Source organism: uncultured Sulfitobacter sp. (genome assembly GCF_947502895.1).
Taxonomy (GTDB): domain Bacteria; phylum Pseudomonadota; class Alphaproteobacteria; order Rhodobacterales; family Rhodobacteraceae; genus Sulfitobacter.
Window position 1 is genome coordinate 1 of sequence record NZ_CANNBM010000007.1, and the last position, 57,671, is coordinate 57,671.

40 protein-coding genes (1 of these 40 running past the window's edge) are annotated in these 57,671 nt (G+C 59.8%); 12 read left to right on the forward strand and 28 right to left on the reverse strand.

Features of this window, described 5'->3' with window-relative positions; translation table 11 throughout:
* Positions 1 to 273 precede the first annotated feature (273 nt).
* From Q0903_RS18100 to Q0903_RS18110, 3 genes are all read left to right on the forward strand, one after another.
* Positions 274 to 1,440 carry a nucleotide sugar dehydrogenase gene (locus Q0903_RS18100; RefSeq protein ID WP_299031849.1) on the forward strand — a complete coding sequence of 389 codons (1,167 nt, stop codon included), beginning with the start codon at positions 274 to 276 and terminating at the stop codon, positions 1,438 to 1,440.
* A gap of 32 nt (positions 1,441 to 1,472) precedes the next feature.
* Positions 1,473 to 2,465, forward strand: a complete 993-nt coding sequence (gene galE / locus Q0903_RS18105; protein WP_299417617.1) for a UDP-glucose 4-epimerase GalE — start codon at positions 1,473 to 1,475, stop codon at positions 2,463 to 2,465.
* A gap of 372 nt (positions 2,466 to 2,837) precedes the next feature.
* Positions 2,838 to 4,784, forward strand: a complete 1,947-nt coding sequence (locus tag Q0903_RS18110; RefSeq protein WP_299417619.1) for a hypothetical protein — start codon at positions 2,838 to 2,840, stop codon at positions 4,782 to 4,784.
* Here Q0903_RS18110 and rfbA read toward each other — a convergent pair whose 3' ends face one another.
* The 5 genes from rfbA to Q0903_RS18135 all read right to left on the reverse strand — a co-directional run bounded on the left by rfbA (position 4,785) and on the right by Q0903_RS18135 (position 9,851).
* A complete protein-coding gene (gene rfbA, locus Q0903_RS18115; protein WP_299417621.1) occupies positions 4,785 to 5,651 on the reverse strand; it encodes a glucose-1-phosphate thymidylyltransferase RfbA in 867 nt (288 codons plus the stop codon).
* Positions 5,648 to 6,505: a dTDP-4-dehydrorhamnose reductase gene (gene rfbD / locus Q0903_RS18120; protein WP_299417623.1), complete on the reverse strand. Its 858-nt coding sequence runs from the start codon at positions 6,503 to 6,505 to the stop codon at positions 5,648 to 5,650. Before rfbD ends, rfbA begins: the two co-directional genes overlap by 4 nt.
* A complete protein-coding gene (gene rfbB, locus Q0903_RS18125; protein WP_299417625.1) occupies positions 6,502 to 7,539 on the reverse strand; it encodes a dTDP-glucose 4,6-dehydratase in 1,038 nt (345 codons plus the stop codon). The genes rfbD and rfbB overlap by 4 nt, the downstream gene beginning before the upstream one ends.
* Positions 7,536 to 8,096 (reverse strand): dTDP-4-dehydrorhamnose 3,5-epimerase, encoded by a 561-nt coding sequence (gene rfbC, locus Q0903_RS18130; RefSeq protein ID WP_299417692.1) that lies wholly within the window; start codon positions 8,094 to 8,096, stop codon positions 7,536 to 7,538. The genes rfbB and rfbC overlap by 4 nt, the downstream gene beginning before the upstream one ends.
* Positions 8,097 to 8,228: 132 nt before the next feature.
* Positions 8,229 to 9,851, reverse strand: coding sequence for an alpha-D-glucose phosphate-specific phosphoglucomutase (locus Q0903_RS18135; protein WP_299417627.1), 1,623 nt, complete (start codon positions 9,849 to 9,851; stop codon positions 8,229 to 8,231).
* Between the two features lie 289 nt (positions 9,852 to 10,140).
* Between Q0903_RS18135 and Q0903_RS18140 the strand changes: the two genes are divergently transcribed.
* The gene (locus Q0903_RS18140) at positions 10,141 to 14,286 is read left to right on the forward strand and encodes a DUF4214 domain-containing protein (protein WP_299417629.1); all 4,146 of its coding nucleotides are present in this window, start codon (positions 10,141 to 10,143) and stop codon (positions 14,284 to 14,286) included.
* Between the two features lie 82 nt (positions 14,287 to 14,368).
* Here the strand turns inward: Q0903_RS18140 and Q0903_RS18145 are convergent, their stop codons facing one another.
* Positions 14,369 to 17,644 (reverse strand): DUF4214 domain-containing protein, encoded by a 3,276-nt coding sequence (locus Q0903_RS18145; protein WP_299417631.1) that lies wholly within the window; start codon positions 17,642 to 17,644, stop codon positions 14,369 to 14,371.
* A gap of 96 nt (positions 17,645 to 17,740) precedes the next feature.
* Positions 17,741 to 20,410, reverse strand: a complete 2,670-nt coding sequence (locus Q0903_RS18150) for a DUF4214 domain-containing protein (RefSeq protein ID WP_299417633.1) — start codon at positions 20,408 to 20,410, stop codon at positions 17,741 to 17,743.
* Between the two features lie 168 nt (positions 20,411 to 20,578).
* On the opposite strand from Q0903_RS18150, the gene Q0903_RS18155 reads away from it, so the two are divergent.
* Positions 20,579 to 21,235 (forward strand): hypothetical protein, encoded by a 657-nt coding sequence (locus Q0903_RS18155; protein WP_299417635.1) that lies wholly within the window; start codon positions 20,579 to 20,581, stop codon positions 21,233 to 21,235.
* A gap of 12 nt (positions 21,236 to 21,247) precedes the next feature.
* On the opposite strand, the gene Q0903_RS18160 is transcribed toward Q0903_RS18155, so the two are convergent.
* The gene (locus Q0903_RS18160; RefSeq protein WP_299417637.1) at positions 21,248 to 23,449 is read right to left on the reverse strand and encodes a DUF4214 domain-containing protein; all 2,202 of its coding nucleotides are present in this window, start codon (positions 23,447 to 23,449) and stop codon (positions 21,248 to 21,250) included.
* A 10-nt stretch (positions 23,450 to 23,459) separates the two neighbouring features.
* On the opposite strand from Q0903_RS18160, the gene Q0903_RS18165 reads away from it, so the two are divergent.
* Positions 23,460 to 23,624, forward strand: a complete 165-nt coding sequence (locus Q0903_RS18165) for a hypothetical protein (RefSeq protein WP_299031812.1) — start codon at positions 23,460 to 23,462, stop codon at positions 23,622 to 23,624.
* On the opposite strand, the gene Q0903_RS18170 is transcribed toward Q0903_RS18165, so the two are convergent.
* Positions 23,621 to 26,329 carry a DUF4214 domain-containing protein gene (locus Q0903_RS18170; protein ID WP_299417639.1) on the reverse strand — a complete coding sequence of 903 codons (2,709 nt, stop codon included), beginning with the start codon at positions 26,327 to 26,329 and terminating at the stop codon, positions 23,621 to 23,623. The genes Q0903_RS18165 and Q0903_RS18170 overlap by 4 nt on opposite strands.
* A gap of 202 nt (positions 26,330 to 26,531) precedes the next feature.
* On the opposite strand from Q0903_RS18170, the gene Q0903_RS18175 reads away from it, so the two are divergent.
* A complete protein-coding gene (locus Q0903_RS18175; RefSeq protein WP_299417641.1) occupies positions 26,532 to 27,464 on the forward strand; it encodes a glycosyltransferase in 933 nt (310 codons plus the stop codon).
* A 12-nt stretch (positions 27,465 to 27,476) separates the two neighbouring features.
* Here the strand turns inward: Q0903_RS18175 and Q0903_RS18180 are convergent, their stop codons facing one another.
* Together Q0903_RS18180 and Q0903_RS18185 are read right to left on the reverse strand one after the other, a co-directional pair.
* Positions 27,477 to 28,148 (reverse strand): ABC transporter ATP-binding protein, encoded by a 672-nt coding sequence (locus Q0903_RS18180; RefSeq protein WP_299031804.1) that lies wholly within the window; start codon positions 28,146 to 28,148, stop codon positions 27,477 to 27,479.
* Between the two features lie 10 nt (positions 28,149 to 28,158).
* Positions 28,159 to 29,628 carry a hypothetical protein gene (locus Q0903_RS18185; protein ID WP_299417643.1) on the reverse strand — a complete coding sequence of 490 codons (1,470 nt, stop codon included), beginning with the start codon at positions 29,626 to 29,628 and terminating at the stop codon, positions 28,159 to 28,161.
* Between the two features lie 82 nt (positions 29,629 to 29,710).
* Here Q0903_RS18185 and Q0903_RS18190 point away from each other — a divergent pair, with 82 nt between their 5' ends.
* Positions 29,711 to 30,547, forward strand: coding sequence for an ABC transporter permease (locus tag Q0903_RS18190; protein WP_299031797.1), 837 nt, complete (start codon positions 29,711 to 29,713; stop codon positions 30,545 to 30,547).
* 7 nt (positions 30,548 to 30,554) lie between these two features.
* Here the strand turns inward: Q0903_RS18190 and Q0903_RS18195 are convergent, their stop codons facing one another.
* From Q0903_RS18195 to Q0903_RS18210, 4 genes are all read right to left on the reverse strand, one after another.
* Positions 30,555 to 31,745 (reverse strand): hypothetical protein, encoded by a 1,191-nt coding sequence (locus Q0903_RS18195; RefSeq protein ID WP_299417645.1) that lies wholly within the window; start codon positions 31,743 to 31,745, stop codon positions 30,555 to 30,557.
* On the reverse strand, positions 31,742 to 34,282 hold the full coding sequence (locus tag Q0903_RS18200) for a glycosyltransferase (protein WP_299417647.1): 2,541 nt from the start codon (positions 34,280 to 34,282) through the stop codon (positions 31,742 to 31,744). Before Q0903_RS18200 ends, Q0903_RS18195 begins: the two co-directional genes overlap by 4 nt.
* Before the next feature lie 130 nt (positions 34,283 to 34,412).
* Entirely contained in the window at positions 34,413 to 35,402 is a 990-nt protein-coding gene (locus tag Q0903_RS18205; RefSeq protein WP_299417650.1) for a ParB N-terminal domain-containing protein, read from the reverse strand.
* Positions 35,403 to 35,472: 70 nt separating this feature from the next.
* Positions 35,473 to 36,867 (reverse strand): AAA family ATPase, encoded by a 1,395-nt coding sequence (locus Q0903_RS18210; protein WP_299417652.1) that lies wholly within the window; start codon positions 36,865 to 36,867, stop codon positions 35,473 to 35,475.
* Positions 36,868 to 37,415: 548 nt separating this feature from the next.
* Between Q0903_RS18210 and Q0903_RS18215 the strand changes: the two genes are divergently transcribed.
* Both Q0903_RS18215 and Q0903_RS18220 read left to right on the forward strand, forming a co-directional pair.
* The gene (locus Q0903_RS18215; protein WP_299417654.1) at positions 37,416 to 38,414 is read left to right on the forward strand and encodes a replication initiator protein A; all 999 of its coding nucleotides are present in this window, start codon (positions 37,416 to 37,418) and stop codon (positions 38,412 to 38,414) included.
* A gap of 105 nt (positions 38,415 to 38,519) precedes the next feature.
* The gene (locus Q0903_RS18220; RefSeq protein ID WP_299417656.1) at positions 38,520 to 40,301 is read left to right on the forward strand and encodes a methyltransferase domain-containing protein; all 1,782 of its coding nucleotides are present in this window, start codon (positions 38,520 to 38,522) and stop codon (positions 40,299 to 40,301) included.
* Here the strand turns inward: Q0903_RS18220 and Q0903_RS18225 are convergent.
* On the reverse strand, positions 40,298 to 41,695 hold the full coding sequence (locus Q0903_RS18225) for a phosphomannomutase (RefSeq protein ID WP_299417658.1): 1,398 nt from the start codon (positions 41,693 to 41,695) through the stop codon (positions 40,298 to 40,300). The genes Q0903_RS18220 and Q0903_RS18225 overlap by 4 nt on opposite strands.
* 149 nt (positions 41,696 to 41,844) lie before the next feature.
* On the opposite strand from Q0903_RS18225, the gene Q0903_RS18230 reads away from it, so the two are divergent.
* Positions 41,845 to 42,945 carry a DUF2793 domain-containing protein gene (locus tag Q0903_RS18230; RefSeq protein ID WP_299417660.1) on the forward strand — a complete coding sequence of 367 codons (1,101 nt, stop codon included), beginning with the start codon at positions 41,845 to 41,847 and terminating at the stop codon, positions 42,943 to 42,945.
* Positions 42,946 to 43,010: 65 nt separating this feature from the next.
* Here Q0903_RS18230 and Q0903_RS18235 read toward each other — a convergent pair whose 3' ends face one another.
* The 12 genes from Q0903_RS18235 to Q0903_RS18290 all read right to left on the reverse strand — a co-directional run bounded on the left by Q0903_RS18235 (position 43,011) and on the right by Q0903_RS18290 (position 57,030).
* Positions 43,011 to 43,883 (reverse strand): sulfotransferase domain-containing protein, encoded by an 873-nt coding sequence (locus tag Q0903_RS18235; RefSeq protein WP_299417662.1) that lies wholly within the window; start codon positions 43,881 to 43,883, stop codon positions 43,011 to 43,013.
* Positions 43,884 to 43,930: 47 nt separating this feature from the next.
* Complete coding sequence (locus Q0903_RS18240) at positions 43,931 to 45,343, reverse strand: mannose-1-phosphate guanylyltransferase/mannose-6-phosphate isomerase (RefSeq protein ID WP_299031769.1); 1,413 nt, start codon at positions 45,341 to 45,343, stop codon at positions 43,931 to 43,933.
* Positions 45,340 to 46,305 carry a sulfotransferase family 2 domain-containing protein gene (locus Q0903_RS18245; protein WP_299031766.1) on the reverse strand — a complete coding sequence of 322 codons (966 nt, stop codon included), beginning with the start codon at positions 46,303 to 46,305 and terminating at the stop codon, positions 45,340 to 45,342. The genes Q0903_RS18240 and Q0903_RS18245 overlap by 4 nt, the downstream gene beginning before the upstream one ends.
* A 22-nt stretch (positions 46,306 to 46,327) precedes the next feature.
* Positions 46,328 to 47,239, reverse strand: coding sequence for an FkbM family methyltransferase (locus Q0903_RS18250; protein WP_299031763.1), 912 nt, complete (start codon positions 47,237 to 47,239; stop codon positions 46,328 to 46,330).
* Between the two features lies 1 nt (position 47,240).
* A complete protein-coding gene (locus Q0903_RS18255; RefSeq protein WP_299417671.1) occupies positions 47,241 to 49,853 on the reverse strand; it encodes a glycosyltransferase in 2,613 nt (870 codons plus the stop codon).
* Between the two features lie 114 nt (positions 49,854 to 49,967).
* Complete coding sequence (gene gmd, locus Q0903_RS18260) at positions 49,968 to 50,981, reverse strand: GDP-mannose 4,6-dehydratase (protein ID WP_299031757.1); 1,014 nt, start codon at positions 50,979 to 50,981, stop codon at positions 49,968 to 49,970.
* Between the two features lie 108 nt (positions 50,982 to 51,089).
* Entirely contained in the window at positions 51,090 to 52,235 is a 1,146-nt protein-coding gene (locus Q0903_RS18265) for a hypothetical protein (protein ID WP_299031754.1), read from the reverse strand.
* Positions 52,232 to 53,362, reverse strand: a complete 1,131-nt coding sequence (locus tag Q0903_RS18270) for a glycosyltransferase (RefSeq protein WP_299031752.1) — start codon at positions 53,360 to 53,362, stop codon at positions 52,232 to 52,234. Before Q0903_RS18270 ends, Q0903_RS18265 begins: the two co-directional genes overlap by 4 nt.
* Positions 53,359 to 54,144, reverse strand: a complete 786-nt coding sequence (locus Q0903_RS18275) for a hypothetical protein (protein WP_299417674.1) — start codon at positions 54,142 to 54,144, stop codon at positions 53,359 to 53,361. Before Q0903_RS18275 ends, Q0903_RS18270 begins: the two co-directional genes overlap by 4 nt.
* Positions 54,145 to 54,203: 59 nt before the next feature.
* Positions 54,204 to 55,055 carry a 3-deoxy-8-phosphooctulonate synthase gene (gene kdsA / locus Q0903_RS18280; protein WP_299031747.1) on the reverse strand — a complete coding sequence of 284 codons (852 nt, stop codon included), beginning with the start codon at positions 55,053 to 55,055 and terminating at the stop codon, positions 54,204 to 54,206.
* Positions 55,056 to 55,112: 57 nt separating this feature from the next.
* Entirely contained in the window at positions 55,113 to 55,901 is a 789-nt protein-coding gene (locus tag Q0903_RS18285; protein ID WP_299031744.1) for a manno-octulosonate cytidylyltransferase, read from the reverse strand.
* Positions 55,902 to 56,058: 157 nt separating this feature from the next.
* Positions 56,059 to 57,030 carry a KpsF/GutQ family sugar-phosphate isomerase gene (locus tag Q0903_RS18290; RefSeq protein WP_299031741.1) on the reverse strand — a complete coding sequence of 324 codons (972 nt, stop codon included), beginning with the start codon at positions 57,028 to 57,030 and terminating at the stop codon, positions 56,059 to 56,061.
* A gap of 564 nt (positions 57,031 to 57,594) precedes the next feature.
* On the opposite strand from Q0903_RS18290, the gene Q0903_RS18295 reads away from it, so the two are divergent.
* Positions 57,595 to 57,671 carry the start of a hypothetical protein gene (locus Q0903_RS18295; protein ID WP_299417676.1) on the forward strand. It continues 1,783 nt past the right edge of the window, so 77 of the gene's 1,860 nt are visible here — the first part of the coding sequence; it begins with the start codon at positions 57,595 to 57,597; the stop codon falls past the right edge of the window.

Here is a 57,671-nt window from a genome sequence, read left to right on the forward strand (position 1 = left end):
AATAAAAAACCGGTGCCTGCGATCCGCCGGGCGCCAGTGGTCCGAAAGGTCATTGGTTCAAGACAGGTCTGCGCGCCTGTGTCTAATTATTTATATAATCATTGTTATGTAATTTAATGATCTTTCAACCTTGCCGTAGCACCCCTGTCTGTTTGCTACAAACTTGGCTATTCGGTCACGGTGTCGAGGTAATTGCAGCACTACGATTGCCAGCCTTTCCCAAATGCGCAACATCTCGTGGCGAGCAGAAAAGGAAGACAGGCAATGTCCGATCTGAAAATAGCTGTAGCCGGTATCGGCTATGTAGGGCTGTCGAGTGCTGTGCTGCTGGCCCAGCACAACCACGTCATCGCCCTTGATACCGATGCCGCACGCGTCGAAATGCTGGGCGCGCGCAAAAGCCCCATCAACGATCCCGAGATCGAACACTATCTGGCGCATGTACCATTGAACCTGCACACCACCACCGATCCCGCCACAGCCTATGCGCAGGCCGACTATGTGCTGGTGGCAACCCCTACCAACTACGACCCAAAGACAGATTTCTTTGATACCTCCTCGGTCGAGCAGGTGGTCGGCGATGTCTTGCGGCTGAACCCCACTGCCACCATCGTCATCAAATCCACCGTACCCGTCGGCTTTACCGCCGAACTGTCCCAGCGGCTGGGCACCGACCGCGTGATTTTCAGCCCCGAGTTCCTGCGCGAGGGCCGCGCGCTTTATGACAATCTGCACCCCAGCCGCATCATCGTCGGCGCACAGACCCCACAGGCCGAGCAGTTCACCGACCTGCTGCGCGAAGGGGCAATTGCCACGGATATCCCCGTACTGATGACCCACAGCTCGGAGGCCGAAGCGATCAAGCTGTTCTCCAACACCTATCTTGCGATGCGTGTGGCCTATTTCAACGAGCTGGACAGCTATGCCATGCAATTCGGTCTCGACAGCCGCGAGATCATCGAAGGTGTCAGCCTCGATCCGCGCATCGGCGGGCATTACAACAACCCGTCCTTCGGCTATGGCGGCTATTGTCTGCCCAAGGACACCAAGCAGTTGTTGGCCAACTATGGCTCGGTGCCGCAAAACCTGATGCAGGCGATTGTCGATGCCAACCGCACGCGCAAGGATTTCATCGCCGACCAGATCCTTGCCCTGAACCCCAAATGCGTCGGCATCCACCGTTTGGTGATGAAGCTGGGCTCGGACAACTTCCGCCAAAGCTCCATTCAGGGGATTATGAAACGGCTGAAGGCCAAGGGCATCGAAGTGGTTGTCTATGAGCCGCAGATGGCAGAGGCTACCTATTACGGATCAGACGTGCTGCATGATCTGGACGCCATGAAGGCGCGCGCAGACGTGATTGTGGCCAACCGCATGTCTGCCGATCTGGAGGATGTGGCCGAGCGTGTCTTTACCCGCGATCTGTTCGAAGCCGACTAGCCCTGCCCCCTGCACGTAAATAGGACCCCCATATGACCCTCTCCAAAAACATACTCGTCATCGGTGGCGCAGGTTATATCGGGTCGCATACGGTGCTGGCCCTGCGCAATGCCGGCTATACTACTGTGGTCTACGACAACTTCTCCAGCGGGCACCGCGATGCCTGCTTTGGCGATCATCTGGTCGAGGGCGATCTGGCGGATACAGCGCGCCTCACCGATACGCTACGCGCCCATGATATCGGATGTGTCGTACATTTCGCGGCTTTGATCGAAGCGGGCCAGTCGGTCGTCACGCCCCTGCCCTTTTTCGAGAATAACGTTGCAGGCACGCTATCGCTGCTGACGGCCATGAATGCCGCTGGTGTGCCCCGCCTCGTCTTTTCCTCTACCGCCGCCGTCTATGGCAACAACACCGATGCCCCCCTGCTGCACGAGGCGCTGCCCTCCGCCCCCGTCAACCCTTATGGTCACAGCAAAGCCATGGTCGAGACGGTGCTGGAAACCTGCGTGGCCGCCCATGGGCTACAAGCCATCGCCTTGCGCTATTTCAACGCCTCGGGCGCCGACCCCGAGGGCCGCACGGGCGAGCGTCACTCCCCCGAAACGCATCTCATTCCGCTGGTGATCGAAGCCGCGCGCGGGGTGCGCGACAGCATCAAAATATACGGCACCGATTATCCCACCCCCGATGGCACCTGCATCCGCGACTATATCCATGTCTGCGATCTGGCCTCGGGCCATGTGGCCGCTGTCGCGCATCTGCTGGCACGTGATACCGCTGGCCTGACCCCGATCAATCTGGGCACAGGCGCCGGCCAAAGCGTGCGGCAGGTCATCGAGGCTGTGGCCCGCATCTCGGGCCGCCAGTTCAGCGTCATCGAGGATACACGCCGCGCAGGCGACCCCGCCACACTGGTCGCCGATGCCAGCCGCGCACGCACGCTGCTGGGCTGGCAAGCCACCCACAGCGATCTGGACAGCATCGTGGCGGACGCATGGGCCTATGCGGAAAAGACATTCTAGCCTGCACGCAGCCTTTCATTCACAACACTTCGGACACCTGCGAGCCCCGCGCAGGGTATCGATATATAACATATCTACCCATGTTATGAATCCACAGCCTGTGTAAGACCGCGACACGGCGCAATAAATTCTTGTGAAAAAACCAAATATGCAAGGAACAAAGCGGTCCCGTCCATAAAATAAAACACCCTTCATTTACAAAAGTCTCCAAACATTATCTGCCTCCTGCTTGCGCGTGTTTCCTCCGATCTGTGCACACGGGTCGGAAACGTGGAAAAATGGTCGATAACAGTCTGAAATGGTTATATACCTTTCTTGTTCATGCGTTGATACAACGCTAAAATAGCACAACACGAAAGGGGCGCAGCTATCATGGACATCTACGCAGGCAACACCAGCACCACGGGCCGCATCACCCTCGGTGACACCCTCACCAGCGAGATAGAGAGCCTGAACGACACCGACTGGTTCGCCGTCGATCTGGTGGCGGGCAACCGCTACAACTTTACCATGACCACCCAGAGCCTGTCTGATCTGGGCACGATGCAACATTTCGCCATCGAGGGGCTCATCACCCCCAATGGCGGCTTTATCCAAGGGGGCCAAGCGCCCGATCCCGCCTCGCAAGAGATCTCGGTTGATTACACCATCAACGAAAGCGGGCAATATTTCGTTGCCCTGCGCGGCGCGCCCGATTTTATCCGCATCCCACAGGCCAACAAAGTCGGCGGCTACGCGCTGAGCGTGGCAGAGATCGTCGATACCGATGATCACGGCAGTTCGACCAGCACAGCTACACAGCTGACCTTGGGTCAGACGCAAGCAGGCAACATCACGGACATCAACGACCGCGACTGGTTCGAGGTCACGCTGGCGGCCGGCGATATCTTTGATCTCGACATCACCCAAACACAGATAGACCCCCAGATCGGCAGCTCTCTATACGGGTTGGAAGTTTATTACCTCGACGAAGTCACAGGCAATATGACCCTTCAGTCAAACGAGGGTTTCCCCGATTACGTGGCCCAGCAATCAGGGCGCTATTTCATCAACATAGGCGCCTATGACGACATCAACTACAGTGTTGAAATGACAACTCTCTGGCGTCTGGACGCGGATCAAATCGCAACCTATCAGGCCACGGCATTCCCTCAAACGCTCCTGTCGTCCAACGCCCCCGCCGCCTATGCCAATTTTAACACGCACTTCTTTGTCACCCTGCCCGCCACCGATCAGATCATCGTCCACGACAGCGACCGTGCCACGCTCATCGGTGGCGGTGGGCGCGATGTGATCTTTGGCAGTAAGAGCGCGGATGTGCTGATCGGCGAGACCGAGATGAGCGCAAGCCAGATCACGGCCAGCTTTCGGGTCAACATCCTCTATAAGCTGCTCTTGGGCCGCGAGATAGACGCCACAGCCAGCGTGCAACTGGAGGCCGAGCTGGCGGAGGGCGTTTTCTCTCCCACCGACTTCACCATGGACTGGGCCAACCGCATCATGGGCAGCGTCGAGTATCAGGCCCTGCACGGCACTCTGGACATACGCGACACCGACGACGGAACCACCTTTATCGAAGGTCTTTATGCGCAGCTGCGCGGCACCGCCCCCAGCCCCCAAGACGTAGACACTTGGCTATATTTCACACAGTACAACCCCAACGCCGCCCTGATCGCAAATCGTTTTGCAGGCTCGTACGAAGCGCATAACCGCTTTGGTCTCGAATATCTGCCAGACATCCTGACCCCCGATGCCGATATCATGGTAGACACCGGCCTGCTCTTTGATGCCTACCGGTTGTTGCTGAACCGCACCCCCGACGCCACCGGCCTGTCAGGGTGGAGCATGGATTTGCGCAACGGCGACAGCATCGAAACCGTGGTCGAGAAAATCCTGTCGTCCTACGAGTATTTCATCACCCACAAACAGGCCATCGTGGATAACCCCACCCCGATAGAGGATCAGGTCGCCTGGGCCATGTCGAGCCTGCAAGCCCCTGATGACGAAACCCTGACCGACTGGATGCGCGAAAACGCTGCCGATGATGTGCTGATCGCGAAAGGCGGCAATGACCTGCTGGTCGGTGGCATTCTGTCCGATACCTTTGTCTTCGAGACGAACGGCGGCTTTAACCGCGTGCTCGACTTCGAGAGCTGGGACACGATTGATCTGCGCGCCTTTGACTTCGACAGCACAGACGACGCGCTTGCCGCCTTCCGGCCACAGGACGGCAAGGCTGTGTTCAACGAGGCGGGCACTGTGATCGTCCTCTACGGCACCGAGCCTGACATGCTGACGCAAGACAACTTTCTGATCTGACTACTTCAGCAGCCCCAGCAGATATTGCCCATAGCTGTTCTTGGCAAAGCTCTGCGCGCGCGCGCGCAGGGTTTCCGGGGTGATCCAGCCACGCGAAAAGGCGATCTCTTCGGGGCTGCCCACCTGCAATCCCTGACGCTCGGACAGGGTGCGCACGAAATTTCCCGCATCCAGCAGGCTTCCGTGGGTGCCGGTATCAAGCCAGGCAAACCCGCGCCCCATCTGCTGCACGCTCAATTGCCCATCGGCCAGATACATCTCCAGCAGCGATGTGATTTCCAGCTCGCCACGCGGGCTGGCCTGAACCTTGCGCGCCCGCGCAGGCGCCGTGCCGTCGAGGAAATAAAGCCCTGTCACCGCAAAGGGCGAGGGGGCGACCTGAGGTTTCTCCACAATGGCGCGCACATTGCCGTCCGCGTCGAAATCCACCACGCCGTAGCGTTCGGGATCCACCACGCGGTAGCCGAACACCGTGCCGCCCTGTGCTGTGTCCGCTGCTGCCAACCGTTCGGGCAGGCCGTGGCCGAAAAAGATATTGTCGCCCAGCACCATGGCAGAAGGGCTGCCATCCAGAAACTCCTCGGCCAGAATATAGGCCTGCGCCAGACCATCGGGCGAGGGTTGTTCGATATAGGTAAATTCAACACCCCACTGGCTGCCATCGCCCAAGGTGCGCTGGAACTGCTCGGCATCCTGCGGCGTGGTGATGACGGCAATCTCGCGGATGCCCGCCAGCATCAGCACCGACAGCGGATAATAGATCATCGGTTTGTCATAGATCGGCAGCAGCTGTTTGGAGATGCCGATGGTGATGGGATAAAGCCGCGTCCCAGAGCCACCTGCCAGAATGATGCCTTTGCGGTTCATGTGGAAAGCTCCTTGATCACTTCTGTAAGGTCGGCGTGCCAATCGGGGGCTGCAATACCGAAATCACGCAGCAGGCTGGTGCCGTCCATACGCGAATTGGCAGGGCGTGCGGCGGGTGTAGGATAGTCACTGGCGGGGATGTCGGTGACGGTGACAGTATCGCCCGACAGATCAAAAACCGCACGTGCAAAATCCGCCCAGCTGACAGGCGGTGTGCCTGCAAAATGGTGAATGCCCGAAGCCGCGCGTGCGACATCACCCTGCCCCAGCTTATCCGCAATCGCCACACAAGCCGCAGCGATGCTGGCCGCAGAGGTGGGTCCACCCACCTGATCGCCCACAACAGTCAGCGCATCGCGGCTCTGCCCCAGCCGCAGCATGGTTTTTACAAAGTTATTGCCATGCGCGGAAAACACCCAGGAGGTGCGCAAAATCACATGAGCGCCCCCAGCGGCGATCACACCCGCCTCGCCCGCCAGCTTCGAGCGGCCATAGGCGTTGATCGGGGCGACAGCATCTTCGGGCATCCAGGCCCGCGTGCCTTGCCCGTCAAACACATAATCGGTCGAGATATGGACCAGCGGAATGTCCAGCCGCGCGCAAGCACGCGCCATGGCGGCGGGGGCCGCGCCGTTGATGGTTGTGGCCAGCGCCTCTTCTTCCTCTGCGCGGTCCACAGCCGTGTAGGCTGCTGCATTGATCACCGCGCGGGGGCCATGGGCGGTGATGGCCTGCGCGCAGGCATCAGGATCATCCAGATCAGCCGCGCTGCGGCCCAGACAGGTGGCATCAGGCACCAGCCGCTGTAGCTCTTGGGCCACCTGCCCTGTTTTGCCAAAGACCAGAATGCTCATGCGGTGCCCAGCCTTTTGCCCACGCCGTCACGGCTTTGCAGCGCACGCCACCAGTTCTCGTTGTCGAGATACCAGCGCACGGTACGCTCCAGCCCCTGACGCACGGTGACAGAGGGCTCCCAGCCCAGCTCATCGCGGATGCGGGTGGCATCAATAGCATAGCGTGCATCATGGCCCGGACGGTCGGCGACGAAACTGATCAGATCGGCGTAGGAGTGCGCGGCGGGACGCTGCACATCCAGTATCCCGCACAGCAGGCGTACCAGTTCCAGATTGCTCAGCTCGTTGTTGCCGCCGATGTTATAGCTACGGCCCACGGCACCGTTCTCCAGCACGCACAGCAATGCCTCGGCGTGGTCCTCTACAAAGAGCCAGTCGCGCACGTTAGAGCCTGTGCCATAGATCGGGATCGCCTCACCCGCCAGCGCCTTGAGGATCACCACAGGGATCAGCTTTTCGGGGAAATGATAGGGGCCGTAGTTGTTGGAGCAATTGCTCAGCACCACGGGCAATCCGTATGTCTCGTGCCACGCGCGCACCAGATGGTCGCTGGCCGCTTTGGACGCCGAATAGGGAGAGTTGGGCGCATAGGGCGTGGTTTCCGTGAACAAGCCTGTCTCGCCCAAAGTCCCGAAGACCTCGTCGGTCGAGATATGGTGAAACCGGAACGCCTCCGGCTTGCCGGCTGTCGCCCAATAGCTGCGCGCGGCCTCCAGCATGTTGTAGGTGCCGGTCACGTTTGTGTCGATAAAATCACCGGGCGCGTCGATGGAACGGTCGACGTGGCTCTCGGCGGCAAGGTGCATCACGGCGTCGGGCTGGTGTGCTGCAAAGATACGCGCAAGGGCTGCCGGATCGCGGATATCGGCGTGCTCGAAGGTATAGAGCGGGCTGTCTGCGACCGATGCCACATTATCCAGACAGGCGGCATATGTCAGCGCATCGAGGTTGATCACATGGTGCCCAGCGTCCACCGCACGGCGCACCACCGCCGAGCCGATGAACCCCGCCCCCCCTGTTACCAACAGCTTCATGGTGTGGCCCAGTCAAAGGGTGATGTGACGTCGGCCAGTTTGGGCGCTGCTGCGTCCTTGGCAGACAGCACAGGTGCGCCTACACCCCAGTCGATTGCCAGATCAGGATCATCCCACGCCACAGCACCATCACATTCAGGCGCATAATAGTCGGTGCATTTATAGATGATCTCGGTATCGGGCGCGCGCGTTACAAACCCGTGCAAAAACCCTGCGGGGATCAACAGCTGGCGGCCATTCTCGGGCGTCAGATCCACCCCGATCCACTGGCCGTAAGTGGGCAAGCCTGCACGGAAGTCCACCGCCACATCCCACAGCGCGCCGCGCCCGCAACGCACCAGTTTGGCCTGTGCATGGGGGGGCGATTGATAATGCAGCCCGCGCAATGTGCCGACCTGCGCCGAGAGCGAATGGTTGTCTTGCACAAAATTAAAATCCAGCCCCGCATCCGCCATGCGCGCGCGGTTCCAGCTTTCGCTGAAAAACCCGCGCGCATCACCGTGCCGCTGGGGTGTGAGGATCAATACACCCTCAAGCGCTGTCTGTTCGATCTGCATCATGCGGCTCCCGTCGGTTTATGTATTTGGCTCTGTGCCACAGTCACGCGCGGGACGTAACCAAAGACAAGGGCCAGATTATGGCGTGGGGGCGCTGCGTGCAAACCTGCCGCATGGCCGCCACGCAGGATCTCAGGTGGTGACATCGGGCGTGGTACGCCCCAAGTGTTTCTGGAAATCACACAAGGCCAGCACCGCCACGCGCAAAGGCGCCAATACCTGTGCTGCCTCGGCACTGCCCGCCGCATCCGGTGGCCGGTATTGTTCGAGATAGAGCCGCACAGTGGCCCCTTGGGTGCCCGTACCCGACAGACGCAGAACCGCGCGACTGCCCCCTTCAAACCAGATGCGCCAGCCCTGATTGGCACTCTGCGCGCCATCGACGGGATCTGTATAGGCAAACACATCTGCCGCCGTAATCTGCATCCCCTCCACGCGCGTACCTGCCAGTGTGGGAATGCGCGCCCCCAGATCGGCCAGCATGGCATGGGCCGCCTCGCTTGGCACTTCTTCGAAATCCAGCCGTGCATAGTGATCGCGGCCAAAACGCGCCCAGTGGTCTGCCATCAGCTCTGCTACAGACAGCTTGCGCACAGCCAGAATATTGAGCCACAGCAGCACCGCCCATAGCCCGTCTTTTTCACGCACATGGTCCGATCCAGTACCGGCACTTTCCTCGCCGCAGATGGTCACACGGCCTGCATCCAGCAAGCTGCCGAAAAACTTCCAGCCTGTAGGCGTCTCGAACATATCGACCCCCAGTGCTTTGGCCACGCGGTCGGCGGCAGCGGATGTGGGCATGGAGCGGGCGATGCCAGCGATGCCTCCCGCATAGGCAGGGGCCAGATGGGCGCCTGCCGCCAACACGGCCAGACTGTCCGACGGCGTGACATAAGCCCCGCGCCCCACGATCATATTACGGTCCCCGTCCCCGTCCGAGGCAGCCCCGAAATCAGGCGCGTCGGGGGCGGTCATCCGCGCCATCAGCTCATGCGCCCAGACGGGGTTGGGGTCTGGATGGCCGCCGCCGAAATCCTCCAGCGGGGTGCCGTTGATCACCGTGCCTGCCCGCGCGCCCAAACGCTGCTCTAGGATCGCGTGCGCATAGGGGCCGGTGACCGCATGCATCGCGTCAAAGCACATCGTAAACCCGCCCGCGAACAAAGCGGCAATAGCGTCAAAATCAAACAGGCTTTCCATCAGGGCAGCATAATCGGCCACCGGATCAACCACGGTGATCTGCATCTGCCCGCGTGTTGTGGTGCCGATTGTGTCCAGATCAACATCCGCGCCGTCCGCCTTGTAATAGCGGGTGAGGCCTGCGCTGGTCGCCGCCATCTCTTGCGTCACCGCCTCGGGGGCGGGACCACCATTGGCACCGTTGTACTTCAGCCCGAAATCCGCCTCGATCCCACCGGGGTTGTGGCTGGCCGACAGGATAAACCCGCCGTCCGCCCCACGGCTGCGGATCAGATGCGAGGCCGCCGGCGTAGAGAGCAAGCCACCGCGCCCTATGATGACTTCTGCCGCACCATTGGCCTGCGCCATGGCAATGATGCTCTGGATAGCCTGCGCGTTGAAAAACCGTCCGTCACCGCCCAGCACAAACCGCTTGCCCGCACCGCCGCCGATGGCATCAAAGATCGATTGCGTAAAATTCTCCAGAAAATGCGGCGCCATAAATATCCGCGTTTTCTTGCGCAGCCCCGAAGTGCCGGGGGTCTGGCCAGCGATAGGTGTGGTGGCATGTTCCATGACGGGTTTCCTGTTAGTCAGCACAAAAGCTTGTAGCGGTTTATGGCCCAAAACAAACCCAAGCTCGTCCCAAGACAAGACCCGCAGACATTCTGCCCTAATTACAGCCAAACCTGACCCTTATTGGACACAGTATGGAAACAATTGGCATTTGAACCAAATGTTACTTTGATCGCCAGCTTATCGTCACCAAAACAACATAAATACCGATGAAAAAGCGGTTCACGACAGAACATACAGGCCCACCCCATCTATACAGCCCACCCCGAGCAGAGGATCCCCGCACGCAATGGATATTTTTGAAGAATTCACCGACACACTGGCCGTCACCAGCTTTGATCCCAACGAGAGCCGTGCAACAGCCACGCCGATCACCAACGGCCAATACGAAATTCAGGGCAACGCGATGGACTGGTACCGCTTTGATCTGAGCGCGGGCGAGATGTCTTCCTTTACCATGAACCAGCAAGGCGAAGCACGTGATCTGTCCATGGTGCTGTTTGACGAACTGGGGCGCGCGCGCGCCGCGGATGCACAGGCCAACGGGACTGAAAGCTTTGATTTTCTGGCGGGTGAAGACGGCACTTACTATCTGCGCATTACCCCTGCCCAATATGCCTCTGCCAACGCCCCCGAGCCGCCCGCAGATTTGCAGATGACCTATACACTGGATGCCAACCTGCCCGATCCAAGCGTCACCGATGGCAATGACGTGCGCGCCAATGCCCGCGATCTGGATGCCGGCAGCTATAGCATCGAAGGCTCGGCGGTAGACTGGTTCCGCGTGACCAGCATGTCGGGCGAGATGACAGTCAATCTGCGCGCCGATGCCGATGCAATGCCACAGGACCTTAACGTGGTTATCTATAACGCGGCCGGAAACGCCGTTGCCGCAGGTCAGGGGCCGACAGGCGTTGAGAACGTCGTCTATACCATGCCCACCGACGGCGAATATTTCATCAAGGTTTTCTGGGCCGGCGCACCCAATGCCACCTCCGGCGGGATCAAACTGGATTACACGCTCGATATTACGTTGCCCCAAGCAGACGTACGGCAGGCCGACGACACCCCCGAAGGGGCAGCGACACTGGCGCAGGGCACGACCACCTTCAATGGCTCCAATGTCGACTGGCACAGACTGGAAAGTCTGTCAGGACAGGTCACGCTTGAACTGCGCAGTGGCCCCGAGGTTCCCGGTAAATTCGACGATCTGGACATGGTCCTTTATGCCGAAAACGGCACCACCGTGTTTGAGGCCAGTATTGCTCCCGGTACGGGCGTTGAAAACATCTCTTATGTACTGCCCGAAGACGGCGTCTATTTCCTCAAGGTTTTTGCCCATGGCTTTCCTGACGGCGCGCCCAATGGCAGCCGCCTGAGCTATCAGCTCAACGTTGATCTGCCAGAAGCCCAGGTGCGCGGTGCAGATGATCCCGGCGAGACACGCGAAACGGCCACACTGCTGACTTCAGGCACGCAGCAGGTGCGCGGCTCGGGGCAGGACTGGTTCCAGATCGTCACAGGCCCCGGTGAATTGAACTTTGCCATGACCTCTACAGGCGGGCAGGACGCCACATCGGTCTCCGAGCTGAACATGGTTCTCTATGATGCCAATGGCGAACAGGTGCAGGCCAACAATACCAATGGCGGCACCGAGCGGATCACATGGCTGGTGAACGAGACAGGCACCTATTACCTGCGCGTCTTTGCCCCCGCCTATAGCAACGAGACGACCCCCAACGGGGTGGCGATGAACTATACGTTGACGGCTGATTTGCCGCAAAACACATGGTCGCAGCAACTTGATTTCGGCCCTGTACGCTTCGCCTCGGTCTCGGCCTATGACATCGACAACGATGGCCGCGACGAGATTTTTGTAGGCACGTCGAAATCGCTTGATGCAGAAGGCAACGAATTGCGCCCTGCCGGGCTCATCGTTCTTGAAGATGACGGCACCGTAAAATGGGAAAAAACCTTTGCCGCCATTGACGGTCCGGACAGCCGCACCGGTAAAACATACAACACCACCTCCGTCTCCACCCAGCCGATATTTTCGGATCTCGACGGGGATGGCCGGATCGACATCATTGTGGGTGTGGGCGGTGACAACGCTGTGGAATTCGACGCTCCCGGCCAGCCCGGTGACAAGGGCGGCGTCTACGCCCTGAGCGTGGCCGAGGACGGAGCAAGCCTCGAAGAGATGTGGTTCTTCCAGACCAAGGATATTTTTGGCACAGCGCTCGAAAAGGCCGAGGATGGGCCGGACGGCCGCTCCGAAGGGGTTTACGGCACGCCGCGCATCTTTGACATTGATGCCGATGGCAAGCGCGAGGTGATGTTCACCTCATGGGATCACCGCTTTTATGCGGTCGATGGCGCCACCGGTGCGCTGGAACTGGAATTCAACCTGCATGATACAACCTCGACCTCACCAGGGATTGCGGATCTCGACGGGGACGGGCTTTACGAGTTGGTCCTTCCTGCGGACATCACCGATAATGAGGCTGCCGGCATCAACACACAGGGCGGCATCCTGCACGTTCTGTCGAACTATGCACAGGCCAACATCGACGGTTGGACGGATCAGGTGCAAAACTCCACCTCTGCCGAATTCCGCGGCAAATTCTCCGAGCAGCCCCTGTGGTCAAGCCCCAAGATCGCCGATATCGACCGCGACGGCAGTCTCGAAATCATTCTGGGCACATCGAACTTCTTTCAGGACGAGCGTGGCCAGCACATCAAGGTCTGGAACGCGGACGGCACGCTGCAATACACGCTGGAAACCAACGGCCAGACGCTTGCCGCACCGGTGCTGGCAGATCTCGACGGCAACGGCACACTGGAAATCATCGCCACCACCATCAAGGGTTCCGTCTATGCCTGGAGCGCGAATGGTCAGCTGATTTTCGAAGCCGAGCCTGCGATCTTCAAAGACGGCCCCCTGACGGGTACCGCGCGCGAACTGCCGATCGCCCGCCAGCCGGTGATTGTCGATATCGACAATGCCGACAACGATCTGGAAATCCTGATCAGCATGGGGTCGCAGACTGTCGTCCTCGACAGCGACGGCACACAGCTTTCCTCGCTCACACGGCCCGATCAGGTGTTCAACACTTATGCCGGTGCGCCGGTGGTCAAGGACATCGACGGCGACGGGCGGCTCGATATCATTTCGGGCGGCACCACACAGGCACAGGATCAGGCCGTCATTTACCGCTGGGAGAATTTCGCGGGCGATGTGGTCGCCGACACCTACCGCACGGCGGAATATCAAAACAGCCAGTCGCTGCATGACGTCCGCGAATTTGTGGAGCGGTTCTATCAGACAATCCTTGGCCGGTCCTCGGATGCAGTGGGGGGCAATTACTGGGTTGATAACCTCGCGACGGGTGTCCTGGCGGGTGAGAACATCGCCAACGGTTTCATCAACAGCCGCGAATTCCAGAACCGCAACACCACTGACGCCGAATACGTCAACACCCTCTATTCGGCCTTTTTCAACCGCGCCGCGGATGAGGGCGGCTTTAACGCCTGGATACAACAACTGGCAGACGGGGCCGATCGTAGCACCGTTCTGGATGGCTTCACCGGCAGCCGCGAATTTGCCAACCTCTCCGAGAGCTTTGGCATCCGCCCCGAAGCGGCCTTCGGGGCGGCCTCGGGTGCCGCGACCATCACAGGCGATGCCACTGATGCCGACATCCTGCGCGGCACGGCCGCCAATCAGAACCTCACCGATGAAGGCACCGTGCTGGACCCCGACAGCCGCGACCATATCGAGCGGACAGGCCAGATCTACCGCATGTATGGTGCAGCCTTTGACCGCGCCCCCAATGCCGATGGCTATGAGGGCTGGTTCAATGCGATGAACGCGGGCACCCACGACATCGAGCGTGTCGCCAGCGGCTTTGTGAACAGCGTTGAATTCCAGCGCACCTATGGTGCTCTGGAGGATGTAGAATTCATTGAATTGCTGTATCAGAACGTGCTGGGCCGTGCCTCGGACGCGGGCGGCCGCCAAGGCTGGAGCGATTTTCTGGAGAATGGCGGCACCCGTGAGCAGGTGATCGTCGGCTTCTCGGATTCCGGTGAATTCCGCCGCAACACCCAAGACGGGCTGGATGCCTTCATGCGCAAGGCCCGGATCGAATGGAACGACGTGATTGAAGGCGGTGCCGGCAATGACCAGATGAACGGTGGCATCGGGTCGGACACATTCGTATTCCGTGCAGGTCAGGGCGGCAGTGATACCATCCACGGGTTTGAGCCTTGGGACCAGTTGCAGCTTTCCGGCTTTGGCTTCGACGCGCAGTCTGATGCGATTGCCCGCATGACCCAGCAGGGTACGGATGTGGTGTTCAACCATGCAGGCCAGCGCATTGTGTTTGAGGATTTCACTTTGGCCGAGATGAACCGCGTGCGCTTTAACATCTAGACGCGCACCATAGAGTACATAAAAAACGCCCCCTGACTGTAACGGTCAGGGGGCATTTTTATATCAGGCTCTGGTTCCCGCCCTAGATCACGAACAGCACCTGATCTTCGGTGATTGCATTCACATCTTCAAAGATGATCCTGACCCCCTGATCGTCATAGACCAGGTTGCCATCCTGCATCTGCAGACTGCTCTGGAAGATACCAAAATCACCGTCATCCCCGTTATAGGGGAAGCCGGTAAGCTGCAGGACGTCCCAAGCTTCGAAATCCATGATGGTAGATGTGCCGCTATTGCTTGCATCAAAGACAAAGTGATCCTGCAACAGCCCCCCAGACAGTATATCGGTGCCGCTGCCCCCGCTGATCAGGTCATGCAAACCCTGCGCTTGCACCCATGTTTTGAGATCATCTGCCGTATCGGCCCTGAACTCTGCCGACTGGCTAAAGCCGCGCACGACCTGCGCGCGGGTGCCGCCCCCCTCCATGAAATCAAGCCAGCCTTGCAGACCACCCGCATCGGACGCGCGGTCGAGCACGTTCTGATAAAGCTGCTCGACAAAATCGGCATCATCCAGCGACCCGTAGGTATTGCGGAACTCGAGACTGTTCACAAAACCGCCGATCATCGCGTCAAACTCCGTGCCAGAGCCCAGCAGCTCGGCCCAGCCAAGGAACCCGCCAATGTCGGGGTCGCGGTCAAGCGTCGCGCGGTAGACACGGTAAATCTCGTCGGTCCAATGCGTCTCGGACTGGCTCAGCGCAAAGCTCGCCGCATCATTCGCCGTGGTGCGCTGGAACTCTGCCGACTGCGAAAAGCCCAGCACAACACCCTCGCGGGTGGTGCCGTTGGAGATGGCGTCCAGCCAGCCCTGCACGCCGCCCGCATCCCCCTCACGCCCCAGCACGTTTTGATAGAGCAGGTTCACAAAGGCGCTGTCATCAAGGCTGCCGTAGGTGTTCTGGAACTCGGCGCTGCGCACAAAACCACGCGCCATCTGGTCCAGATCCAGCGTCCCCTCGAACAGGCCCGTCACCCAACCCTCATAGCCCGCAGCATCCGGCGCGCGCGCAAGCGTCGCCTGATACATCCGGAATACCTGACCCGCCACAGCGCCCGTCAAATCAGCCTGAATACCATCGCCATAGAGCGTATCATCACCCTCGCCGCCCCGAAAATCATTAGCCACCGTGGTGCCTGAAATACGGTCGTCAAAACGGCTACCACGGATCACTTCGATATTGTTCAGGCTTTGGGTAAAGGCTGCGCCATCCCATTCCCCCGTCGCGATACCTGTGTCCAGATTGACAAAAACACCCGCCGTCACATCGCCGCGGTCATAGCGCACCAGATCGGCGCCTGCCCCCCCGTCGACCGTGTCATTGCCCCCTTGGGTGATAAAGCGGTCATTGCCGTCACTACCTGCGATTGCATCAGCCAGATGGCTCCCTTGTATCTCGATGCGCGCACCTGCATCCGCATTGATCGTATCAACACCGCCAAAGCCGTCATTGGCCACGATCCCTGTGGACAGATCAATCAGCAGACCCATCGCCGCATCGGTGCTGCCGCGTGCATCATCGCGGTAATCCAGACGGAAGGTCCCTTCGGAGGCGCCGACGTTGAACACATCATTGCCGCGCCCACCCGATGCTACAAGAAAGCCGTTGCCACCGGCGACAGTGACATTGAAGGTGTCGTCAAAGCTGGTGGCATCGATGCCTAACCCGTCCGCCTGCATCGCTGCATTCACATTCAGGAAGGTCGTTGTGCCATTGCCTGCGCCTTTTTCAATACTGGCCGTGTTGGCATTGCCGTCCACATTGATGGTCTGGGCTGCTTCGAACACAAGGTTCCAGTGATCGATATCCAGATAGCCCGTGACCATCTCGCTGGCATCAATCGTATCGTTGCCGGTATGGGGATTGATGTAGTCAAAATATGTATTGTCGCCCGGGTTCAGGTAGTCATCGCCCGTCCCGCCGAACAGACGGTCGGTGCCGCCCTCGCCCTCAAGCGAGTCGTTGCCGTCCTCGCCGAACAGACGGTCATCGCCATCCTCGCCGTCAATCGCGTCATCGCCGGATCGGCCATAGAATATCTCGTCTGCGGCACTGCCCTCAAGGGTGTCATTGCCCCCCGTTGCACGCACTTCTTCGATGTTGGAGAGCTGGTGGGTGAAGGCCTCGCCGTCCCACGTCCCTGTTGCGATCCCGTCCAGAAAATCGACATTCACACCCGGCGAGATACCGCTGCGGTCATAGCGGACAAGGTCAATCCCACCACCGCCGTCCAGCGTATCGTCCCCCGTCACCAGAATAAACCGCTCATCCGCATCCGAGCCTTTGATGCTGTCGGCATGCACTGTGCCGCGCAGCTCGATCCGATTGCCACCGTCGGTGATGTTGAGCGTGTCGCGCCCGCCGTGGCCATCATTACTGACGATGCCTGTGCTCAGGTCCGCGACGATGCCACTGGCAGGATCTTCAAGCCAGCTGTAGCGATAGCTCAGGCGGACAAGACCCGTGGTGGTCACATTGATCACATCGTCGCCCTGATCGCCGTTCACGGTGGTAAAGACATCCGCATCAGGGGTAACAGTGATCGTGTCATTCCCGCGCGAGCCTGAAATCTCGAACCCCCAGATGGCTGCATTGGGGTCAATGAAGGTATCCACCCCCTGCCCTGCCTTGGTCACTGTGGCCGTATTGCTGGCCCCGTCGTAGACAGCCGTGATCGGACCATCCAGTCTGGCATAGGTGGTGGTGATGAAATGCTCGTTGTCGATCCCGCTCAGATCAATGGTATCATTGCCCGCCGAGGCACGGATGAAGTCACCGCCGCGGTCGTTAGACTGGCCCGGTATGATCAGATCATTGCCCAAGCCACCTGACAAACGGTCCTCGAAATCAGATCCCGTAAGCATGATATCGGACGTCACAAACCGCAGCAGATTGCTCAGATCAACATTGCCATTGGCGCTGCTGGCATCCAGCTGGATGTTGGCACTGCTCAGCAGGGCTGTCAGCAGCGCGCTGTTGCCTTGGCTTTGCGCATCAATCGCTGCGTCAAATGTGTTGATGTCCCAATCAATATTCGTCGCTGTCAGCACAGGCAGGTTTGTGCTGGTCGTTGTGGTGATCCCTGTAATAGTGCCCTGAAACCCCGAAGGCTGCGATGCATCTTCGGCAAAACCCGTCCCCGACAGAGTGCTGAGGAACCCTGACTGGGCATCGCGCAGAACCACCCGTGTGCTGGTGGAGGACAAAACCGAGATGTCATCGAAAGCATCAAAGATATAGTCGTTTGTATTACCACTGAAGATAATATCTATCGTATTTGCATTGACGGTAACCATTGGGAAGTCCCCTTCTTAAATTCGGGTCGCTGTGAATGTGAAACAGGTGAAAACAGGCAGGCCGGTGATCCGCCCTGCCACGTCGTAAAAGCAGCCTCAGAAACCTGCGAAGAATTCCACCTGATCGGGGGTGAAATCCGCGATTTGCATATTGGCGAAAATGATCTGCGTCTCCTGGGCGTCAAACACCACATCAGCGCCCTGCTGCTCCAGCGCGTTGCGGAAGGCGGGGAAGTTGCTGATGTCATAGCCTGTCAGGTTCAGCACATCCCAAGGCTCGAAATCCAGAATGGTGGCGCGGGCGGGCAGATTGCCCTCGAACACAAACACATCCGACAGCAAGCCGCCTGTGAGGATGTCCATCTCTTCGCCCTGCCCCGAGATAAGCTTGTCCTGCGGGCCTTGCACGTCTTGAACATCCTGACGGCCCTGCGCTTGCACCCATGTTTTGAGATCATCTGCCGTATCGGCCCTGAACTCTGCCGACTGGCTAAAGCCGCGCACGACCTGCGCGCGGGTGCCGCCACCCTCCATGAAATCAAGCCAGCCTTGCAGACCACCCGCATCGGACGCGCGGTCCAGCACGTTCTGATAAAGCTGCTCGACAAAATCAGCATCATCCAGCGACCCGTAGGTATTGCGGAACTCGAGACTGTTCACAAAACCGCCGATCATCGCGTCAAACTCCGTGCCAGAGCCCAGCAGCTCGGCCCAGCCAAGGAACCCGCCAATGTCGGGGTCGCGGTCAAGCGTCGCGCGGTAGACGCGGTAAATCTCGTCGGTCCAATGCGTCTCGGACTGGCTCAGCGCAAAGCTCGCCGCATCATTCGCCGTGGTGCGCTGGAACTCTGCCGACTGCGAAAAGCCCAGCACAACACCCTCGCGGGTGGTGCCGTTGGAGATGGCGTCCAGCCAGCCCTGCACGCCGCCCGCATCCCCCTCACGCCCCAGCACGTTTTGATAGAGCAGGTTCACAAAGGCGCTGTCATCAAGGCTGCCGTAGGTGTTCTGGAACTCGGCGCTGCGCACAAAACCACGCGCCATCTGGTCCAGATCCAGCGTCCCCTCGAACAGGCCCGTCACCCAACCCTCATAACCCGCAGCATCCGGCGCGCGCGCAAGCGTCGCCTGATACATCCGGAATACCTGACCCGCAACAGCGCCTGTCAGATCAGCCTGAATACCATCGCCATAGATGAAATCAGCCCCCGACTGGCCCAGCAGTATATCGGCACCCAGATCACCTTTGAGACTGTCTGCCTCGCTGGTGCCCACGGTAAAGTCAGGCCCGAACTCCTGCACATCCAGCACATCATTCAGCGAAACCAGCACCGTGCCGCCCGCATCATCCTTGACGCGCACCTGCTCTACATCCGCCAGAATGAGGGTCGCCGAGATGTCATCTGACGTCAGCTCCAGCGCGTTGGAGCCGTGATAGATCGCGCTGAAGTTTGACAGGTCCGACTGGCGCAACCCATCTTGGCCAAAGCTGCGCAGCCCGATCTGTGTGAGGTCGAGGATATCGGTGCCATTGCCCCCGTAGAATTCAAAGCGGCCAAATACGTCGCCTGCAATGGCTGTGTTGGCCGCATCGTCACCAAAGATTATTGTGCGCTGGAAGGTCGAAATCTCTGCCGCCTCAACCCCTGTGATGTCAAAGCTATAGTTGATCTGGTCCTCCAGCTGGCGGCCCGAAACCGTGCCCTCCAAGAAATCAACAATCACCTGCTGGGAGCTGAAATCAAGCAAGGAGACCGTATCAAACCCCGCGCCCCCATCTACTGTGGTAGGTGCATCGATAAAGCCGTCGGTGAAATCATCCCCATAAACCTCGACGCTGTCATCGCCCGCACCCAGCCGTGCGATGATCTGGCTTTCATTGTCCACACCACCCAAATACACGCGGGTGTCATCGCCGTCGGTGCCCTCGATGATGACATTGTTAAACAGCGGGCTCACCTCGTCCAGCGGACCGCTGGTGCGGATCAGCTGTGTGCCGTCAGCCGCAGTCAGTGTGATGCCCGTAATGGCCAGACCGCTCACCTGATCCAGACTGTTAAAGCCTTCGGTGGTGTCATCCAGTGCGATCAGATCCTCAAACAGATCAATCAGCGTGCCGAGGTTATTGGCAGGCACGGTGCCATCCACGCGGAACTCGCCCCCTGCTGCCGCCAGCCGCAAACCGTTATTGTCGAGCGTCAGGTCAAACAATGTCTCGCCTGCATCGGTCAGGCGCAGCCCTTCCAGATCATAGTTGCGCAGAAAATTCCCCGCTGCCGTCAGATCAACCTCATCCAGCGCATTTCCCAGATTTTCCAGAAAATCGAAAATATCCTGCATCTGCGTGGGCAAAGTGCCACGCAACGCCAGCGATTGCTCCCCCGAGCTGAGCGTGATGGCATTGGTCGCAAATTGCAGCGACAGAATGTTCTGGCCACCCGAAATAATCTGTAGCGTGTCAAACGCTCCCGAAGCGATACCGTTTTCCAATGCCACTTCCAGCGCGTCCAGATCCTCGATCTGGGTCAGGCCGCTGCCTGTCAGAACCGCGCCGTTGGTCGCATCCCCCCATGTGACGCGGTTGGATAGAATTGCTGTCGGGTCAGCATCCAACGCATCTGTCAGCGGTCCAGGGTCGCCCAAAGCATCCAGCGCATCTTCAAAATCAGGCTCGAAATTATCCAGTGCGGTGTTGTCAAACAAGGTTGCGGGGTCAACATCATCAGAACTGAACAAAGTGCTGATGATAATGTCGGGACGGGCCATAGGGGTCACTTTCTATTGTTGCATCACCCCGCTACATGCAGCGGATGCGGTGGTTTTTGCTATACAGCACAACATAACTACGAGATCACTCTACCCATGAAGTGTCCTGATAACAGCCAATTTTACCAAAAAATGCGCAAAATATTATGTTTTTCACGCTGGATTCACATGACCGGTGTACTGCTTTTGCTGGGTGTTCTGCCCGCGCGGGCAGAGGTACTGTTGTCACTGGGCAGTGGGGCCTACTGGTATCAGGTTGCGGCCACAACAGCGGCGGTGGACCAGTTTCTGGGCCGCCCCGAAGGTTCTGGCAGCGGCGGCAGTGACGGGCTGGGCGGGCGCGGATCACTGGACGCAAACGGACCACTGCGCCTGCGCCATCACAATGCAGTAGCACTCACGTGGCGGCACGGGGTACGCCTGACCCACAGGCTGGATCTGGTAGGGGATGTCCGACTGGAATACGGGCGCACGCGGTGGTTCATCAAGGATGGTATAGACATCCTGCGCGATGATCTGACAGCACGGCTCGCCCATATCAGCATCACGCCCACATTGGGCCTGCGCACAGATCTCTATACAAAGGGACCATGGCACAGCGATATCACGGGCGGCATCGGCGCCACACGTCTGGCTGCACGCACCCAGATCACCTCGGCGCTGCTGGACGTGCGCCGGACCGACTATTTCTCGGACAGCTTTGCTTTTGTGCGTCTGGAACTGGGGCGCGGCAAACCTGCCACCGCAAACCGCGCCTTGCTAGAGGCGCAATGGCGCCGCAGCACAGGGGTCAATCTGCGACTGGGGATCGCACATAAATTTTAAGAAACCAGACCCCTAGAACAGCAGCATATCGTCGGTGATCGCCGCCAGATCAGTATTCTGGAATGTCACGCTGACACCCTGATCGGCAAAGACCAGATCACTGCCGTGCTGGTCGAAATGCGCGCGCACCTGCGCGGCACCGCTATACCCAAAGTTATCAAACTGCAGCATATCCCATGCCTCAAGGTCCAGCACCTGATTGGCCCCGTCCGCATCGGCATCAAACACAAAAACATCCGACCACAAGCCGCCCGCCAGCACATCGTCGCCGGCACCGCCTGCGATGATATCCTGTACCCCCTGCCCCTTGATCCAGTCAGACACAGACTGCGCCGTATCTGCCCTGAACTCGGCGCTCTGCACAAAAGCCTCGACCATCTGCGCACGGCTCTGGCCGCCCTCCAGCACGTCCAGCCAGCCCTGCCGCCCCTGCGCATCCGCCGCACGGTTCAGCACATTTGCATAGAGCAGGTCTATAAAAGCACCATCGCCCAGATCGCCGTAGGCCGCCCGGAATTCCGTCGAACCTACAAATCCGGTAACAGCCTGTGTGAAATCCATGCCCCCTGCCAGCGCCTCCGCCCAATCGACAAAGCCATCGGCATCAGGATCACGACCCAAAGTCGCTGTATAGAGACGGAAAATATCATCGCTCCACTCCGACGCGGTACGCTCGGCAGTAAAGACGGTGGCAGCAGCGGCAGTCGCAGCAATGAACTCGCGGCTTTCCGAAAAGCCGATAACCGCATCCGCGCGCGACATACCCGCCTCGTCAATCTGCGCGATCCAGCCTGCGCGGCCCGAAGCATCTGCCGCACGGCCCAGTACATTTTCATAGAGCAGATCAACAAAGCCACCCGTATCCAATGCGCCATAGGTCTGCTGGAACTCGGCCGAGGCAACAAACCCGCGGGCAACCGCGCTCAGGCTTTGGGTATCTTCAAAGAGGGTTTTCACCCATCCCGCATGGCCGTCCGTATCGGGTATCCGGTCCAATGCCGCTTGATAGAGACGGAATACCTGCGCGGATTCCTCCGGGGCCAATGCCGCCGAGAACCCCTGCGCATAAATAGCATTATCCCCCCCATCCCCTGTCAGCATCTCGCCCGAATAGGGCTGTACCGTCTCGGGCGGGTCGGTGTTGAACAGCGTGGCCGACGTAAGAGTTTCATCGGCAAAAACGATTGTCTCGATACTGGTCAGCGTATCACGCCCCATGTCCGAGACGATAATCACTGTGTCATCGTCACCGGCGGTAATGGTGGCCTGCGCGCGGTCCAGATCATAGCGGACCGTATCGGCACCAGCGCCGCCCGCCAGCACATTGTCACCCTTGTTGCCCACCAGTACATCCGCACCGCTGTGGCCCGTCAGATCAATGTCACCCACCCCCAGGGCTGTCAGACTGCCGGCAGCCCCGCTGAGCGTGGTATCCACCGATGTCAGCACATGATTTGCACCAACCAGATCCAGCTTGGCGTTGCCCTGTGACAAATCCACCGACACGCGCACCGTGCCAAGTGTCACCGCCACATCGCGCGACGCCGAAAGCCCCAGCGCATAGCCCCCTGCGGCCAGCGTTTGGGTGCTGGCACCGCCCGCTTGCACGGCAGTGCCTGCGCGGCCTTCACCGATGGAATAGAAATTGTCATTGTCGCGGTCGGTATAGCTGACACCGGTCAAAAAGACGGTACTGCCGCTCAGCGCGAAATTCTCGACCACCATCGAGGCATTGAAATCACGCGTGCCCGAGGTGAACACACCTTCCAGCTGCGACACACCGATTTCGGAATAAAAGTCGTGCAGCATATTGGCCCTGTGGCCTTCGCTGAGGAACAGATCACGGTGGTGATGCTCTTGCATCATCCGGTCCAGATCGATCGACCCTGTGGAGCCGCGATAGGTGATGTTCTCGCCACTGGCATAGCGCCCCGAGAAATCATACCCCGCGTCCTCCATCCGGTCGCCGGGCGATGATCCGCCCTCCCCTGTATGGCTGAACCGGTCCACATCCAGCATCCATTGCCCGTGCGCATCAGCGGCATCATGCAACAGCGCGTTGGGCGCCAGTACCTGACGCGCCTCGCCATCCAGTGTACCCGCAGACAGCCCCTCATTGAGGTCAATACCAAAGCGCGCCGCCTCACCCTCGGGGTCCAGACGGGTGCGGTTGATCATTTCGATCAGGAGTTGTTCAGCAGCAGATATACTCATAAAGGACCTCGTGACACAGCCTATAACGCAGCAGGCAGGGCTTACAGGAATAGGCGGTAATCTGGGCAAGATTGCGCCCAAGATGGGATGGTTTAGCGGTCTCTTGCCCAAGGGCGGCATCGCGCATGACGCGCAAGGCATTGGGCAGCAAAGGGCGGCTGACCTGCGCGTTTAGACATCAAACAAGTTGTCATCGCGTAAAAACGCGAGGTCCGTATCCATCAGACGCACCTCGACACCCTGATCGGCAAACACCACATCATCTCCGTCCTGCCGCAAATGCGCACGCACATCTGCCGCATCCTCATAGCCGAAATCCTCGAAACACAGCTGGTCCCATGACTCGAGATCCACCACCGTGTGGCTACCGCCCTGAGCCACCTGAAAGACAAAACTGTCCGCCCACATGCCCCCGAACAGCACATTCGCGCCACTGCCCCCCTCCAGCACATCCTCCCAGCCCTGCGCGCGGACCCATGCAGCCACCGCAGGGGCGGTATTGGCAGAGAATTCGCGGCTTTGGGAAAACCCAGCCACCACATCGCCGCGGCTGGCCCCGCCTGCAAGAACATCCAGCCAGCCCGACAGCCCGCCCGCATCCGCGCCCCGCTCCAGCACGTTTCGGTAGAGCAGTTGCACAAAAGCCCGATCACCCAGATCGCCATACACCTCGCGGAATTCACGGCTGCCGGTGAACCCGCCGGCCACCTGCGCAATGGCATCGCCCCCCGCCAGCCGCCCTGCCCAGCCTTCAAGGCCCGCCTGATCGGGGTCACGGTCCAGCGTGGCACGGTAGAGGCGATAGACATCATCCAGCCAGTCGTTGCGGTAGCCCTCAAAGCTCAGCTTGACGGCACCGGCGGCGGTGCTGGCCTTGAACTCCGCACTCTCCGAGAACCCCACAACCACCTGCGCGCGACTGGCCCCGTTTGCCAGCACATCCGTCCACCCGCGCAGCCCCCCTGCATCAGGCGCGCGGTCCAGCACATTGTTATAGAGCAGCGTGACAAACCCCGCATCAGAGGTCGCACCATAGGTGCGCGCAAACTCGCCACTGTTCACAAACCCGCCCGCCACATCACGCAGGTCACGCTGGCCTTGGGACAGGATATCAATCCAGCCCCGATGCCCGCCCGCGTCGGGCGCACGGTCCAGCGTCGCGCGATAGAGCCGGTAGACAGTCGCAGCCAGCGGATCAAACTCCGCATCAAATATGCCCCCGATCAGCATGTCATTGCCCGAACCGCCGTGGATCGTATCCGCCCCGCTGCTGCCCGCGATGGTATCGGCGCCTTCGGCCCCCAGGATCATATCGCGCCCTGTCGTGCCAATCAGCTGCTGGTCACCCAGAGGCAGGGCCGCTGTTGAAATGTGCCAAAGACCGGTCAGATCGTCGTATTGCATATCCTCCGGACGCAAGCGGCTGTTGTCGTCGGTCTTGAGGATCAGCGTCTCGCCATTGATCGACAGGCGTGCGCCATCGCGGGTGGAATCAAATTCCAGCGCCTCAATGGTATAAAAACGCCCCATGGCGGACATATCAATGCGGTCCACCCCCAGCTCGAAATCCTCGATGGTGTCATTGGCGCCGTCCCCCGCCAGCACAAATATATCCGCGCCTGCCCCCCCCCACATGCGGTCACTGCCCCCGCCGTCGACAATAATGTCGGCCCCGCCCCCACCTTGCAGACGGTCATCGCCGCCCCCACCGATGATCTGGTCCGCGCCTGCGCCCCCCGTCAGCTGGTCTGCACCTGCGCCACCGCGCAAGACCTGTCCCGAAGTCCCGCCGCCATTGGGATCAATCTCGAAACGTCCCGTGCCAGAGGCACCATAGGCATCATCGCTCAGGCCCGCTGTATAAAGAACGATCATGCCGTCCTCCTCCACCAGCGTGGCAGCCGCAGGATTGGTCAGGGCGGTAGAGAGATCATCAGCGATGGTTTGCAACTGCACCAGCCGCCCCGTGGGCAGCAATGCCATCAGGGTCAGCCCGTCATCAGCCCCCCCTGCCAGCACATAGCCGCGCCCGTCCACCACGATACTCTCGAGTATCGAGAGCGACTGAAACCGCGTGTTCAGATCATCATTCACCTGATCGGTCGCGCGCAGGCTGCCATTGCCGGCCACCGCCACCACCGTCACGGATGATGTCCCCGCCGATCCCACCAGCACAAAAGCCTGCCCCCCGAAGGCCAGCTGCGACAGATGGGTGGGGGTATCCACGCCCAAACCGCTGCGCATGTCGATACTGTCCACCAGCCGCGCCACACCGTCTGCGCCCAACTGGAAATTATGCAACCCGTCCCCCTGTGCGCTGACGGCCATCAGATAGTCGCGTCCGCCTGCCTGCACATGCTCCAGCGCGAAGATGTCATTGCCCGCCTCTTGCAAAGCGACATTCACCTGTGCCGTCTCGACCAGCCTGTTGCCCGAGGCCTGCTGCCATGTGGTAATACCCGCCGTACCGCGCGCGGCAGTAAACCAGTATTCCTGCCCACCGACCTCGATCATCTCCAGCGCGGTCAGCGCCTCGACGCGCGGGCCTGCCATGTCGAACCGCGTGGTGATGCGCCCCGATCCATCCAGCCAATAACCGCTGAGGCCTGCCTGCGCGGGGCCGCTGACCAGCAGCGCATCGCGCCCCCCGATCTGGGTGACATGCAATTGCGCAGGTGCACCCAGCCCGCCGGCAGCGCGGTAATCAGCCCTATCAATCACCCGCAGACTGGCATCGCGCACCAGAATACCGCCATCCCGCCCGCTGGCCGAATAACTGACCAGACCGCGCCCCGTGTCATGCACCACCACATCCGAAATACCTGTGACATGCGTCTCCGCGCCCGCGCGCGATGTCGATATATGTCTTATATAACTCATAAAGCCTCCACACCCGTGGCCAGACTGGATGCGGGGTGGGGCGCACAGCGGCGTGGCGCAGTGGCGGAATTGCGGCTTTTACGGTCGATTTAGTGCTGTTTTTCTCTGTATTAGTCTCTCTTTTGTGTTCAATGGAGTGGGATGTAGCATGCCTGTGCAGCAGCGATTGAAACGCGCCGCTATTTGCGCCATCACTGGCTGCATGTCTGCGGCTCCCCCCTCCCCCCTGCGCGTCACCATCGCGCTGTGCACCTACAACGGCGCCGCGCATCTGGCGCAGCAGCTGGAGTCATACGCCGCCCAGACCCACACCGCATGGGATCTGTGGATCAGCGATGACGGATCAACGGATGCCACCTGCGACATCATCAGGCGTTTTGCCGAAACCCATGGCACAGGCCGCGACATCCGTCTCCTCAAAGGGCCGCGCGCAGGCTTTGCCACCAATTTCCTGACCCTGCTGTGCCATCCCGACCTTCCTGCACAGCCTGTGGCACTGTCGGATCAGGATGATGTCTGGCTGCCCGAAAAGCTGGCGCTGGGGATGGCGCATATGGGAGGCGATGCACCTTGCCTCTATGGCGCGCAAAGCATCCACACCGATGCCGCCCTCACCCCCGTCGGGCGCAGCATGGGCGGCGGGCAGGCGCATTTTGGCAATGCCTTGGTGCAAAACATCGTCAGCGGCCATTCAGCCATGCTCAACGCCTCTGCCCTGGCGCTGGTGCGCGCCGCGGGTGTGCCACAGGGCCTGCCCTATCATGACTGGTGGCTCTATCAGCTGGTCACGGGGGCTGGCGGGCGCGCCATAGTCAGCCCTGATGCGGTTTTGATGTACCGCCAGCATGGCGAGAATGCGATGGGGTCGCATCAAGGCCTTCGCGCCACAGCCGCCCGCGCGGCCCAGGTCTTTGGCCATACCTATGGTGATTGGATCGCCGTCAATACATCTTCCCTGCGCGCAGCATCACAGCTGTTAACCCCCCAAGCACAGGCCATTTTGGCTTTGTTAGAGACACATCCGAAGCGCATAGGTCTTGCGCGCGCGCGTACCTTTGCCAGCGCTGGCATCAAACGGCAAGGACGGCTTGGCACGGGGCTGTTATATCTGGCGGTATTGGCGGGGCGCGTCTAGACCCGCCCACGCTCAGCGCGGCGCGTTGAGTTTGGCCATATTTTCTTCGTGGCGCTCGATGCCTTCGTCCACATCATCATAATAGGTCAGCTTGCCCTCATGCAGGACTGCTGTTGCATCACACAGCTGGCGCACCTGACTCATCCCGTGGCTCACCACCACCGCCCCCGAGGTTTTCATCCGCTCCATAAACACCTGCGCCGAGCGTTCGCGGAATGCCGCATCACCCACCGCCGTCACTTCGTCCACCAGATAGGTATCAAACCCGATCCCCATAGAGACCCCAAAGGCCAACCGCGACTTCATCCCGGAAGAATAGCTGCGAAACGGCAAGCGAAAATGCGTCTCTAATCCGGCGAAATCTTCAACAAATGCGATCAACTCATCTGTGTCCACCCCATAGATCCGACCCACAAAACGCGTGTTCTCGGCACCGCTCAGATCAGGATGGAACGATCCGGCAAAGCCCACGGGCCATGAGATAGTGCCTGTCGAAACGATGCGCCCCGAGGTGGGCGTCAGCGTGCCGGCAATCATCTGGAGCAAGGTCGACTTGCCCGCCCCGTTGCGCCCCAACAGCCCCACCGCGCGACCAGTGGGAAAGGTCAGGTTGATGTCATCCGCAACCGTCTTGTGCTGGCCCTCCAGCGTGAAAATCTTGGTCAGATGCTCAAAGCGGATCATGGGCGCATCCTCACCGTCTGTCGCGCACCGATATCGCCACCAGCACCAGAACCGACCAGATCAGCCCCAGAAACAGCGTCACCAGCGCCAGCAGTGTCAAACGCTTGGGGTATGCGGGGGTCTCGGCCAGCGTAGGCTCCATATAGGCGGCCAGATAGCGCGTCTTGCGGCGCGATTCAGCCAGGGCACCGTCATAGGTTGCCAGTGCAGAAACATAGGAGTTTTCGGCAAATTCGCGGTCCACCACCAAACGCTCGTAATCCCCCAGCAGATCGGCAAAGGCGGTGCCATCCTCCGACGTGCCGCCCACGCCCAGTTTGCGCCGTTCCTGCGCGATGCGGTTCTCGATCACTTCCAGACGGCGCGTGGCCTGCACCATGCGCGGGTCTGTGTTGCTGACCGTGCCTTGCAGTAGGTCAATCTCGATCAGGGTCTGGGCCTGCTGGTTTTGCAGATTACCCAACAGACCGGCCTGCGTCTGGATGTCGATCTCGGGGTTCACGATCTGGTTCACGTTGCGAAACCGCGTTACCACTGCACGCGCGTCTTTCAACCGCTCCAGCGCCTCGTCCAGCTCCTCGCGGGCATAGCGGATGGAATCCTGCCGTGCGATATCGCTCAGTTCGTTGATCATCTGGCTGCTTTTTTCAAACAGGATCTGGCTGATGGCTGTGGCATCATCCGGATCAAAGGCCAGCACTTCGACTTCGATCAGGCCCGATCCTGCTCCGTAGGATATCCGCACCATACGGTTCCAGTAATCGACCAGCTCCTCGACCGAGGCTTCATCGGGGATGGCAAAGACAAAATCTTCCTCCGGCTTGGACCAGATCGCGCGCAGGTCCAGATCACTGTCGATATCCAGCACCAGTTTCTGGCTCTGGATGAATTCGAACAGGATGTCTGTATCCGACGAGCTGGAGTTCGAAATGCTGGTCAGACCGCTGAGCACACCGAGGGCCGAATTTGCATCCTCGCGGCGCACCGAAAATCCGACCTTGGAGGCGTATTGATCGACGGCAACCGTATAGAGATAGAACCCCGTCACCGCTGACGGCACCACGACAAACAACAAAAAGCTGAGCAGGATCACCACATGGCGGCCACGGCGATAGGTCGGGGATGCAGGTGGCGGCACGGGCCGTCCGGCAGGCACCGCTTCGCGCGCGGGAGACGGTGTCGGGCTTGCCGCTTGCGCTGCCGCTGCCGCTGCCGGAGCAGGTGCAGGTGCTTGCGGTGCAGCGGCAGGTGCAGGTGCTTGCGGTGCAGCCGGAGGCGGCGGTGGTGGTGGCGGTGGTGCTTTGCCCTGCGCAATCTGTTGCGCATGCGCCTGTGCGGCAGCCTGGGCTGCTTTGGCAGCGGCCTGTGCGGGGGCCTGTGCGGGGGCACCCCCGTCTGCTGGCTTTACCATAGTTTCCGGCGCAACCGCGTCTTGTGCGCGACCCGCATCCTGCGCCACCCGTTTTGGTTCTTGTGCCACAAGGGCCCCTCTCGTCATGTTTGTTGATCTTGTCTTACATGCTCTGGTGTTTCGACGCCAGAAGGCGGATATTGGTCATATCATGAGTGACCAAACCGCCCCACCCTCTGACAATACGCCCGCCCCCCTTCCCGAAGGCAGCGCACGGCCGCGCCGCAGCTTTGCCACCCTGCGCTCGATCACGGCATTGATGCTGCGCGAAATGGCGACAACCTATGGCCGCTCCCCGGGGGGGTATATCTGGGCGGTGATCGAACCTGCGGCAGGCATCGCGCTGCTGTCGCTGGTGTTCTCGGCGGCACTTCGCAACCCGCCCGTCGGCATCAGCTTTGCGATGTTTTATGCCACAGGGATGCTGCCCTTTATGATGTTCAGTGACATTCATGGAAAAATCGCCACCTCCCTGTTGTTTTCCAAACAATTGCTGGCTTACCCGACAGTCACGTTTGTCGATGCAATTCTGGCGCGTTTCTTTTTGAACATCATAACCCTGCTGCTGGTCGGGTATATCATCTTTACCGGTTGTCTTTTGATGTTCGAGACGCGTACCACCCTTAATCTGCCAATCATCGTGCAGGCCTATGCACTGTCAGCCTGTCTGGGCATCGGGGTGGGCACGCTGAATGCCTATACTTTCACACGGTTCAATGTCGTCCAGCGGTTCTGGTCCATTCTGATGCGGCCCCTTGTTCTGGTGTCAGGCGTTATCATCCCACTTTACAGCTTCCCCCAGCCCTACCGTGACTATCTGTGGTACAATCCGCTGATGCATGTAACGGGCATGATGCGTGCAGGGTTCTACCCCGAATACGAGTCCCATTACGTCACCCCCAGCTATGTGATGGGCATTGCGCTGGCTTGCATGGCGATGGGGCTGCTGCTGCTGCGCCGGCACCATCAGGACATCCTGACACGCTAAAAGCGCCCTAACCGCGCTTCAGACGCGATGCCCATGCAAATGCTGTCCGCTTCCAGCGCGGTACGGTTTGCTGCCGCACGGCTGCATCCATATCCTGAAGTGTCTCTAACACAGGGAAAATTGCAGCATCATATGTCGCGATATCCGCACCCTCTGGCGGGCAGTCAGGAAGCTGTGGCATGGGTTTTCCCGCAACACGGGCTGCTGCCTCGGCCCCCTCGCGCAGGGCATGATAGAGCGGCGCAAAGAGTGTGGGGTCATTCAACTTCATCACACCTTCAAGGATATCTGCGTGATACGGCGCCTCGCGCGTCCAGCGCGTATCGGCAAACAGATCGGCCTGATCTTCGGGCGACAAAACCGCGCGCAATGTGTCCAACGCAGCCAGACGCACAGGGCGTAGCGCCTGTACATGACGCGCCTGCACCGCCCAAAGCTTGCGCCCCGGCACAGGCGGGCACCAGCGCTGCACCACAAATTCAATCGCCCCCTGATGGCCTGTTGGCCGGAAGGAACGGTTGCGCAGCAAAAAACCCGTCAGGATTGCAGGCGAAGATGTGTTGGCCTGCAACTCAGCCTTCAACGGCAAATCATAAAGGGCTGCGAATTTGGCCACGACATCGGGCCGCTGGCTGCGCACGGTCAGGCGCACATTGGGAATACGCGACCATGCAGCGATGTCATCTGCGAAACTATATGGCATGCCCGAGCGTTCCATCCACACATCAAGCTGGGGCTGGTGCCAAACCCCCCATTGCCAGAAGGCTGCATTTACCCAGTCAATCGGCGGGCGCAAGAACACCACCACATCCACGGGCGGATGACCCCAGTCGGCCAGTGCGGCGGCAAAGGCGGCATGGTGGTTGATCCAGCCTTCGTTCGAGGCGATCGGCACATATCCGCGCTTTTCCCCCTGTGTCAGGGTCTGTTTCAACGCCGCAAAAATATCAGCCGCCGGATATTGCGGCCCCAGATTGGGCCAGGATGTATAGCCATAAGGAGACAGACGCGCGCCTGTGGTCAGGGTTGTTCCGTCTTGGACACGCCACGCGCCCGCCAGCAGATGCGCAGAGGTATAGCGATAGCGCGTGCCATCGCTGCCGCGCAGATCGGGCGTCATGCTCAACGCGGTTTGCAGGGCCGAACTGCCGCATTTGGGCGCACCGATGTGCAAGATGAGATGAGGGCGCTGTGTCATTTACCGGGTCCTGTGGAATGGTCCTGCAATGCCGCCAACAGAGCTGTGATGTCAACATCGCGCCCATCCGGCGGCAAGGCAATCACCCCCCCCGCAGCACCACCCGCCACGGCCGCTGCCACCGCATCCCCCTGCGCGCCCAGATCAAAGCTGAGAACAGGCATACCGGTGGCCAAGGCCTCATGGGTGGTGAATGAAAATGTCTCGGGCCAGATCGAGGGGATCAACCAGCCGGTAATGCGGTAGCGTGCCACCAGCCCTGCCAGATCGCGCAGCTCGTAACTGCCATGCACCTGCGCAGGTGCGGCCAGCGGCCATGCAGGGTCCAGATGCCCGATCACCACCAGACGTGCCGCCCCTGTGCGCGCCAGATCACGGCTCAGCTTTTGCAGCACCGCCGCGCCCTTTTGATAGCCGATGTTGCCCAGCACCCCGATCACAGGCGTGCCATCGCGCACAGGCTCGATGCGGGGCACATCCGCCAGCAAGGGGTGCGGCTCGGTCACGAGGGTCGTGGCGGTTTGCGGATAGGCCTCTTGCACAATGCGGCGGCTGTCATCGGAGAAGACCACACACCGCTCGGCGGCACTGACCAGCGGCCCCCACGCGCCCTGCCAGTCGGCCAGTGTGGCATCGGGCAAACCGGGGCGCACATAGGTATGGGCAGGATCATCCGCCAGCGGGCCACCAGCCACAGGCACACCGTGATAGACGCCACCGCGCCCCAGCAACGTATAGGACGGGCTGACGGGAAAGAAATCGTGGAACAACACCTCGACAGGATGGGCCACGCCCTGCTCGTGATTGCCACCCTGAGCGATTTCCATCAGAACTTGCGGCAGCGCCACCGCGTCCCGCGCGCCCACGCCACATGAATAGATCAGCCGCATGCGTGGCAGATAAGCCAAAAGACGCTTTATCAGGGTCACATCATTGGTGCGCCCCTGTGCGCTGCCCAGCCGCGTGTGCAGCTCCAGCTTCCATGTGTGGCCTTGGCCCACGCGCAGGACCACAGCAGATCCGCCCGTCTCCACGCCGCCCCTGACCGCACCGATATCGCGGGCGATGCGGTCTTGCAGGTATTTCTCGGCGCCGCCGCCCATGGCATGGGCCACATAAACGGGTACTTCGCCTTGCGACTGTGCCGCGGCCTCTGTCGCAGCCCAGACCAGCCCCAACGCCAGCCGCGCGGTATTGAGCGGATCTGTGCGGATAAACTCCTGCACCTGCGCGTCATACGTGGGATAGCGGCGTGAAATCTCGGCGCCGTTGCGCTCCAGCAGTGCCTGTTTCGCAGCAGAGCCAAAGGATTCACCGCCGCGGTGCTCAACGAACAGATGCGGCGTACAGACGTGCCGCCCCCCCAGCGCGCGCGCCTTCTGGCACCAATCCGTCTCTTCGCCGTAGCCCTTGCCGAATATCGTATCAAGCCGGGGCAGGCGGCGCAGATATTCAGGCGACAGCGCCATGCAAAACCCCACGCCTGTGGGCGCATCCACCAGCCCCTCGACGAGGTTGAGGGTTTGGGCTGCGGCATCCAGCACATCAGCCATGCCCCCTGTCAGATCATGGCGCTGGCAGATCACCGGCACAGTGAAAATCTCGGCGTCATTGGACATGGGGGTCACACTGGCCACATCACCCTGCGCAAAGGGGGCAAGCAGCCGGCTGGCCCAGCCCGCAGGCACCAGCGCGTCGGAATTGAGCAAGACCACAGGCGCATCCCGCTTGGCCGCTTCCCCCAGCCCGCGATTGACGCCGCCAATAAAGCCGAGGTTTTCATCGTTGCGCAGCAGGGTGACACGGCTGCCCTGTTGGCCCGCCCAGTCCTGCAGCATCGGCCAGACGCGATCATCGGTCGAGCGGTCCTCGACCACGATCATATGCCAGTCCAGATCGGTATGGGCCGCGACACGGGCCAGACACTCTGTGAGCACGTCATAGGCATTGTAGACAGGCAGCACGATGGTGACTGTCTTATGGGGGCGGGGCAGGGCGGCTGTAAAAGGCTCCAGCGCGCCGCCCAGCATCTCCGCAGAGGTAGAGGCAGGCACCAGCCCGAGGCGTTCCTTGACGACTTCGCGCGCGCCCAGATCGCCCTCCCGTTTCCAGCGCCAGATTTCGGGCAGCAGCCCGATCAGCGTGCGGATATAAGGAACAACCAGCCGGATGCGGGCGCGGCGGATGTCATTGACCGTAAACCCGTCAAAGGTGCAGGTCACAGCGCCGCCGCCTTCATCGGCCTGCAAAACCAGATCCCCCACCTCGAACGGGATATCGAGGGCAAAGCCACGTGCGTCCGATCCGGGCTGGGTAAGTTCGGGCACACACCACAGCCGCGTGCGGTTCAGGATCAGCCCCACACGGGCCGCCTGCGACCAGCCTTCGACAATCAAACGGTTGCCCCGAAGACGGATTTCCGTCACGCGGCCAAAGCTGCGGCCGGTGGCATCGCACAAGTCGCCGCCCGGACGATCCAGTGTCAGGTTATGCTCCGCGTAACGCAGGAAAATCAGGTACAATCTGCGCAACAACAAGGGGGCGGCCTTTGGTTCAGATGAGGTATCGCTACCGTATCTTTGCCGCCCGCAGGTGTCCATGCACCCAGAGAGCCTGCGCTAAATGTTTCGCGCGCGAAACATTTGGTCCGGCAGCAGGGATACAGGATCAGCCACGCGCCTTTTGCGCCGCCTTATCCGCACGGTCCCGCAACCACGCCTGAAGCTCGCGGGTGAGGGTGGGGGTCAGGGCAGGGCCGGACAGAACCAGACTGCCATCGGCGCGGGTTTGGGCGCGCAGACCGGGGGCGAGACGGCGAATGGAGGAGGCCGGATCAGGTGATGCCGCCCCGCTGGTCGCTTGTTTTGCGCTCAAAACCTCCTGTATCAGAGACTGTTCATGCGCTGCATCCGCAGACGGCTCGGCCAGTGCCACGCGCAAACGATCGGCAAAGGTTGCGTCAGCCTCCAAGGCTTTCGAGAGGGTAAGACCCAACCGCTCCCCCATCTCCTCGGGGAAATGCAGCACCCCGTCCAAACGGGTCACAAGGGGCAAAAAGGATTTGATCTTGGAGCGTTTGGCACGGCTTGCGGCCTTGAACAGAGACTGAAGTGCAGCTTTTTCCGTCTCGAACACACCGCCCGCAACAGATTTGGCCACAATGCGCGCCCGCTCGTAATAAGACAGCCCCACGCGGATTTCGTTTTCCTCGATCATGGCGAGGTAGGCCTCGGGGGCATCACGCGGCGCGCGCAGCAGAGCCAGCACGGGGCGGTCGCCCAATTGGCGGATCGCCGTCAGACGCCGCCAGCCCGAAATCAGACCGTAGCGCCCGCCGTCAAGCTGCACGACTTCGATGGGGCTTTGCTGGCCGCGCGCACGGATGGAGGTCACAAGCGCCTCCATCTCTTCGGCGTCCACGCGGGTGCGGTCACGCATCAGATAAGCCGCATCAATGCAGGCAGGGTCGAGATCCAGCACCATGCGCCCCTCGCGGCGCGCCGTCTCGATGGTATCGAGTACATCGGACAGGGCCGCCTGTGTCGCCGCATCGCCCGCTACATTGGCAATGGGCGGCGGCGCGGAGATTGATTTGGTCTCCAGCCCTTCGGGGATGTCGGAAAAGACAGCGGGGCTGAGACGTTTGCGTTTGGCCATGTGGATGCTCCTTTGAGGGGGCGATATGGAACGATAAGCCTTTAACAGGCTCTAAATCATGCGCACGGTGCTATTGCGCGGCGTCAGCAGCGGCAGCGGCGTCCTGCACATCACGGTGCCACGCACCGATCAGCAGGGTTTTGAACGCCGCATAGGTGGCATCAAAGGTTTCGCGCCCGCGGGCATATGTTTCGCGGTTGAAATCACGGTAATCCGCCTCGTAAATACCGCGCACCTGTTCGCCTGCCTGCCCGATCAGCGCGGTAAAGCCCTGACGGTGGGGCGAAAGGGTGGGCCCGAGGTAGGCCTGCATCAGCGCGGCAAGCTCTGCCTGTTGCGCGCCATCATAGCGTGTGACCACCGCGCGCACCGCATCCCATTCGAAATTAAGTTCGGGGCGGCCAAGGGCGCGGGCGGCGATATTCTCACCGTCTTCGATGGATTTGAAAGTGGTGTGCAGCATGTCAAAGAAACGGCCCGTGCTGTCGAACTCCAGAAAAGACGCCCCCAGAGGCACCAGCAGGATGTCAGCGGCCGAAAGGCCATTGATGGTGAGATAGCCAAGGGCGGGCGGCGTGTCGATAAAGACCACATCGTATTGGTCCAGCACCCCGTCGGCGGCCAGTGTCTCGGTCAGCGCGTCCCACAGCTTCCAGCCGCGCGAGGCCATGCGCCAGACCGGTACCTGAAATTCTGCCCAGTACAAATTCAGCTGCGCACCGATCAGATCAATGTTGGGCCAATGTGTTGGCTGTATCAGATCGGTGGCTGTCATCTCCAGCGCTTCGGAGAGGGTTTCGTCCAGCGGGTGAGGGGCCTCGCCACGGTCCAGACGGCGCTGGTTTTCTACCCGCAGGTTTTGGGCGTAGTGGCGCGCGATCAGGGGAAAGACGGTTTGCCATTCGTCCGCTACCTTACCGCCAAAGATGGAGGTCATGGAGCCTTGGGAATCCAGATCAATCACCAGCACTTTGTAGCCGTCCAAAGCGGCGGACATGGCGAGGTGCGCGGCGGTAGATGTTTTGCCCACCCCGCCTTTGAAATTCGCCACGGCGACCATTTTGGCAGGCTGGCCTTCGGGGCGGTAGGGCCGGTAGTCTTTTGCCTTGGAGCCTTCGGCCGCGAAATGCGCACGCAGGCGCAGCACTTCATCAAGCGAAAACCACTTGGCCCCGCCCGCTGTTTCCGAGCGGCCCTGCGGCAGATCGGGGTTTTGTTTGAGCACACGGCGGAAATGGCCTTGGGCCACAGGGATCAGATAGCGGGTGATCTCCCATGTGGAGAACAGGCGCAGCTTGCGGCCGCCATCCTGTTCCAGTCCGCGGGTTGCCAGATCATCGCGGCCCCGCGCACAGGCATTGGCAATGGCCTCGAACCCTTCGGTGGTGGTGGGGCCTCCCAGACTGGCAAGGGCCGCATCGGGGTCAATGTTGAAATAGGGGGGTAGACCTGCTGTCGTATCCATATGCTCGAAACCTCTGGAGAGCGCCCTCTTGAACGGGGCATGTACGCTGATTTTGCCTCAATTCGCAAAAACACGCAACATCTGATTAAAGGGAGCACATTTGCCTCATCCCCCCTTCTTTTTCTAAGCAAATAAAGGGCTGTTTGCTGTGGTGTGGTGCGTATTTGGGTGCATCAGCGGACCCAATCCTAAAAAAGTGTTGTTAAATTTTGTTAGTTATACGTTACAGGGCTGCTGCTTTTGAAAAAGAGGAATGGTTGTCAGAGGTTTATGGCGCATCTTTGCACATGAGGCGACTCTGATACCACGATAAAGCGACTCTGAACCCACGAGCAGGCGACTCTGATCCCCCGTCCATTTGGTGCAGGCTGTTGCTGTGTGGCGTAGACGGAGCCTGTGGATAACTTTAGGGTGTTAGTGAAACCCCGAACGGGGACAGATTCGCGAACACGCGATACCAGAGGCCGCAAAGGCCCGAACGAGCAGAACAGCACAGGACCACTGTGCACATAAAACGGGGCAGCAATGATCTGCGCCAGAGGCAGGCAATGAGTACGACCACACGCACAGGGCTTTTGCCTGACCATCACCCGCAGGCGGATTTTTTCGTCTGTGACATTCTGGGGGCCAGCCCCAAGGATGATCTGGGCTCTATGGAGCATCCGATTTTTTCGCTGTCCACGCGGCCTGACAGGCGTATTCTGAGCTATGCCCATAATGGCACGCAGGTCGATGTCACGCCAAGCGTGCGTGGACGCGCCACAATCCATGACAAGGATATTCTGATCTATTGTGTGAGCCAGTTGATGGCAGCCCTGAATGCAGGGCGCACGATTGCCCGCACGCTGCATCTGACGGCCCATGATCTGCTGGTGGCCACCAACCGCGATACCAGCGGGGATGCCTACACGCGCCTGCGCGAAGCCTTCGAGCGGCTGGCAGGCACACGGATCACCACCAATATCGCGGCGGGCGGTGTGGAGGTCACGCGCGGCTTTGGCCTGATCGAGGCATGGGAGATTGTGCGCGCCACCCGCGGGGGGCGTATGACACAGGTAAAAGTCACCCTGTCGGAATGGCTGTTCAATGCGGTGCAGGCCAAATCCGTGCTGACGCTCAGCCGTGATTATTTCCGCCTGCGCAAACCGCTGGAGCGGCGGGTCTATGAGTTGGCGCGCAAGCATTGCGGACGGCAGGCCGAATGGAAGGTAAGCGTGGCGACATTGCACAAGAAAGCGGGCAGTGCCGCACCGGTGCGCGTGTTCCGCGCCGCTGTGCGCCGGATGATTGTGGATGCCAATCTGCCCGACTATGAGATGCGCGAAGGCGCCGATGACGTGATTGTCTTTGCCCGCGCGCGCAAGCCGGAGGTGGTGGCAGGCCCAGTGCTGAGCTCGGGCGCGCTGGACGCCGCGCGCAGCCTTGCACCGGGGGCTGACATCTATGCGCTGGAGGCCGATTGGCGCGCATGGTGGGACGAGACAGGCCGCCCGCGACTGGGCAATGCCGACGCCGCGTTTCTGGGCTGGGTCAAGACGCGGGTTTAAGGGCCGTACGATTGTTTACGCTTTCGGGTAGGAAGCATGTTTTGTACTGTCCGCTACAGCACGGCTGTCATGACAAGCTCTGCTGTTTGATTTCAAGGATGACATATGCCTCTCGAAAAGACTGTTTTGCCCGCACTGGCGCCTGATCTGCATCAATCACTTGACCGGATTTGGGATTGCGATGTGTCGATTGATCCGTTCCAGAACCATCCGCTGGTGATCGGGCGTACAGCACAGCTGAAATTTGCATTCGGTTTGGCACCACAGGGCTACGCACTGGAGTTCGGTGTGTTTGCGGGATATTCAATTCGCGCGCTGGCCTTTGCCCATCCAAAACGGAAATTCACCGGCTTTGATTCCTTTACCGGTCTGCCCGAAGACTGGGTGCGCAGCGCAGGCGACGTCTATGAGGCTGGCCATTTTGCGCTGGATGCTTTGCCCGTGGTGCCAGCCAATGTGACCCTGATCAAAGGTTTTTTTGACGACACACTTGGTCCGTGGTTGGAGGCCAATGCAGGCCCTGTCGGTTTTGTGCATATTGATTGTGATCTTTATGGCGGTGCGCGCCATGCATTGGACCTGCTGACGCCACGTCTGGTGGATGGGGCTGTGATTGTCTTTGACGAACTGTCCGATTGGGCAAACGAGGGTGTCTATCCCAATTGGGCAGAGCATGAATGGCGCGCCCTGAAAGAATGGTTGACGCAGACTGGATGGTGCTTTCGGATTTTGTCGCGCGACAAAGGGTTTGCTTGCGCGGTACAGATTTTTCACACCCCCCCTGCGGCGTATAATATGGCGCAGACCCTGGATGTGCTGACCCGTTTGGAGGATGTGGGCGAAGGCCCTGCTGTATTCGATTTTTTGCAGACAGATTTCGATGCTGCGCGTGCGCCGTTGAAGGCCGTTCATCTGCTGGCAAAGCGGCAGTTGGAAGCAAATGAGCCTGAGGCCGCGCTGGCGGTTTTGCAGCAGGGCCTTTCGCGGTTGGGGCCTAAGATACCGCGTACCACAATACGGATGTTCGAGCAGTTACACGCCACATTACTGGTCCGTTGCGGGCATGTGGCCCAAGCGCAGACCTTGTTGTCGGAGTATTTGCAGGCCAATCCGGATAATGTGCATGCGTTGGTGTTGAAGGGCACGATGGCGCGTCAGGAGAAGTCATACGAAGAGGCCGCAGCCTTGTTCCAGCGGGCGTATCATTTGTCGGGCAATCAGGCACATGCCAGACAGGCGCGGCTGGCTTCGCGGCTGGCGCAGATCAGACCTGAATTCCGTACGCCGATGTTCAGCGGCTGGTTGATCCAGCATCTGGTGGATGATCGCAGCTTTGAGACTGTTCTGGATGTGGGCAGCGGCGCAGGAGAGCAGGCGGCCTTGCTGCGCAAACACGGCAAGCGGGTCACGGAACTGGATTATGGCGAGAGCCACTATTTCAAGGAGGCCGAACACGCTGGAGAATCCGATATTCTGAGGGGTGATTTTGTCACCATGCCGATTGAGCAGGAATTCGACTGTGTGCTTGCTTCGCATGTGCTGGAACACCAGCCCAATGTGAATGCCTTTTTACGCAAGGCAAATGCCGTGCTGCGTGAGGGCGGCGTGCTGGGTCTTTCGGTGCCGCCGCTCAAGCATCAGATTGTGGGGGGGCATCTGACTGTGTGGAATGCAGGATTGGTTTTATACAATCTGGTTCTGGCGGGGTTTGATTGCCGCAACCCGTGGATCAGGCGGTACGGATACAATATCTCGGTGGTTGTCGAAAAGCGCAGCATCAGCCCCGCGGGGCTGGTATTTGACAATGGCGATATTGACCGTATCGCCGCCTACCTCCCAGAAGGTTTTGGTGAAGGTTTTGACGGCGACATTCACAGCTTTGGCTAGTCCAGCGCAGCTTTGAGCCGTTTCAGATGCGTATTGACCAGTGTTAGTGCCGCATCTGTGCTGTCGGCTTCGGCGTAGCAACGGCATTCTGGGGCATTGCCCGAGGGGCGCAGGTGGACGACTGATCCGCATGTAAATGTCACGCGCAGCCCGTCCGTGAGGTCGAGTGATTGCTCTGCCCCGACGCCTTTGAAGAAAGCGGTGCGGGCGGTGGCATCGGCGGTGAGGGTTGCGATGAAGGCTGCCGATCGCTCGGAGGGGACTTCCTGCACGCGGTCGGCAGCGGTAAAGCGGGGCGGCAGGGCGGCGACAAGATCGGTGAGCGTTTTGCCCTGTGCGCGTGCGGCGGCCAGCGGGGCGAGCATGGGCAGCAGGCTGTCGCGGGTCATCAGCGGCGGTAGGGCGCCGGTAGGACCGGTGGCAGTGAACCCCAAAAGGAAGCCCCCGTTCGCTTCATAGCCTGCAATTTTTGTCGCATTGTCGCTTGTTAGAGCCTGTTCCATTGCATCAATCACAAAAGGAGAGCCTATACGCGTGCGGGTGATGGCGGTGAACTGTGGCATCTGGTCGATCAGCGTATTGGACGAGACAGGGGTGACCAGAGTATCCGCGCCCAGAAACTGTGCCGTCAGCGGCCCCAGCAGATCACCGGCAATAATTGTGCCTGTGGCATCTGCCAGCATCGGGCGGTCGCCGTCACCATCGGTGGAGATGATGGCATCAAGCCCGTGTTCCTGCGCCCAGCCTGCCAGCAGGCCACGGGTGGCAGGATCAACCGCTTCGGTATCCACAGGGATGAACACATCCGAGCGCGCCAGCGCCACAGATTCCGCGCCCAAGCCCTCTAGGATATCGCCCATAACATCGCGCGCGACCGAGCTGTGTTGGTAGACACCGATACGCGCACCGCGCAGGGCGCCCGCGCCAAAGGCGTTTGCGTACCGTGCGACATAGGCGGGCAGGGCAGTGGTATCGGATTTGATCTGGCCCGGGCTGCCGGCAATGGTGTGATCCGTCTCTAACATGGCGAGAATAGCGGTTTCGTCCGCCTTGGAAATCTCGCCTTGGGGGATATAGAACTTGAGCCCGTTACGGTCGGCGGGGATATGGCTGCCGGTGATCATTACGGCAGCGTCGCCTGCGGACATCGACGCCAGCGCAAGCGCGGGTGTGGGCACGGCACCGTGATCGATGGCGTCCAGACCTGCATCGCAGACGGCCTGCATTACCGCAGCGGCTATATCGGGCGAAGAAGCACGCAAATCGCGGCCGACATGCACAGCGCGACCTTGCGGGCAGGCAGCGATAAAGGCGCGTACATGGGCGCGGACCAGATCATCGGTCAATTCTGTAACAAGGCCGCGCAGGCCGGAGGTGCCGAATTTTGGGGGCATGGGGGCTCTCGTTTGTTGAAGACTACGGGGTCTGTTGTAGGGTGCTGCGCGGGCGGGGGCAACGTACGCTCTGGCACGATGATGTTAAGGACTGGGGCCAATGATCCGCATCAATCCATGATCTTGTCCCAATTTGCCCGGAGTAGCAGATGCCCGATACATCCCCCGTCCTTGCCCTGCCCCTGATCCAGCCTGCACAGGCCCAGAAACACGTCACCCATAACGAGGCACTGCGGGTGCTGGATGCGGTGGTGCAACTGGTTGTGATTGCCGCCGATCTGTCTGCTCCGCCAACAGGCGCCAGCCCCGGCGACCGCTATATCGTCGCCTCCCCCGCCAGTGGGTCATGGACGGGCCATGCAGGCGAGATCGCGCTTTATGCGGATGATGCGTGGAGTTTCATTGCCGCGCAGGCGGGATGGTCTGCACAGGTGCTGACCCCCAAGGGCACGCTGGTCTTCGATCCGGTTGCAGGTTGGGAGGCCGCAGGGGGAGGGGCGGTCGAAACAACGCAGCAATTGGGCATCAACGCCACGGCAGATACAACCAACCGTCTGAGTTTGTCGGCAGATGCAACACTGCTGAACCATGAAGGGGCGGGCCACCAGCTCAAGCTCAACAAAGCTACGGTCGCAGATACGGCGAGCCTGCTGTATCAGACGGCGTTTTCAGGGCGCGCCGAGATGGGACTGGCGGGCGACGATAGCTTTGCCATCAAAGTGAGCGCGGATGGTGGCACGTGGCACGAGGCGTTGCGCGCCAACCCTGCGACAGGAGGCTTGCAAATCCCGCATCTGGTGACGGGTCTGGGGGTGACCCAAAGCCCCAATGACACAACACCGGGACGGCTGATGCGCACGGGAGACGGCTATGTAAAAGCCACGCTGCTGGGCACGGTGAGCGAGACGGCAGGGGTGCCGACGGGGGCGGTGATCGAGCGGGGCAGCAATGCGAATGGTGAGTACGTCCGCTTTGCAGATGGCACCCAGATCTGCACCCGCGAAATAGGTAATGTGGATACCAATATCGCGGCGGGGGCTGTTTTTCGCTCCAACATCATATCGGTGGATTATGCCAAACCCTTTGTGTCGGGCAGTCTGGTTGTAGGCGCTGCATCTTCGGTCAACACGGGGCTTTTGTGGGTCAACGGGCGTGCGACATCCCATACGGAGTGGAAATACACAGCGTTTTCCTACGCCAGCCGCACGAGCGACACGATCGCGCTGATGGCGGTGGGGCGGTGGTTCTAGGGACTACAACCGCTCAAGCTGTTTAGCGATAGTTTCATCAATGGTTGGCGCCTTTGGAATGTAGTTCACTGTTCTACGAAGATTGAGATCTTCTGGCGGGAGGCCAAGTGTTTTGCACATCGCATAGTATTCGTTAACGGCGGGGTCGAAAAGGATCTGGCGACGGTGATCCGGCGGGTAAAGCTGGCTTGCAGTGCAAAAGCATGCTGGGCAAGCTCTGCGCCTGCATTAAACAGGATTTCACTGCGGCTGTTGCTGACCAGAATCAAAGCACGCGGTGGTACTTTGTAGAGCGCCCCTTTGAACGGGGTAGAGGCCCCGTTTTTTCCGCCATAAACAAAATAGGGCAGCCATCCGCCAGGATTGGAAACCTTTCCGGTTCTGAACGGCTGTAAATCGATTTCGAGAAATGCCCCGATTTTTTGGGCTGCGTCGGGTTCGAACAGATCATTCTGGTGTACACCAAGGACACTATATCCCATCTGTTTGAGCCGTTTGACGCGCGCAAAGCGCGAGATGAAATATTTAGCGACTACTTTGGGATCCCAGAAAGAAAACGATGTGTGCTCGGGCAGGCGCCTGAAACGGGCAATGTTGGATTTAAGATCGTGGTAGTAATGCGAGATCACTGTATCTACAGGATTGCGCAGCGTCACGATGAAGCGCACATCATGCCCTTTGAGGCACTGGGAAATGTGTTCCCCCACAGGGTTTCTGGTTTCCAGATAGATCGGCGAGCAGTCCAGAAAATACCTATCGGGGGCGCTGTCGGGAAAGAGGTTGCAATACTTTTCATAAGGGGGCGCGGCACGCCTGCTGAAAAAATTCAACTCTTTCACTTTGGGTTTGTTGAAGGCAGCCCCGTTCCGGATAAGGTTATCGTGCAGAAAAGTTGTGCCCGCTTTTGCAAGGCCTGGTATGATCAAATGCCTTGTCATAGCGCTGTTTCCTCTGCCTGTTCCTTGATGGGTATGGGGCTGCCTGTTTAGGTGCGTGCGTAGACATCCTCGTAGCGGATGATGTCATCCTCGCCCAGATAGGTGCCGGTCTGGACCTCGATCAGGACCATGGGAACCTTGCCGGGGTTCTCCATACGGTGCACGGCGCCCAGCGGAATATAGACCGACTGGTTCTCGGAGAGCAATTTCACCTCGTCGTCCACGGTGACGCGCGCGGTGCCTGCCACCACGATCCAGTGCTCGGAGCGGTGCACATGGCTTTGCAGCGACAGGGCTGCACCGGGATGTACGTGAATGCGTTTGACCTGAAAGCGGTCGGAGAGGATGAGCGTCTCGAACCAGCCCCAGGGGCGGTGGTCGACGGGAAATTGCACGGCCTGTTTGGCCTTGCGCTCCTTGAGGGTGGCGACGGCCTTTTTCACATTCTGGCTGTCGGACATATCGGCCACCATGACCGCGTCGCGCATGGCCACGGCCACCACGTTTTTCAGACCGATGCCCACCAGCTCGATCTCGTCGCTCTCTGAACGCAGCAGGGTGTTTTCGCAATCGAACGCGGTGGTGTTGTCGGTCAGTGCATTGCCCGAGCTATCCTGACCGGATTCCTGCCAGACGGCTTCCCAGCTGCCCAGATCGGACCATTTGCCATCAAACCGCACAACCGAGACATTGTCGGCTTTCTCCATCACCGCATAGTCGATGGAGATGTCGGGCACCGTATCCCACAGGGCAGGATCAAGGCGGGTAAAGCTGAGATCGTCGACAGCGGCATCAACGGCGGCCTGCACGGCAGCCAGCACATCCGGGGCATGCGCGCGGAAGGCGTCGATCATCACATCGGCGCGCGCCAGAAACACACCTGCGTTCCACAGATAGCGTTTGTCGGCCAGCAGGGTTTCGGCGGTGGCGCGGTCGGGTTTTTCGATGAACCGCTCCAGCTTCATCACGCGGTCATGGGTTGTTGCGCCGCTCTCCAGCCAGCCAAAGCCCGTTTCGGGGCGGTCGGCGGCAATGCCGAAGGTGACGATCTGGCCCTCGTTGGCGGCCACGGCACCTGCGCTGACAGCATCGCGGAAGGCCTGCGCATCGGTGATGGCGTGATCGGAAGGCACCAGCAGCATCAGGGCCTTTGGATCGGTTTTGGCCAGAATTAAAGCGGCGGCAATGGCGGCGGGGGCTGTGTTGCGGCCCGCAGGCTCGATCAACGTGCCCTGCGCTGTAATCCCCAGTGCATCCAGCTGTTCCCCCACAATAAAGCGAAAGCTGTCACCTGTGACCAGCAGCGGATCGGCAAACCCTTCGCCGCAGAACCGTAGGGCAGAGGCCTGAAACAGGCTTTGATCGCCCATAATGGCTGCAAATTGTTTGGGAAAGCTTTTGCGCGAGAGCGGCCAGAGCCGGGTACCCGAGCCGCCACAAAGAAGAACAGGGGTAATCATGATGCGGTCCTTGGATTGACGGAGTGGATCAGTTCGTAATCGGTCGCGTAATAGGCGGTCAGCCTCTCGCGGATTTCGGGGGTCAGGAACGAGGCCTCCGAGAGGGGCAGCAGCCTGTCGAGTTCCGGGGGCAGCAGATCTTGGGCGCCTTGATGGGGTGTGCCTGCGCCACTGCCTGTCCGGTTTACGGCAGTAGCATCCAGCGTGATGCCTGTGCGTGCTTCCAGATCGGCCACTGCGCGCGGCAGGCTGTCGAAAGTATAAAGGTTGGGCCACTCATACGCGCCAAGATACAGATGCTGCGGGCGCCAGTGCGGGTCCAGTTGTTCTGCGGGCATGGCGGTGATGTGATCGACAAAAGCCTGAAACGAAATGCCGCGCGCAAAATCCGGGGTCTCCAGACCTTCGGCGGTCTGCACGGCGCGCACCACCGGACCGGTGTGATGGGTGACATTGGTATTTTCGGTACGGGTGTTTACGAATTTCTCGATATAAGCGCTGAGCAACCGGCGGGCAGGATCGCGCAGAATGGCAAAGCGGAACATCTCGGGATCGGCCATGAAAGATTCGGCGTCATCGGGCGCGTAATCAGACAGCTGCATACCGGTTTTCACATGATCGGTCAGCATATGGACACTGCGCAGGATCGTGGCGCTATGGGGGTGGCCCCCCAGTTTGACCATTGCCTGCTTGAAAAACGAACAGGCATTTTTGCCGATCGGGCAATAGATTACCTTTTGTGCAGGGGCTACGAAATACTGTGCTTCGGGCCAGGTCAGTGCGTTCTTGCGGGCGCGGGGTGACGCGCGGAATTCGGGGCTGTGATACAGGTTCGAGATCAGCGCATCGAAACTGTCAAAATGAAGCTTTGATATATCTGCGGGCGTACGACCCAGAAACATCCTGTAGGCGTCCACGATCATGTCGTCGCTGACGGCAGGGGATTGGGAGGGATTGGTCATCGGGGGGTAGTCTCCTGCGGGCTTATGTTAGATCGGGCGTGAGGTTCGGATTGGCCCACATTTGTACACCGTCGATGGCCAATGTCGGGCGACCGCCGTGAATAGGGGCATAGACGGGGCGGTCGGTTTCCATCCGCCATCCGGCAGCCAGAAAATGGGCGGTCAGGTGGCCTTCGATGGCGCGCGAATGGGTGCCAATCAAGATACGCGCGACGTGGCGTTTGATATCGGGGAAGTTGCCCAGCACATATTCCCGCTCCGCGCCCTGAATGTCGATGTGCAAAAGATCGATCCGTTTGCCTTGGGCCAGCTCGTCCAGCGGGTAGCAGTCTAGCACCTGCACATCGGGGTCGGCCTTGGCCAGTTCCAGCACGGCGGGGGGCGGGTAAAACATTGCCTCGCCGTTCCAGACGGTATTCTCGGCATCTGGCGAGGGAAAGACAGCATGACCTGTGCGCGGACCGGCGATGCCGTGGAACAGCGTGAAGTCCGTTTCATCAAAGCCGTTGAGCGCCAGTGTGGTGCGCGCATTATCCAGATGGTGCGCGTTGCCCTCGACACCGATCAGATCAACCTTGAGACCCGCATCGCGCGCGGCCACGCCGGTATTGGTCAGCCAGCAGCCCCAGCCGCAGCCCAGCTCGACGATGCGGAAGGTATCTTTTGCCTGCCGCACGGCGCGCAGGGCGGCGGCCCATTCCGCGATGTCTGCATGCCAGTTTCCGGGGTTGGGCGGGCCTTCTACGGTGCCTGCAAGCGCGTCGAGCTTGTCGGGATGTACCTGTGTGGGAATGCGCGCACCGATGAAATTGGTCACCACCCCCGGTGTGGGGGTCTGGTCGCGCTTCCAGGCCAGTTTGATCACATTGATGGCGTTGAAGGCACAACTATAATGGTACAGGCTTTCGATAGCAGGGCGTGTCTCGATGTCCATGCTACAGTCCTTTCAGAATCTCGCGCAGACGTGCGCCATACCGCTCGCCGATCGCTTCGACCGAGAAATTGGCCTTGATATAGTCCTGTGCGGCCTGTGCTTTTGCCACGCGCTGGTCGGGGTTGTCATAGGCTGCGCGCAATTGCTGTGCGGCATGATCTACCGATGGCTCTGCCCAGACCGATCCTTTGCGCACAAAGATGTAGTCCTCCTGCCGCAGCAGCGTTTCCTCATAATCGACCATCCAGGCTGTCGCATCCGAGCAGAAATCCATGTTCCCCGAATAAGCCGTGCAGACCACGGGCACGCCAAGGTTCATCGCCTCGATCATGCCAAAGCCCCAGCCTTCGGATTTATGCAAGGACACATAGACGTCCGAGCCGCGCTTGAGGCGCAACAGATCACGGTAAGACAGGGTTTCGTTCATCACGATGATGCGCGGATCGGAGGTGATGATGGTATCGACCTGATCCCACAGATTGACCTGCACACTGTCAAAAACGCTGTCGCGGTTTTGGGTTTTCACAATCAGGCGGGCATTGGGTACACCTTGAAACGCCTGCTGGAAGGCGCGCAGCACCGAGACGGGGTTTTTACGCTGCACAAACGAGAAACTGTCAAAGGCCACAAGGCAGACAAAATGGCTGTCGTTGAACTGGAACCGCCGCTCGACGAAATCGCGGCTGTCCTCGCGGGTAATGTCGGGCGTTTCCTCATAGCACATGCCGACATTCACAACAGGTTTGCCGTTTGCATCCTTTTGGTAAATCTCTACGCCGTATTCGGTCGAAACCCATATTTCGTCCAGCATATCCATGCCAAGATAGTGGCAATAGGCGGGCTTATCGAGCTCCCAGAAAAAGTAGCCGATGTTATACGTCCCCGAAAACACATCGGGCTGGTAGGCGAATGCCAGTGGTGTGGATTCCGCATTGAGGTGGATCATGTTGATCTTGGCGGGGCCATATTCTTCGATCATTGTATCTGAGGAAAAACCTTCGGGCGCGGGATTATCCAGATCGAAATCCACCCCGCGAATGTCCAGACCTGTGGTGCGCATAATGGCGGCGGACAGGCGTGTGGCTTGCCCCAGACCCGAGGCTTTGGCCAGCGGACCGATCAACTGCACATCGGCCATGCGGGCTGTCGCGTCTACGGGCGGCAGGGCTGCCGCCTCAAACCGGTTGCCATCTGGATCGCGGGTCATAAAGCTGTAGCTGACCAGATCGAAATGCTTGTGGCGCAAGGCAGCGGCGTAGCGGTCATAGGACAGGGCAACAGGGGCCATCATTTCAGGCTCTGTTGTGGGGGTTTCGCTGTCTTCGTCTGTGGTGTCACTTGCGTCGGTCCGGGGCAGGCCTGCGCGCAATGTATTCACAAAATCCTCAAACTCGGACGGCCCGCCGTCTGTCGCGGGGGCCAGCAGTTTTGCGATCTGGTTGCGCGGGATATAGCGCAGGACATCGGGGCGACGCGCGGCGATGACCAGCATCGCCAGCACCAGTGTCTTGCGGCCCTCTGCGGTGCCGGGTTTCAAAAAGTGCAGGCGCGGGGTGTCCTGAAAGAACCGTTCGGTGAAATAGCTCAGCGGCCAGGCGTCCAGACGGCGCGAGGGATGCACACCGCGCAGAAAATCCGCATAGCGGTCAGGGACCAGACAATCCTCGAAGAACATATGGGTGCTGTCCTGATGCGCCCACCAGAACAGCACATCAAGATAGCTGTCGCGGTCATTGAGATTGATGTTGCCCAGCATGTCGGCGCGGCCTGTCAGGCGCCACCACATCATCCGTGTGAGCGAGAACTGTTGCCCCCCCATCACCATGGGTGTGTTGAGGTATTCGATGTTTTCCGCACTCAGCGGGACGCGGCGCTTTTCCTGACCGCGGTAGGAAGTGAGATACCAATAGAGGTAGCGGTCAGCGGATTCGAGACCGGGACCTACTTTGTACTGCTCGTCCATGCGGTAGCGGTAGCGTACGTAATCCAGATAGGCAGGGTGGCCCGAGACGGGCAGATCGGGGATCACCTTGTCTTTGGTGAACATGCGGTGGTGTTTTTCAAACGCCGGCTGCACGATTTTCGGCAGGGGCGCATCGGGGGTTTCTTCCAGCAGGGCGTCAAGGTCGTCGAGATATTCGCGCAAGGCGAAACGGCAGGCACGGATGTCGCCTTTGTGGGGTTCTGGGTTGGTGGTGTCGACCTGCATCTCGACCTCGCCCAGCGTTTGCTCCTGCGCGCCCATGGTGCGGACCACGACAGTGCCCCCCGCCTTCTGGATTGCGGCGAACATCGTATCGGAGAGCGCAAACAGAAAGCCGCACTCGGCCTCACAGCCGTGGGCGGCGGCCACATCGCGGCGGTTGCGGTCGGCAAAGCCTGCCTCCAGCACCGTGTCGCCAGCACAAATCGCAACCTGAACGCGGCCCTTGCGGGTGGCGCGGGTATAGACCCAGCCGCGTAGGGTGCCATCCTCTGCGATGCCCTCTACATGGCCGTGGAACGTGCCGGTGCCCGTGCTTGTTTTCAGCAGGCTGTGTTTCAGGCGGCTGGCACGGCGGCGGGCAGCGCCAAGAGCGCGGGTGGCGAAATCAGGTGCGGAAGAACCAGTCACAGTGGGGGCATCCTTTGTCAAACTTGCGCAGATCGCGCGCCGTGAAAAATCGGGGGCTGAAATATCAAAGAAGCAGGGGCAGCACCCGAAGGTCTGCCCCTGCCTGCATCAGCTTCAGGCCAATGCGTCATAATCCGATTTGGCCATCGCTGCGGCCAGACCGCGGATATCCATGGTGGCCTTCCAGCCCAGCTTGGCCTCGGCCTTGGAGGGATCACCGATGAGCAGATCCACTTCTGCAGGGCGGTAGAACTTGGGGTTCACGCGCATCACCAGCTTGCCGGTTTTGGTGTCGGTTGCTGTCTCTGCCTCGCCTTCACCGGACCATGCGATGTCCATGCCCATGGCCTCGCCCGCGAAGGTAAAGAAATCGCGGATGGTGGTGGTGACACCTGTGGCCAGCACATAATCGTCGGCCTCGTCCTGTTGCAGCATGCGCCACATGCCCTCGACGTAATCGCCCGCAAAGCCCCAGTCGCGCTTGGCGTCCATATTGCCCAACTCAACCGGTGCGTTGCCGCCATGCGCCAATGCGGCCAGACCCAGCGTGATCTTGCGCGTCACGAACTCTTTGCCGCGCAGGGGGCTTTCGTGGTTGAACAGGATGCCCGAACTTGCGTGCATGCCAAAGCTTTCGCGGTAGTTCATGGTGATATAGTGCCCGTATACCTTGGCCACACCGTAGGGCGAGCGCGGGTAGAGACGTGTTGTCTCGGACTGGGGCACTTCCTGGACCAGACCGAACATCTCGGAGGTGGAGGCCTGATAAAAGCGGCACTCTGGCGCCAGAGTGCGCAGGGTATCGAGGATACGCACCACGGCCATGCCATCGACATCTGCGGTATAAACCGGCAGCTCCCATGAGGCGCCGACAAAGCTTTGAGCGGCGAGGTTGTAGAACTCGTCCATCTGAACATCGCGGATAACGCGGTAGATGTTGTTCTGCTCGGTCAGGTCGAATTCGTGCAGGTGGACCTTGTCGGCCACGCCTACTGCTTCGAGCCGCGTTGTTTCGGGCTGCGAGATGCGGCGGACACCGCCGTGAACCTCATACCCTTTGTCGAGCAGCAGCTTGGCCAGATAGGCCCCGTCCTGGCCTGTGATGCCGGTAATGAATGCTTTTTTCACCCTAGATCCCTTTGTCTTAATTCGCTTTGTGCTTATGGTCTGCGCCCCGAATATGCAATGTTGATATACAGGGCTACCGCGTCTGGGGTGCGGTGTTTGGCCTGCAGGCTAGGCGGGTTTCGGCGCCCAGCCCACAGCGATGTCGGTGTCGATCTCGTTATAGCCCCATGCGGCGCGTAGTTGCTGGCGGAAACGGTTGGGTTTGGCCGCCAGACGCAGCCCGTCTTTTGCGGTGACAGGGCAGGGCGATCCTGCCAGAATATCGCGCCAGAAATCAGGGCAGATGACATCATCGCCGATATGGATACCCTCGCTGCCCACCGTAAAGGTGGCAGGGGTAAAATCGGGCAGCAGATAGTGGCCGTTTTTGCCAAAGAAGCCCGCCTCATAGACACAGCTGGAAGACAGTGCTGTCACGCCGGTGACATTGGGGTGCGAGACAAGGCGGTAGAAATTTTCGGTGCTGACAACCGTATCGGGCAGCATACGGCCCAGTTTCGCGACGGTTTCGGGCTGCGGCTCCAGCGGGTGTTCCTTGATAATCAGGTGATCATAATCGCGCGCGATCTCTTTGAGCGTATCGAGATAATCCAGCACCGTTGTAAAGCGGCCGTCACGGATGACGACCTTGTCAAAGCGGGTTTGCAGGATCACCAAAAGGCTGTTGGGGCGTGGCGGGCGCGGGTTGACCTTGGCCACATTCGAGGAAACGATGCCGGCCTGCAGACGGATCAGATCCTGTGGCACTGCATGGGGGCGCAGGGCCTGCGTGATGGCGGGTGTGTGGCTGCTCAGCTCGAACATCACATCATCCATGAACCGCACCGGCGAGAGCGAACAATCGACAAAGCCGATGGCGTGGCGTTCCAGAAAAGCGACCAGAAAGGGCGGCAGCTCGAAGCCTATGACAAAACTGCCCCCGAACCAGCGCAGCAGCAGATCCTCGAAGGGGGCGGGCAATGTGGTGGCGCCAAAGACGGCAGGCCATGCGTGGATGCTCGCATGGTGGTGGCCCATCATGCGGTAGATCGCCTCGACAGTGCCGGCGTCCAGACGCGCATGGTTGAGCCAGTTGTTGTCCCAATGCACGATCTCGGCTTTTAGACCCGTCGCCATTTCCAGCGGCACCTTGAGCAGCTGGTAGAGCCACTGGATGTTTTCGTGCTGGGTCGGGCGCAGGCCACCGATGGAGGGGCGCAGGAAATCGCCTGAAAAGACGATGCGGCGGGGCGTATCGGGGACGGTCTTGCTCATGCGGCACGTACTGCGTGTTTGCGCGCATGGGCGGCGCGCAGCAGATGGGCAAAGACGGGCAGCCAGCTGTCGCTGTCCTCGTTGCGCAGGGCGTCCAGCATGTGCCGCGACAAAGCCATGCGGCGCTCGGGATCGTCGAGCAGGGTGGCGATGCGGTGGGCAAAGCTCTCCTTGTCGTTGCAGACCAGATCATCGGGCAACAATGTCTCTAGCCCGCGCGCGCCCTCGTCCGAGGTGATGACAGGCACGCCGTAGGCGATGGCCTCAAGGGTTTTGGTCTTGATCCCGCCACCCGCATAGGTGGGGTTGAGGGCCAGATCGACGGCGCGGTAAATCCAGGCCAGATCCTCCACATCCAGATGGCGCACCAGTTTGACATTGGCAGGGCAGGTCTCGGGGACGGTGACATTGCCGACTACATGCAGCGTAAGCGTGCGCGGCACCAAGGGCAGTACCTGCTCCAGCAGATAGGCAAGCGTCATGTCGTTGACGTCCGATTTGGCGGCGATGAACATCACCTCGCCGGCCATGTCGCGGACCGAATAGATAGGTTTGGGCGGCAGGCGGAACGGAGCGGTGACCACGGGCGTATCCGTGATGGCAGCAAATTCGGCCTGATCGGCATCCGACAACGCCAGTGCGATGTCATAGCGGTCCAGCTCGGCACCTTCTTCTTGTGGCGTCATAGGAAAAGTGGGCACCAGCCCATGGGCGGCAAAGGATCGTGTGCGCTGGGACTGGCAATCATGGGTATCCACGATGCGCAGCACGGACTGGTTGATGTGGCGGACCATCCAGTCACGGTTGAAGTAGGGGGTCAGCACCGCGTCAAAGCCGCCTGCCTCTACCAGATGCTTGACGCCTTTGACCGTGACCTGACGGTCAGGACGTACCCCTGATATCTGTATATGGGGCGTCTCTTCATGGTGCTTTTGAAGTGTGGAGCGGTCGATGATCTCATAAGGCAAGGTGGCGGCAGCAGCGCGGAATTTGGGATCCATCGTGACCGAAGCGATGATCGTCAGATCGCAGATTTTGGCCAGCGAGCGGCACAGGCTTTCCATGCGCACGGCTGTGCCCACTTTGGCGTCCCAAAAAGGGAAATCACAGATCACCGCTATTTTCATGCGGCAGGCTCCGCATTTGCATCCGTGTCAGCGGGGGCAGGGCGGCAGACAAAGCTGTGGATGTTGGCACCCAGCAGGCGGGTGTCCACATCATTGGGCGTCACGAAATCAACAACGCGGAATTCGACCGGCAGATAATTTGCCGCGCGCACATGCTCGGGCATCAGATCCAGTGTGGCACGGAAGCGGGCGATGTTGCCCTGCTCGGTAATCTCGATATCTGCGCTCTGGCCTACGGCCTGAACCGACAGCCCCTCCATCTGAGCGGCCTTCATCACATAGCCTTCGATCACGATTTGTTGGGCGAAATTGCCCAGATGCGGCACGCAGGCCACCGACATCTCGCCCGGGCGCATCCAGCGGTGGCAGACGTCTTCGCTGGTCTCCATGGGATACCAGCCGTCGGCCAGAATTTCGGGACCAAAGCTAAAGCTTTTCTCCCGTGCGCCCAAAGCCTCGTTGCGCGCACCATAAGCGGCAATCACCATGGGATCTTCGTAGATCGAGGCGGGGTCGTGGGGGTTGCGGCTCTCCAGCTCGAGGCGCATCAGATAGACCTGTGCCTGCATTTCGCTGATACGCTTGTTGACCAGCGCATAAAGCTGCGCTGGCGAAAGCTCTCCCTGAACGGCATTTGCTGCCTCGAAGACCTGCGCGATATGGGCCGGAATATTGGCCAGTGCGGCCATGTCCACTTGTGTGCTGACATGGTGGCGGGTCCGGTCAAGCTGCATCAGCATGCTGACTTCAGCGGCGAGTTCGGCGGCGGTTTTATCGCTCATCGGATTGGTCCTTTGTGGCGGGTCGTGCGGGGTGGGCACATCAGCAGGGTGCTGGCTGCTCAATCGGTCAGGTTCAGCGGCTCTTGGGATTTGGTCAGATCGTCGATGCTGCGCAACTGGCCGATCAGCTGGGCCATCTTGTGCACGGGGATCATGTTGGGCCCGTCGCTGGGGGCATTGTCGGGGTCTTCGTGGGTTTCGATGAACAGGGCCGAGACACCGATGGACACGGCCGCACGCGCCAGAACGGGGGCGAACTCCCGCTGCCCGCCGCTGGTGGTGCCTTGCCCGCCAGGCTGCTGGACCGAATGGGTCGCATCGAACACAACAGGATATCCAGTGGACGCCATGGTGGGCAGGCCGCGGAAATCACTGACAAGCGTGTTATAGCCAAACGAGGTGCCGCGATCACACAGCATGATCTTGTCATTGCCGGTGGAGGCAATTTTTTCGGCCACATTGCCCATGTCCCAAGGCGCAAGGAACTGGCCCTTTTTGACGTTGATTGCACAGCCGGTTTTGCCTGCGGCCAGCAACAGATCGGTCTGGCGGCACAAGAACGCAGGGATCTGGATGACGTCCACCGCCTCGCCTGCGGGTGCGCATTGGGCTGCATCATGCACATCTGTCAGGATCGGGCAGCCGAATTCTTCGCGGATTTTGGACAGGATGGTCAGGCCTTCTTCCATGCCAAGCCCGCGCATGGTGGTGATGGACGAGCGGTTGGCCTTGTCATAGCTGGCCTTGAAGATAAAGCGCGTGCCCGTGGGCGCGCAGGCCTCGGCGATTTTCTCGGCCATCATGCGGGCATGATCGAGGGATTCTAGCTGGCAGGGGCCGGTGATCAGGGCAAAGGGGTTTTTGCCGCCGATTGCGATATCGCCTACGGTTACTGTTTTTGTCTCTATCATGGCAGTGCCTTTCCAATTTTGGGGGCGGATTTTCTAAAGGGTCTCTAAAATAAGGGGCTACATAGCCGCAAGGGCAGCCTCGATGCGTGGTACGTCCGAGGGGTTGTTCAACTCCCAGAACACGCGCCCGCGCGCATCCACCTCGACACAGCGCACCGGTGTGCCTGCGTGCAAGAAGCGCAACTGCTCCAGCCCCTCCAGCGTTTCCAGCTGGCAGACGGGATGGGCCATGTAGGCCGCCAGTGCGTCGGGACGGTAGGCATAGACGCCCACGTGGTGAAAGACAGGGATCGGCTCGGGCATCTTGCCCGGATCGATGTAGGGCAGCACTTCTTTGGAGAAGTAGAGCGCGTTCATATTGGCATCGAACACAGCCGTCGTGCCGCCGACGCGGCCCTGGGCGCGGTCTTCTTTGAAGGCATCATATGTGTCGCGGTCACAGCGCAGCACGGGCGTGGCCATGCCAACGCTGGCGTCCGCTTTCATCGCCTCGATCAGCGCCTCGACAAACCACGGGGGTGTCAGCGGTGCGTCGCCCTGAAAGTTCACGATCAGATCGGCCTCGATGCCCGATTTGGCCATGGCATCGGCACAGCGCGCTGTGCCGTTCTCGCAGGCCTCGTCGGTCATTACCACATCGGCACCGAATGCCTTTGCAGCATCGGCGATACGGTCGTCATCGGTGGCCACATAGACGGCATCCACACCCTTGATCTGGCAGGCCGCTTCCCAGCTCATCTGGATGAGGGTTTTCTCGCTGCCGTCTTTCTGGCGCAGGGTGGCCAGCGGTTTGGCAGGATAGCGGGTCGAGGCATAGCGTGCAGGGATGAAAATAATCGTTTTCATAAAATCTCCGGTGGGCGCAAAAGACAGGTCCGCTCCGATCAGGGAGAGGGGTTATCTTTGCTTAGAACATCTGGTGAAGCTGTTGAACCATAATATGTAGAAGTGCGGGATGCGCGCAGCGGGCAAGCGGCCCTGTGCGCGCATCCCCGCGCATTGTTCAGGCGACGCCTGCGCGCAGCAGATCGTGGATGTGCAATACGCCGACAGGAACATTATCATCGCCTGCGACCAGCAGCACATTGACCTTACGCTCGTTCAGGATGGCCAGTGCTTCGGGGGCCAGCATATCGGGGGCCACCACCAGCGGGGTACGGTTGGCGATCTGGGCGGCGTTGCGCTCCATCAGGCCGTCCATGTTGCGGCGCAAATCGCCATCGGTGATCACACCTGACAGCACACCCTCCTTGATCAATACCGCGATGCCGAACCCCTTGGAGGTCATGGCCATGAGCACATCGTTCATACTGGCGTCTTCTTCCAGCACGGGAATATCGTCGCCCTTGTGCATCAACTCCGAGACCGTGCGCATCTGCGCGCCCAGCTTGCCGCCCGGATGGTAGATGCCGAAATCTTCGGGTGCAAAGCTGCGTTGCTCCATCAGCGCCACAGCCAGTGCATCGCCCATGGCCAGCGTCAGGGTCGTAGAAGTGGTAGGCGCCATCCCGATCGAGCAGGCCTCGGGCAGTTTGGGCAGGGTCAGCTTGTAATCGGCAGCCTGCATCAGGGTGCTGCCCGCATTCGAGGAGATCCCGATCATCGGGATCGAAAAGCGCTGGGTGTGATAGACCATATCGCGCAATTCGGCAGTTTCGCCCGAATTGGAGATCAGCACGCAGACATCATCGCGTCCGACCATGCCCAGATCACCATGGGAGGCTTCGGCGCAATGCACAAAATATGACGGCGTGCCGGTCGAGGCCAGCGTGGCCGCGATCTTGCGCCCGATATGGCCCGATTTGCCGATGCCCGAAATGATCACACGGCCTTTGCAGGCCAGAATGGCACGTACGGCGGCGCTGAAATCAGGGGCAAGGTTTTTGGCCATATAGCTTAGTGCGTCGGCCTCGACATCCAGAACGCGGGCGGCACTTTTGGCGATGGCTGTATCTTGATCGGCGGTGGTGGTCATATGGGGTGCCTTTGAATTGCGAGTATTAATGGGTGCGGCCTAACACGGCTGCTGTGGGAAAGTCATGAGACGATTATTGCGTGCGCAGCGTGCAACGCCCGGACGGCCTGTTGTACGCGGCGCGCACGGGAAAGGCGTATGGCATAGCTGCTCCTCTGGGCCGTTTATCAAGGCCGTTTTGTACAGGCAAGCAAGGTATCCCCCTGTTGCTGTATGTCTGAAATTTCCGTGGCCTGCCGAGTGTAAATAAGACCCGTTGATGCAATGCCGCAGCTTGAAATATACAGTCAAATATATCCATAATGCCAAAGTTATGCAAGATGATGCACTGGCATACTGTGCCGTGTACATGCTGTACCTGCGGGCAGGCATGGGCCAGTCCTGTCTGGTCCGCGCTTGGGCGCCTATTTTTTGTGCGCCTTTTAAGGCATTGAAAAAATTGAAAATTTGCACATCTTGCTTTACGATAGCGACCTGTTTAGACAGAGGCCATTCTTATTGTAATGCGCATGTTTATTATGACCGGTTACAAAATTCATGGATGACGCACAAGGAAGCTCAGGTATGCTCAATATCGCATTGGCAGATTCATTTCATCTGCATCAGCGAAATTTCCCCTCTCTGTTTAAAGTATTAGAAAG

Coding starts and splice junctions, on each gene's coding strand:
- Q0903_RS18225 (WP_299417658.1), bottom strand. CDS start 41,695: ATGCCCCCAAAATTCGGCACCTCCGGCCTGCGCGGCCTTGTTACAGAA.
- Q0903_RS18250 (WP_299031763.1), bottom strand. CDS start 47,239: ATGGACATCGAGACACGCCCTGCTATCGAAAGCCTGTACCATTATAGT.
- Q0903_RS18150 (WP_299417633.1), bottom strand. CDS start 20,410: ATGGCCCGTCCCGACATTATCATCAGCACTTTGTTCAGTTCTGATGAT.
- galE (WP_299417617.1), top strand. CDS start 1,473: ATGACCCTCTCCAAAAACATACTCGTCATCGGTGGCGCAGGTTATATC.
- Q0903_RS18235 (WP_299417662.1), bottom strand. CDS start 43,883: ATGACAAGGCATTTGATCATACCAGGCCTTGCAAAAGCGGGCACAACT.
- kdsA (WP_299031747.1), bottom strand. CDS start 55,055: ATGATAGAGACAAAAACAGTAACCGTAGGCGATATCGCAATCGGCGGC.
- rfbA (WP_299417621.1), bottom strand. CDS start 5,651: ATGAACCGCAAAGGCATCATTCTGGCAGGTGGCTCTGGGACGCGGCTT.
- Q0903_RS18145 (WP_299417631.1), bottom strand. CDS start 17,644: ATGGTTACCGTCAATGCAAATACGATAGATATTATCTTCAGTGGTAAT.
- Q0903_RS18275 (WP_299417674.1), bottom strand. CDS start 54,144: ATGAGCGATAAAACCGCCGCCGAACTCGCCGCTGAAGTCAGCATGCTG.
- Q0903_RS18110 (WP_299417619.1), top strand. CDS start 2,838: ATGGACATCTACGCAGGCAACACCAGCACCACGGGCCGCATCACCCTC.
- Q0903_RS18140 (WP_299417629.1), top strand. CDS start 10,141: ATGGATATTTTTGAAGAATTCACCGACACACTGGCCGTCACCAGCTTT.
- Q0903_RS18220 (WP_299417656.1), top strand. CDS start 38,520: ATGCCTCTCGAAAAGACTGTTTTGCCCGCACTGGCGCCTGATCTGCAT.
- Q0903_RS18160 (WP_299417637.1), bottom strand. CDS start 23,449: ATGAGTATATCTGCTGCTGAACAACTCCTGATCGAAATGATCAACCGC.
- Q0903_RS18135 (WP_299417627.1), bottom strand. CDS start 9,851: ATGGAACATGCCACCACACCTATCGCTGGCCAGACCCCCGGCACTTCG.
- Q0903_RS18230 (WP_299417660.1), top strand. CDS start 41,845: ATGCCCGATACATCCCCCGTCCTTGCCCTGCCCCTGATCCAGCCTGCA.
- Q0903_RS18215 (WP_299417654.1), top strand. CDS start 37,416: ATGAGTACGACCACACGCACAGGGCTTTTGCCTGACCATCACCCGCAG.
- Q0903_RS18240 (WP_299031769.1), bottom strand. CDS start 45,343: ATGATTACCCCTGTTCTTCTTTGTGGCGGCTCGGGTACCCGGCTCTGG.
- Q0903_RS18175 (WP_299417641.1), top strand. CDS start 26,532: ATGTCTGCGGCTCCCCCCTCCCCCCTGCGCGTCACCATCGCGCTGTGC.
- rfbD (WP_299417623.1), bottom strand. CDS start 6,505: ATGAGCATTCTGGTCTTTGGCAAAACAGGGCAGGTGGCCCAAGAGCTA.
- Q0903_RS18195 (WP_299417645.1), bottom strand. CDS start 31,745: ATGACACAGCGCCCTCATCTCATCTTGCACATCGGTGCGCCCAAATGC.
- rfbC (WP_299417692.1), bottom strand. CDS start 8,096: ATGCAGATCGAACAGACAGCGCTTGAGGGTGTATTGATCCTCACACCC.
- Q0903_RS18190 (WP_299031797.1), top strand. CDS start 29,711: ATGAGTGACCAAACCGCCCCACCCTCTGACAATACGCCCGCCCCCCTT.
- rfbB (WP_299417625.1), bottom strand. CDS start 7,539: ATGAAGCTGTTGGTAACAGGGGGGGCGGGGTTCATCGGCTCGGCGGTG.
- Q0903_RS18290 (WP_299031741.1), bottom strand. CDS start 57,030: ATGACCACCACCGCCGATCAAGATACAGCCATCGCCAAAAGTGCCGCC.
- Q0903_RS18210 (WP_299417652.1), bottom strand. CDS start 36,867: ATGGATACGACAGCAGGTCTACCCCCCTATTTCAACATTGACCCCGAT.
- Q0903_RS18180 (WP_299031804.1), bottom strand. CDS start 28,148: ATGATCCGCTTTGAGCATCTGACCAAGATTTTCACGCTGGAGGGCCAG.
- Q0903_RS18265 (WP_299031754.1), bottom strand. CDS start 52,235: ATGAGCAAGACCGTCCCCGATACGCCCCGCCGCATCGTCTTTTCAGGC.
- Q0903_RS18155 (WP_299417635.1), top strand. CDS start 20,579: ATGACCGGTGTACTGCTTTTGCTGGGTGTTCTGCCCGCGCGGGCAGAG.
- Q0903_RS18205 (WP_299417650.1), bottom strand. CDS start 35,402: ATGGCCAAACGCAAACGTCTCAGCCCCGCTGTCTTTTCCGACATCCCC.
- Q0903_RS18245 (WP_299031766.1), bottom strand. CDS start 46,305: ATGACCAATCCCTCCCAATCCCCTGCCGTCAGCGACGACATGATCGTG.
- Q0903_RS18170 (WP_299417639.1), bottom strand. CDS start 26,329: ATGAGTTATATAAGACATATATCGACATCGCGCGCGGGCGCGGAGACG.
- Q0903_RS18270 (WP_299031752.1), bottom strand. CDS start 53,362: ATGAAAATAGCGGTGATCTGTGATTTCCCTTTTTGGGACGCCAAAGTG.
- Q0903_RS18285 (WP_299031744.1), bottom strand. CDS start 55,901: ATGAAAACGATTATTTTCATCCCTGCACGCTATGCCTCGACCCGCTAT.